This is a genomic window from Acinetobacter sp. ANC 4178 (assembly GCF_004331175.1).
Taxonomy (GTDB): domain Bacteria; phylum Pseudomonadota; class Gammaproteobacteria; order Pseudomonadales; family Moraxellaceae; genus Acinetobacter.
Genome location: NZ_SJOD01000007.1, coordinates 1 through 57671 on the forward strand (window position 1 = coordinate 1; position 57671 = coordinate 57671).

56 protein-coding genes, 2 tRNA genes and 1 pseudogene (1 of these 59 running past the window's edge) are annotated in these 57671 nt (G+C 40.8%); 18 read left to right on the forward strand and 41 right to left on the reverse strand.

What is annotated here, in order from left to right; genetic code table 11:
* Positions 1–719 precede the first annotated feature (719 nt).
* From E0H87_RS14280 to def, 3 genes are all read right to left on the reverse strand, one after another.
* Entirely contained in the window at positions 720–2774 is a 2055-nt protein-coding gene (locus E0H87_RS14280) for a TonB-dependent copper receptor (RefSeq protein WP_131324210.1), read from the reverse strand.
* 68 nt (positions 2775–2842) lie between these two features.
* The gene (locus E0H87_RS14285) at positions 2843–3274 is read right to left on the reverse strand and encodes a DUF2946 family protein (protein WP_131324211.1); all 432 of its coding nucleotides are present in this window, start codon (positions 3272–3274) and stop codon (positions 2843–2845) included.
* A gap of 89 nt (positions 3275–3363) precedes the next feature.
* The gene (def, locus tag E0H87_RS14290) at positions 3364–3897 is read right to left on the reverse strand and encodes a peptide deformylase (RefSeq protein WP_131324212.1); all 534 of its coding nucleotides are present in this window, start codon (positions 3895–3897) and stop codon (positions 3364–3366) included.
* A gap of 119 nt (positions 3898–4016) precedes the next feature.
* Between def and E0H87_RS14295 the strand changes: the two genes are divergently transcribed.
* The 3 genes from E0H87_RS14295 to E0H87_RS14305 are packed head-to-tail and all read left to right on the forward strand — an operon-like array spanning position 4017 to position 6931.
* The gene (locus E0H87_RS14295) at positions 4017–5171 is read left to right on the forward strand and encodes a LysM peptidoglycan-binding domain-containing protein (protein ID WP_131324213.1); all 1155 of its coding nucleotides are present in this window, start codon (positions 4017–4019) and stop codon (positions 5169–5171) included.
* 12 nt (positions 5172–5183) lie between these two features.
* Positions 5184–6329, forward strand: a complete 1146-nt coding sequence (gene dprA / locus E0H87_RS14300) for a DNA-processing protein DprA (protein ID WP_131324214.1) — start codon at positions 5184–5186, stop codon at positions 6327–6329.
* Between the two features lie 38 nt (positions 6330–6367).
* Positions 6368–6931: a Sua5/YciO/YrdC/YwlC family protein gene (locus E0H87_RS14305; protein WP_131324215.1), complete on the forward strand. Its 564-nt coding sequence runs from the start codon at positions 6368–6370 to the stop codon at positions 6929–6931.
* A gap of 392 nt (positions 6932–7323) precedes the next feature.
* On the opposite strand, the gene E0H87_RS14310 is transcribed toward E0H87_RS14305, so the two are convergent.
* The gene (locus E0H87_RS14310; RefSeq protein ID WP_227547366.1) at positions 7324–8253 is read right to left on the reverse strand and encodes a DMT family transporter; all 930 of its coding nucleotides are present in this window, start codon (positions 8251–8253) and stop codon (positions 7324–7326) included.
* A 141-nt stretch (positions 8254–8394) separates the two neighbouring features.
* Between E0H87_RS14310 and E0H87_RS14315 the strand changes: the two genes are divergently transcribed.
* The 4 genes from E0H87_RS14315 to E0H87_RS14330 all read left to right on the forward strand — a co-directional run bounded on the left by E0H87_RS14315 (position 8395) and on the right by E0H87_RS14330 (position 11112).
* On the forward strand, positions 8395–9153 hold the full coding sequence (locus E0H87_RS14315) for a helix-turn-helix domain-containing protein (RefSeq protein ID WP_131324217.1): 759 nt from the start codon (positions 8395–8397) through the stop codon (positions 9151–9153).
* Positions 9154–9260: 107 nt separating this feature from the next.
* Entirely contained in the window at positions 9261–9806 is a 546-nt protein-coding gene (locus E0H87_RS14320) for a glutathione peroxidase (RefSeq protein ID WP_131324218.1), read from the forward strand.
* Between the two features lie 168 nt (positions 9807–9974).
* The gene (locus tag E0H87_RS14325; protein ID WP_131324319.1) at positions 9975–10391 is read left to right on the forward strand and encodes an RcnB family protein; all 417 of its coding nucleotides are present in this window, start codon (positions 9975–9977) and stop codon (positions 10389–10391) included.
* A 151-nt stretch (positions 10392–10542) separates the two neighbouring features.
* Positions 10543–11112, forward strand: a complete 570-nt coding sequence (locus tag E0H87_RS14330; RefSeq protein WP_131324219.1) for a hypothetical protein — start codon at positions 10543–10545, stop codon at positions 11110–11112.
* Between the two features lie 61 nt (positions 11113–11173).
* Here the strand turns inward: E0H87_RS14330 and adhP are convergent, their stop codons facing one another.
* From adhP to E0H87_RS14390, 12 genes are all read right to left on the reverse strand, one after another.
* On the reverse strand, positions 11174–12205 hold the full coding sequence (gene adhP, locus E0H87_RS14335; protein ID WP_131324220.1) for an alcohol dehydrogenase AdhP: 1032 nt from the start codon (positions 12203–12205) through the stop codon (positions 11174–11176).
* 232 nt (positions 12206–12437) lie between these two features.
* Positions 12438–12731 (reverse strand): hypothetical protein, encoded by a 294-nt coding sequence (locus E0H87_RS14340; RefSeq protein WP_131324221.1) that lies wholly within the window; start codon positions 12729–12731, stop codon positions 12438–12440.
* 78 nt (positions 12732–12809) lie between these two features.
* On the reverse strand, positions 12810–13229 hold the full coding sequence (locus E0H87_RS14345; protein WP_131265675.1) for a F0F1 ATP synthase subunit epsilon: 420 nt from the start codon (positions 13227–13229) through the stop codon (positions 12810–12812).
* A 26-nt stretch (positions 13230–13255) separates the two neighbouring features.
* Complete coding sequence (atpD, locus tag E0H87_RS14350; protein WP_104221778.1) at positions 13256–14650, reverse strand: F0F1 ATP synthase subunit beta; 1395 nt, start codon at positions 14648–14650, stop codon at positions 13256–13258.
* A 26-nt stretch (positions 14651–14676) separates the two neighbouring features.
* Complete coding sequence (atpG, locus tag E0H87_RS14355) at positions 14677–15546, reverse strand: F0F1 ATP synthase subunit gamma (RefSeq protein WP_004984038.1); 870 nt, start codon at positions 15544–15546, stop codon at positions 14677–14679.
* An 89-nt stretch (positions 15547–15635) separates the two neighbouring features.
* Complete coding sequence (gene atpA / locus E0H87_RS14360) at positions 15636–17180, reverse strand: F0F1 ATP synthase subunit alpha (RefSeq protein ID WP_004684423.1); 1545 nt, start codon at positions 17178–17180, stop codon at positions 15636–15638.
* A 62-nt stretch (positions 17181–17242) separates the two neighbouring features.
* Positions 17243–17779: a F0F1 ATP synthase subunit delta gene (locus E0H87_RS14365; RefSeq protein WP_131265676.1), complete on the reverse strand. Its 537-nt coding sequence runs from the start codon at positions 17777–17779 to the stop codon at positions 17243–17245.
* A gap of 12 nt (positions 17780–17791) precedes the next feature.
* Positions 17792–18262 (reverse strand): F0F1 ATP synthase subunit B, encoded by a 471-nt coding sequence (locus tag E0H87_RS14370; protein WP_116763354.1) that lies wholly within the window; start codon positions 18260–18262, stop codon positions 17792–17794.
* 40 nt (positions 18263–18302) lie between these two features.
* Complete coding sequence (gene atpE / locus E0H87_RS14375; protein ID WP_000424060.1) at positions 18303–18548, reverse strand: F0F1 ATP synthase subunit C; 246 nt, start codon at positions 18546–18548, stop codon at positions 18303–18305.
* Between the two features lie 86 nt (positions 18549–18634).
* Positions 18635–19510 (reverse strand): F0F1 ATP synthase subunit A, encoded by an 876-nt coding sequence (gene atpB, locus E0H87_RS14380; protein ID WP_116763356.1) that lies wholly within the window; start codon positions 19508–19510, stop codon positions 18635–18637.
* A gap of 102 nt (positions 19511–19612) precedes the next feature.
* Entirely contained in the window at positions 19613–20011 is a 399-nt protein-coding gene (locus tag E0H87_RS14385) for an ATP synthase subunit I (protein WP_131324222.1), read from the reverse strand.
* Positions 20012–20180: 169 nt separating this feature from the next.
* Positions 20181–21020 (reverse strand): metal ABC transporter solute-binding protein, Zn/Mn family, encoded by an 840-nt coding sequence (locus tag E0H87_RS14390; protein WP_131324223.1) that lies wholly within the window; start codon positions 21018–21020, stop codon positions 20181–20183.
* 138 nt (positions 21021–21158) lie between these two features.
* Here E0H87_RS14390 and E0H87_RS14395 point away from each other — a divergent pair, with 138 nt between their 5' ends.
* From E0H87_RS14395 to znuB, 3 genes are read left to right on the forward strand one after another with little or no spacing between them, the layout of a single operon-like run.
* Positions 21159–21656, forward strand: coding sequence for a transcriptional repressor (locus E0H87_RS14395; RefSeq protein ID WP_131324224.1), 498 nt, complete (start codon positions 21159–21161; stop codon positions 21654–21656).
* The gene (znuC, locus tag E0H87_RS14400; RefSeq protein ID WP_131324225.1) at positions 21629–22420 is read left to right on the forward strand and encodes a zinc ABC transporter ATP-binding protein ZnuC; all 792 of its coding nucleotides are present in this window, start codon (positions 21629–21631) and stop codon (positions 22418–22420) included. The genes E0H87_RS14395 and znuC overlap by 28 nt, the downstream gene beginning before the upstream one ends.
* Positions 22421–22423: 3 nt before the next feature.
* Positions 22424–23224 (forward strand): zinc ABC transporter permease subunit ZnuB, encoded by an 801-nt coding sequence (gene znuB, locus E0H87_RS14405; protein WP_131324226.1) that lies wholly within the window; start codon positions 22424–22426, stop codon positions 23222–23224.
* 37 nt (positions 23225–23261) lie between these two features.
* Here znuB and E0H87_RS14410 read toward each other — a convergent pair whose 3' ends face one another.
* A complete protein-coding gene (locus E0H87_RS14410; protein ID WP_131324227.1) occupies positions 23262–23885 on the reverse strand; it encodes a LysE family transporter in 624 nt (207 codons plus the stop codon).
* 163 nt (positions 23886–24048) lie between these two features.
* On the opposite strand from E0H87_RS14410, the gene E0H87_RS14415 reads away from it, so the two are divergent.
* On the forward strand, positions 24049–24969 hold the full coding sequence (locus E0H87_RS14415) for a Dyp-type peroxidase (RefSeq protein WP_131324228.1): 921 nt from the start codon (positions 24049–24051) through the stop codon (positions 24967–24969).
* 87 nt (positions 24970–25056) lie between these two features.
* Here the strand turns inward: E0H87_RS14415 and E0H87_RS16360 are convergent.
* The 6 genes and pseudogenes from E0H87_RS16360 to E0H87_RS14445 form a co-directional block, all read right to left on the reverse strand.
* Positions 25057–25984, reverse strand: a pseudogene (locus E0H87_RS16360) (hypothetical protein).
* A gap of 603 nt (positions 25985–26587) precedes the next feature.
* Positions 26588–27097, reverse strand: coding sequence for a hypothetical protein (locus E0H87_RS16305; RefSeq protein ID WP_413773130.1), 510 nt, complete (start codon positions 27095–27097; stop codon positions 26588–26590).
* Positions 27098–27350: 253 nt separating this feature from the next.
* Positions 27351–29516: a LysM peptidoglycan-binding domain-containing protein gene (locus E0H87_RS14430; protein WP_131324231.1), complete on the reverse strand. Its 2166-nt coding sequence runs from the start codon at positions 29514–29516 to the stop codon at positions 27351–27353.
* Between the two features lie 11 nt (positions 29517–29527).
* Positions 29528–32839 carry a type VI secretion system Vgr family protein gene (locus E0H87_RS14435; protein ID WP_131324232.1) on the reverse strand — a complete coding sequence of 1104 codons (3312 nt, stop codon included), beginning with the start codon at positions 32837–32839 and terminating at the stop codon, positions 29528–29530.
* Positions 32840–33034: 195 nt separating this feature from the next.
* The gene (locus E0H87_RS14440; RefSeq protein WP_131324233.1) at positions 33035–34735 is read right to left on the reverse strand and encodes an NAD-dependent malic enzyme; all 1701 of its coding nucleotides are present in this window, start codon (positions 34733–34735) and stop codon (positions 33035–33037) included.
* A 431-nt stretch (positions 34736–35166) separates the two neighbouring features.
* Positions 35167–35451: a DUF2798 domain-containing protein gene (locus tag E0H87_RS14445; protein WP_131324234.1), complete on the reverse strand. Its 285-nt coding sequence runs from the start codon at positions 35449–35451 to the stop codon at positions 35167–35169.
* Between the two features lie 186 nt (positions 35452–35637).
* Here E0H87_RS14445 and argS point away from each other — a divergent pair, with 186 nt between their 5' ends.
* Positions 35638–37428: an arginine--tRNA ligase gene (argS, locus tag E0H87_RS14450; RefSeq protein ID WP_131324235.1), complete on the forward strand. Its 1791-nt coding sequence runs from the start codon at positions 35638–35640 to the stop codon at positions 37426–37428.
* Positions 37429–37711: 283 nt separating this feature from the next.
* On the forward strand, positions 37712–38326 hold the full coding sequence (locus E0H87_RS14455; RefSeq protein ID WP_131324236.1) for an SPOR domain-containing protein: 615 nt from the start codon (positions 37712–37714) through the stop codon (positions 38324–38326).
* 47 nt (positions 38327–38373) lie between these two features.
* On the opposite strand, the gene E0H87_RS14460 is transcribed toward E0H87_RS14455, so the two are convergent.
* The 3 genes from E0H87_RS14460 to E0H87_RS14470 form a co-directional block, all read right to left on the reverse strand.
* On the reverse strand, positions 38374–39018 hold the full coding sequence (locus E0H87_RS14460) for a glutathione S-transferase (protein WP_131324237.1): 645 nt from the start codon (positions 39016–39018) through the stop codon (positions 38374–38376).
* A gap of 72 nt (positions 39019–39090) precedes the next feature.
* Positions 39091–39489 (reverse strand): OsmC family protein, encoded by a 399-nt coding sequence (locus tag E0H87_RS14465; protein ID WP_131324238.1) that lies wholly within the window; start codon positions 39487–39489, stop codon positions 39091–39093.
* A gap of 15 nt (positions 39490–39504) precedes the next feature.
* Positions 39505–40452, reverse strand: coding sequence for a pirin family protein (locus E0H87_RS14470; RefSeq protein WP_131324239.1), 948 nt, complete (start codon positions 40450–40452; stop codon positions 39505–39507).
* 303 nt (positions 40453–40755) lie between these two features.
* Here E0H87_RS14470 and E0H87_RS14475 point away from each other — a divergent pair, with 303 nt between their 5' ends.
* Positions 40756–42039, forward strand: a complete 1284-nt coding sequence (locus E0H87_RS14475; protein ID WP_131324240.1) for a GGDEF domain-containing protein — start codon at positions 40756–40758, stop codon at positions 42037–42039.
* Between the two features lie 28 nt (positions 42040–42067).
* On the opposite strand, the gene E0H87_RS14480 is transcribed toward E0H87_RS14475, so the two are convergent.
* From E0H87_RS14480 to E0H87_RS14490, 3 genes are read right to left on the reverse strand one after another with little or no spacing between them, the layout of a single operon-like run.
* A complete protein-coding gene (locus E0H87_RS14480) occupies positions 42068–42382 on the reverse strand; it encodes a DUF3861 domain-containing protein (protein WP_131324241.1) in 315 nt (104 codons plus the stop codon).
* Position 42383: 1 nt separating this feature from the next.
* Positions 42384–42815 (reverse strand): transcriptional repressor, encoded by a 432-nt coding sequence (locus E0H87_RS14485; RefSeq protein ID WP_165493976.1) that lies wholly within the window; start codon positions 42813–42815, stop codon positions 42384–42386.
* An 18-nt stretch (positions 42816–42833) separates the two neighbouring features.
* Positions 42834–43364, reverse strand: a complete 531-nt coding sequence (locus E0H87_RS14490; protein WP_131324243.1) for a PadR family transcriptional regulator — start codon at positions 43362–43364, stop codon at positions 42834–42836.
* Positions 43365–43560: 196 nt separating this feature from the next.
* Between E0H87_RS14490 and E0H87_RS14495 the strand changes: the two genes are divergently transcribed.
* Positions 43561–44532: a DUF2971 domain-containing protein gene (locus E0H87_RS14495; protein WP_131324244.1), complete on the forward strand. Its 972-nt coding sequence runs from the start codon at positions 43561–43563 to the stop codon at positions 44530–44532.
* Positions 44533–44620: 88 nt separating this feature from the next.
* On the opposite strand, the gene guaA is transcribed toward E0H87_RS14495, so the two are convergent.
* Positions 44621–46189, reverse strand: coding sequence for a glutamine-hydrolyzing GMP synthase (gene guaA, locus E0H87_RS14500; RefSeq protein WP_131324245.1), 1569 nt, complete (start codon positions 46187–46189; stop codon positions 44621–44623).
* A gap of 190 nt (positions 46190–46379) precedes the next feature.
* Positions 46380–46796: a DoxX family protein gene (locus tag E0H87_RS14505; protein ID WP_131324246.1), complete on the reverse strand. Its 417-nt coding sequence runs from the start codon at positions 46794–46796 to the stop codon at positions 46380–46382.
* A gap of 190 nt (positions 46797–46986) precedes the next feature.
* On the opposite strand from E0H87_RS14505, the gene E0H87_RS14510 reads away from it, so the two are divergent.
* Positions 46987–47622 (forward strand): DedA family protein, encoded by a 636-nt coding sequence (locus E0H87_RS14510; RefSeq protein WP_131324247.1) that lies wholly within the window; start codon positions 46987–46989, stop codon positions 47620–47622.
* On the opposite strand, the gene E0H87_RS14515 is transcribed toward E0H87_RS14510, so the two are convergent.
* The 5 genes from E0H87_RS14515 to E0H87_RS14535 form a co-directional block, all read right to left on the reverse strand.
* Entirely contained in the window at positions 47619–48209 is a 591-nt protein-coding gene (locus E0H87_RS14515; RefSeq protein WP_131324248.1) for a LysE family translocator, read from the reverse strand. The two genes, E0H87_RS14510 and E0H87_RS14515, sit on opposite strands and share 4 nt — an antisense overlap.
* A 220-nt stretch (positions 48210–48429) precedes the next feature.
* Positions 48430–48816: a hypothetical protein gene (locus E0H87_RS14520; RefSeq protein WP_131324249.1), complete on the reverse strand. Its 387-nt coding sequence runs from the start codon at positions 48814–48816 to the stop codon at positions 48430–48432.
* A 14-nt stretch (positions 48817–48830) separates the two neighbouring features.
* Complete coding sequence (locus tag E0H87_RS14525) at positions 48831–49670, reverse strand: ParA family protein (RefSeq protein WP_131324250.1); 840 nt, start codon at positions 49668–49670, stop codon at positions 48831–48833.
* Positions 49671–49753: 83 nt separating this feature from the next.
* Positions 49754–50143, reverse strand: a complete 390-nt coding sequence (locus E0H87_RS14530; RefSeq protein WP_131324251.1) for a SirB2 family protein — start codon at positions 50141–50143, stop codon at positions 49754–49756.
* A gap of 15 nt (positions 50144–50158) precedes the next feature.
* Complete coding sequence (locus tag E0H87_RS14535) at positions 50159–50467, reverse strand: BolA family protein (RefSeq protein ID WP_016165636.1); 309 nt, start codon at positions 50465–50467, stop codon at positions 50159–50161.
* A gap of 199 nt (positions 50468–50666) precedes the next feature.
* On the opposite strand from E0H87_RS14535, the gene E0H87_RS14540 reads away from it, so the two are divergent.
* Both E0H87_RS14540 and E0H87_RS14545 read left to right on the forward strand, forming a co-directional pair.
* Positions 50667–50742: transfer RNA gene (locus E0H87_RS14540), tRNA-Gly, on the forward strand.
* 39 nt (positions 50743–50781) lie between these two features.
* Positions 50782–50857, forward strand: a tRNA-Gly gene (locus tag E0H87_RS14545).
* 667 nt (positions 50858–51524) lie between these two features.
* Here the strand turns inward: E0H87_RS14545 and alr are convergent.
* The 5 genes from alr to astD all read right to left on the reverse strand — a co-directional run.
* The gene (gene alr / locus E0H87_RS14550) at positions 51525–52751 is read right to left on the reverse strand and encodes an alanine racemase (protein ID WP_131324252.1); all 1227 of its coding nucleotides are present in this window, start codon (positions 52749–52751) and stop codon (positions 51525–51527) included.
* A 59-nt stretch (positions 52752–52810) separates the two neighbouring features.
* Positions 52811–54310 carry an amino acid permease gene (locus E0H87_RS14555; RefSeq protein WP_227547368.1) on the reverse strand — a complete coding sequence of 500 codons (1500 nt, stop codon included), beginning with the start codon at positions 54308–54310 and terminating at the stop codon, positions 52811–52813.
* Positions 54311–54712: 402 nt separating this feature from the next.
* Positions 54713–55687, reverse strand: a complete 975-nt coding sequence (gene astE / locus E0H87_RS14560; RefSeq protein ID WP_131324253.1) for a succinylglutamate desuccinylase — start codon at positions 55685–55687, stop codon at positions 54713–54715.
* Positions 55688–55710: 23 nt separating this feature from the next.
* Positions 55711–57051: an N-succinylarginine dihydrolase gene (astB, locus tag E0H87_RS14565; RefSeq protein ID WP_131324254.1), complete on the reverse strand. Its 1341-nt coding sequence runs from the start codon at positions 57049–57051 to the stop codon at positions 55711–55713.
* Positions 57052–57075: 24 nt separating this feature from the next.
* A protein-coding gene (gene astD, locus E0H87_RS14570) for a succinylglutamate-semialdehyde dehydrogenase (RefSeq protein WP_131324255.1) crosses the window boundary here: on the reverse strand, positions 57076–57671 show its final stretch. It continues 874 nt past the right edge of the window; 596 of the gene's 1470 nt are visible here — the last part of the coding sequence; its start codon lies off the right edge, out of view; its stop codon occupies positions 57076–57078.

Genomic DNA, 57671 nt, shown 5'->3' on the forward strand with positions numbered 1-57671 from the left:
AAACTCTTCAGTTTAATACTTGCTAGCACCTTAAAGGGTGCCAATCTTGGCTCATCAATTTTCTGACATCAATTTCTCAAATAAACTTCGAGTAATTTCTACCATCAATCAATGAAAATAATTTCGATCGATCAATCAGTAAAAATCCACACAAGTTGTTCTTCATAATCTCTTAATGATCTTCTCGATGATTCGTCACCATCAAGCTAGGTCGGCTATGTTACTCTCTTCTAAGAAGAAGTCAACAGGTTTTGTTAATTATTTTAAACTCATTCAAGATCTTCCAGATTCTACCGCTTGGGCTAAATCCTTGTTTCTCAACAAGTTTTAATCAACATCACCGCCGATGGATGTGCATTCTACAGTATTCCCAACTCGTTGCAATACCTTTTCTAAATAAATATTTCCGCATGTTTATTTTTCAAACTCACAAAAACATAAGCTATTGTTATTTATATTAAATTTAATTTGAAAATTTTATCTACTTTTTAAAGATTATATAAATTTAAACCAGAACTCGCATGTTTTATAAATATAAGTGTTTGTTTTTGTTTTAATATATTTAATTTTATTACTATTATTTCACCTAATTTGCTGTTTCTTTCTACATTTTATGGTGAATATCCATACATATTGCTATTTTTCAGACCATTTTCATCTTAAAAACCAAAACAGCCATTCTATTTCTAGAATGGCTGTTCCCGATTATCACAATATATTTAGAACTTCATACTAATACGCGCCCAATAATTGCGACCCGTATTGTTAAATTGCTCAGTGCCAACTTGACCATCTACGCCAACACCCAACTTATTTAAGTGTTCGGTATAGGTTTTATCCAGAACATTGTCTATACCAACCGCTAGATCAACATCATTCATCACTTTATAGGTTGCATTCAATGCGAGTGTGCTAAAACCTTTACTCTCACCAATGTCATAGCCGACAATATTCCCTTTATTCAGGTTAATACGATCCTGCTTGGCTACCGCACGCCATAATAAGCCTAAAGAATACCGATTTTGCACATATCTTAAATTGAAACGCCCTTCTAAAGGTGCAATCTGAGGAAGTGGATCATTATTATCGGTAATTTCGCCCCATGCATACATGGTACTAATATCGGCTTGAATTGCATCGGTAAACTGATAACCAACGCCCGCTTCTGCACCTGCAATCACAGCATCGACATTTTTAGCCCCTGCACTAAAAGAAGAACCATGGCCATGGCCTGTAGAATGGTTGTGATAACTCAATAAAATAAAGTCATTCACCAAACCAGCATAGGCAGATGTCCATAGACTAAATGCACCATGCTCTTGCTGATAGCCCATATCAAGCTGTAAGGTTTTTTCAGTGTCGAGGTCGTTAAATGTCGGCTTTGACATCCCTGTATTGCCATGCGCTGTACTGAATAATTCCCAATAATCTGGAACGCGCTCTACATAGCCCAATCCGATATAAGATTTGGCATTATGTTCGGGATACTGATTTTCCAAGCGAATAAAGCCACTTGGTAAAGTTTCTTTACGTTCATCATTCAGTTTTAGTGCATCAATTTCGACCTGATCAATACGTGCGCCCGTCACCAATTTATAAGCATCATTCAATTGGTAGCTAAGCTCCCCAAAAGCCCCATAGGAATAAAACTTCATATTGGTACTTAACGGCATATTCATCATCATCGATTTCATGCTGCCAGCATGATGATTTTGCTGAGAATCAATCCCTGTGATAAGGCTTAATTTATCCCATTCACTGGTCATCGCTAAACGTGAATTCAAAGTACGGCGTGTGACTTGCATTTCCGATGGATTCGATACCATCTGATGTGTTGTCATGTCGTGGGTCATTGGTGGCGTGCGTAAACGGAAGTTGTCCATGACATGGTCGTTATAACTATAGTTCACCTGCCCTTCGACTTTCTTAATCACCTCTGTCAGGTTTTTCTTTTCAAAGTGCAAACCGAGACTTTCACGGGCAAACTGCGAACCGTCCATGCTACGACCTGCGTATTCAGCCTCACCATCGGCTTTTCCACCTGTGAGTTCGATCCACGTGTCTTCATTTGGCGTCCATCCGAATGCTAAATCAGTATTCCAACGCTCCCAAGCGGAAGGAACGCTATTGCCATCACCATCTTGATAACTGTCGGCAACTGAACGATTGGCATTCAGGCGAATATATTTTTTCTCATCACCCACTGCTGCTTCAACATTATGATCCAGACGACCAAACGAACCCATTAAAACACTGGCTTGTCCAAGGTAGTTTTTATCTTGAGATAATTGTGGTTTTTGTCGCTCGAAAATTACCGTTGCAGCCGAACCTGTATTGGCATATTGAACCGTTTGAGGACCTTTTACCACGGTAATACGATCATAACTTTCAGGTTGAATATAAGACGTTGGGGCATCCATACGCGCAGGACACGCCCCTAAGTTTTCACTGCCGTCCGATAAAATTTTAATTCGTGAACCAAACATGCCACGGAAAGTCACATCACCATTGGTTCCACCACTTTTAATGGAACTAAAACCCGGAATACTTTGTAAATAATCAGCACCGTCTGTTGCAGGAACAGGTTGAATCGGTTGTTTGGGGTCTGCGTGAATAATCAAACCATTTGCATCATGATTTAGTTGTGCAGTCACTACGATTGGCGCTAACTGGGTGGTATTTTGCACTTGCTGTGCAGCAACACTGCTTGAAGAATAACAAGCGATACAAATCGCAGCCGATAAAGGCTGTAACAAGAATTTTGGCTGAGCCATCTCAATCTCTCTAAAACATAAATAACACTGTGCCTAAGTCATGTTGACCCAAGCGGAATAAAGCGGATTTATGCCCAGAGCGGTGGTGCCCGTCCTTGCGGGAGAAGAAACAGTTGCTGTAGAACAAACCAAACGTGCGCAAAGGCTTTTTGAAAAGCGATTAAACGCACTTGAATACGATCAAGAATTGGCTTCAGGTCAAGTTCAGGTGGTAACACCAGATTGCCGTATACGGTACAGTATTGACATTGATGACTTGTATCATGGTGATCATGAATAGGCTGTTGTTTTTGTTCTACTTGATGATGCATATGTTGCGTATGCTGCATAGCAGCAGTATGCACGGCGTTTACCGTTTGAGACGGAAGTAAAAGTGCACGCGTAATGGTTTCACAGACCGGAGCAACTTGATATTGCTTCGGCAGCAAAGGCTGTAAAAAAACAGCAATCTGTAAAAAAACTGCGGCACATGCCAGCAGCAAACCACCACGAAAAAGCAAAAATAATCATCCTGCAATTAGTGCGGCGCCAGTATAACAAAACCCAATCGGAATTGGGTTCATACTTAAAGATGATTTTGAGTGAGAAATTATCCGCGCTTGACTGCAACTTTGTCTTTTTGGCGCTGACGCGTCAATTTTTCCACTTTTTCACGTGCGCGCTGACGCTTGAGTGGCGATAAATAATCAACAAATAATTTGCCGTTTAAGTGATCCATTTCATGCTGAATACAAACAGCGAGAAGTTCGTCTGCTTCTATTGTAAAGGATTGACCTTCAAGGTTAATTGCCTCTATTTTTACACGTGACGCACGCTCAACTTTGTCGTATATTTGAGGCACTGATAAACAGCCTTCTTCATAGGGCTGGGTTTCTTCAGTCAATGGGGTAATTTTGGGGTTAATGAACACCATGGGCTGATCTTTATGTTCAGATAGATCCATAACAATCAACTGAATATGACGGTCAACTTGGGTAGCGGCTAAACCAATGCCTGGCGCTTCATACATGGTTTCAAACATATCTGCAGCTAACTGACGAATTTCATCAGTAACTTCTTCGACGGGTTGTGCAATGGTACGAAGACGGGGATCGGGGAAACTTAAAATAGGTAATAAGGCCATAAACGTCCTCACTTATGCCATTGATCAAAAAACCAAATGAAGGAATGCTTCATCAAAAAAATGTGTGTAATATCGTTATTATAACGTAAATTACGTACATAATTTTAGGAATTATGATAATGAAAAAGGTTTTGAAGGGCATGCCAATTTTTAGTGCCTTGGGGTTTAAACAGCAATTGTTGGCACTGACTGTCGGTTTGGCGATCAGTGTTGGTTCTATCGCAGTGGTTGAAGCTGCACCTACTCGTAACGTCAATCCACCTGCCCTCAAAGCAGGCGCACCACAGGTCTATGTGGTGAAAAAAGGCGATACCCTATGGGATATTTCAGGAAAGTTTTTAGATAAGCCTTGGCGCTGGCCTGAAATTTGGGCGAGTAACCGTCACGTGAAAAATCCACACTGGATTTTCCCTGGCGATAAACTTTTACTCTGTAGCTATCAAGGCAAACCGCTGATTGGCAAAGATGAAGGTGATGGCTGTGATGGCATTATTCGTCGTTATGCAGGGGGCACGAAGTTACAACCCCAAGTGCGAATTGAATCCTTAAATAATGCTATTCCTGTCATTCCATTAGAAAATATTAAGCAATGGTTAGAACATTCAACCATTGTGGCTCCTGAGTCGGTTAACAATACACCTTATGTACTGGGTACTGCCGATCAACGCGTATTGGCAGCCAAAGGTCAAACTATTTATGCCCGAGGCAATGGCTTAGAAGTAGGTCAGCAATATGCGGTCTATCGCGAAGGCGACCCGTACACCCTCAACAATGAAAAAGGCAAAAAATACAATGCGGGGCTTGAACTCAATCAGGTTGCAACAGGTGTAGCCGTCGCGAGTGAAAATGACATCACAACGCTTGAATTAACGGGCAGCTTTAATGCCGAAGTGCGTCGTGGTGATCGTGTCCTGCCTGTTTATGATCCAATGCTACCCACCCTGTTCTATCCAACCATGGCGGAAGATGTAACCGCTGGTGGTCAGATTGTCCGGGTGATGGGCTCCCTCGGTACTGCGGCTAAACACAGTGTTGTGACCATTGATCGTGGGAACTTCGAAGGGGTTCAAGTCGGTCATGTCTTTAGCATTAATCAAAAAGGTGAACAGGTTCGAGACCCGAAAACCAAAGAAATGGTGCAATTACCTGGACAGAAAATTGGCAACTTAATGGTGTTCAAAACTTTTGATCACTTTAGCTATGCTTATGTACTCGACAGTTCTTTACCAATCAAAATTGGTGCTTACATTCAACCACCTTTAATGGACGATTAATCCGGAGTTCCTATGCTGAAACCATTATCACAAGTGCAAATGGACACCATTACCTTGTGGTATTTGGTTCAGCACTCGCTCAGCAGTTTTTACAAACTAGAACAACACTTTGGCACAGCCCACCATGCGGTACAGCCCCACAATCTGCAGGATTGGTCAAAATTAGGTTTACATAAAAATCATATTCAACGCGCACAACACTTTTATACAGCGCCTGAACAAAATAAGTTTCAACACCTTCTTCAAGAAATTGAGAAACATAGTGATTTCGTACTAAGTTATCACGATCCCGAATACCCACAACAACTCCTGCCCTATAGCGATAAACCGCCAATTCTATTTGGCCAAGGACAACGCTCTCTCTTGATGCAGCCGCAAATTGCCATTGTCGGCAGTCGTAAACCGAGTCCTCATGGTCGACAAATTGCCTATGATTTTTCGTATTATCTTAGTGAAAAGGGTTTTGTGATTAGCAGTGGCTTGGCACAAGGCATTGATGAGGCTGCACATCAGGGCGCTTTATCCCATCAACGCACACTGGCTGTGATGGGGACGGGACTTGATCAAACTTATCCTTCACAGCATCAGCAACTTCGCCAGCAAATATTGCAGCAGTCGGGCACCATCATTAGTGAGTTTTTACCGCATACACCGCCTCTGCAACATCATTTCCCCCGCCGCAATCGAATTGTCAGCGCACTTTCTTTAGGCGTGATTGTTGCCGAGGCCAGTTTAAAAAGTGGTTCGATTATTACGGCTAAACTTGCAGCGGAACAAGGCAAATTAGTGTTTGCGATTCCCGGACATATTTATAGTGAATTCCATCAAGGTTGCCATCAACTGATTCGTGAGGGTGCCATTCTGGTCGATCATCCTGAACAAGTCTTAGAAGACCTCGCTTTACCAACCCAATGGCAAGCGCAACAGCAATCTCAAAGTGACTTAACGACACAGCAAGTCCTCGCAAAACCCGAAATTCCTGAGCACTTAATGTCACTTTATAATCAACTGAACTGGACGGGCTATCCTTTAGATCATTTGGCTATCCACCTCGAACAAGATGCCGCCACATTGACCGCCCAGTTGATGGAATTGGAGCTTTTAGGCTTATGTATGCAACAATCTGGGGTTTATTTGCGTTGTCGTCCTAGCCAATAAGGTTCAGAATAAGCCTTTGCTTAAATTAGGACACGAAAATGATTACCACCTCTGTTGCTGAAGCTGCCGATAGTTTAAAACGCGGACAGGTCTTGGCATACCCAACAGAGGCAGTGTGGGGATTAGGCTGTGATCCTTATAATGAAGCTGCATTTAATGAAATTTTAAAGTTAAAACAACGCCCAATTGAAAAAGGTGTCATCTTATTGGCTGGGCATATTTCCCAAGTTGAACACCTACTGGCAGGACTCACACCAGAAATGCGTGACACTGTTATCGCCTCTTGGAGCAACCTCACCGAACGAGCAACCACTTGGTTACTGCCTGCGAGCGAAGATATTCCTGTCTGGATCAAAGGGGATCACCCCAAAGTCGCCATTCGCGTGACCACCCATCCCTTATGTGTCGCGCTTTGCAATGCCTTTGACGGTTTTATTGTCTCGACCAGCGCAAACCCCGCAGGTCTTGAACCAGCACGTTCGCTACAAGAAGCCAATAAATACTTTAGCCATCATTTAACCTATCTCAATGGTGATTTAGGTTTAAGTCAGGAACCCAGTCGTATTTTAGATGCCGAAACAGGGCAAATTATTCGCGCATAAGCTTATAAAATAATGGGTACTCAAGAAAATTTGGGCAAAAAAAAAGCTCAATCAAATAGGTTGATTGAGCATAAAAAGGATGTGTGTTAATCACATCCAGAGGGTTCAAAAATCTTGCTGAATGTTAGATTTAAAGTATTGTTAAGAAATACTTAACTAATCATTCTTGATGTGAACATTATCTAATATTTCAAATCAAAATACAAATCCCTTATGCCAGCTTAACTTTTGATTAAATGCATGATTAAAATGTTAAATTTTCTCAAAAAGTCAAACTATCCTGCTATTTTTAAAATATTTTTAAATAAATAATCATTTGACAGCATGCAAATTTACACTTATAACTGGTAGTTTAGTCCAAGAAAAATAAATCAATAAAATTTACTGTTTGGTTATTTATCCACCATATTGATTGGCTCTGCTGCCTCAGATTGCCCTTGTCGGGATTTTATTTGTGCCATAACAATCCCCGTAATAATAATGATGCCACCAATTGTGTGATGGATGGTCCACGCTTCATGTAACCAGAAATAAGCCAAAATTGCGGTAAAAATGGGCATCAGATTCATAAAGATGCTGGTCTGATTCGGCCCCAAACGCTGCACAGCAAGCATCCACACCCAAGGTGCAATCAGGGAGGCAAATAAACCCGCATATAAAACACTCGGTGTATTTTGCAGATCTAAACGATCAATGCCCAACCAGAGTACAAAGGGCAAATGATAAATCAAAGAAAATCCAATTTGTACGTACAAACTGATCATGAGTGGGACTTTCAGTTGCCATTTCTTTAAAAACACTCCGTAAAAAGCATAAAAGAACACGGCAATTATCATCAGTAGATCGCCCCAATGCCCGCCTAAATGCAGCAGCGTCTGTAATTGTCCTTGCGCAATCACATAGAGTAAACCCAGAAAAGACACCAAACTCCCCATAATGGCAAAACGATTAGGCACTTCCTTCAGAATAATAATGGAAACAAAAATGGTAAAAATGGGAATAAAGGCATTAATAATCCCCATATTGGTTGCAGTGGTATAATGCGCAGCACTATATGCCAGTCCTTGATAGAGCAACATACCAAAGGCACTGAGTATGGCAAATTGCTTCCAATGCAACGCCACTAGCTGACGCTGCTGCCACACTTTGGGTAGCATCATGGGCGTCAGCACAATAAAAGCCACCAACCAACGATAAAAACTAATGCTGACTGGTGAAATGTAATCCGCGACATAACGCGTCACTGCGATATTCAGCGACCAGATAAAAACTGCAATCAAGGGCAACATGACCGCCAATTTTGCCCAATTTTTTTGCTGCATTTGCCCACTCATTTATAAGGTCTTAAATGACTATTGTGCTAAAAGTCTGAAATAATAAACATACGGTTTTTCAGACATTCATATGGCAAATTTATCCACTTGGCAGAACACTCCATCTTCATATCAATATGGGAATCTATTATGAACAGCTACGCATCTCCTGATTTATCCCAATGGATTGAAGTGCATGAATATTTCTATGTGCAAAATGATGAAATTGCAGCCCATTGTTGTATATGGGGCGATTTTAATTTCAGTTTAAATGGTATTTTGGATTATGAAATTGAAGGAATACACCATTTATCTCCTCCCAATTACGGACTTTGGATTCCAGCCCATACCGCACATGCCTGCATTGCACGTGAGATACAACCCACCCATTATATTTGCATCCATCTCCATCCTGAGCTGTGCAAATATTTTCCCAAAACCACCAAAGCCGTCGAAATCAGCCCTTTTCTCCGCCATTTAATTAAAGAAGTTCTGCGCCACAAGCACATCCCGACCTCTCCTGAATACGGACATTTACTCTGTGTTTTACTCGATCAACTGCGTACAGCCCCTGCTTATGAGCACTACCTACCGCAAACACAACACCGCGTGTTAAAACCAATTTTACAACAACTGGCCAACCCGCAACTTTTTGCCAAAAGCCTACAACAAGTCTTAAGTGAAATTCAGTTCACCGAAAGACATTTACTGCGCTTAAGCCAACAAGAACTGCAACTCAGCCTCGCTGAATGGCGCAATCGGGCGAAAATTCTATATGCGATTGATCAACTGCATGCGGGATCTACAGTTAAAAAACTGGCTTATGATTTGGGTTATCAACATAGTTCCAGTTTTATTGAATTCTTTAAGCGCTATACGGGACAAACACCTGCACAATTACGCGAATAAACCAGCAGTCTCACCCTCTTTTTACTGCACTTGCAGGATTCAACTTGAAGTTCGCAAGAATTCTCGTTACAACATCAACACCCGATAATAAATCAATGGATCTGTATATGAGCCAGTCTGTTTATGACATTCCTGTAAAAACCATTCAAGGACAAGACATCACCTTGAATCAATATCAAGGCAAAGTCCTGTTAATTGTCAATGTGGCATCAAAATGTGGTTTAACCCCTCAATATGAAGGTTTAGAAAAACTCTATCAGCAACAAAAAGATCAGGGCTTAGAAATTTTAGGCTTCCCTGCCAACAACTTCTTGGCGCAAGAACCAGGTAGTGATAGCGAAATTCAAGAATTTTGCTCGGTCAACTATCAAATTGATTTCCCTCTATTCTCAAAAATTTCTGTCGCAGGTGAAGATAAACATCCACTCTATGAAACCTTGATCAATGCCATTCCTGAACGTATTGGTGAAGGACCTTGGTGGAAAGATTTAGTCAATTACGGTCTTACACCGAATGAACCCCCTGAAGTCCTCTGGAATTTTGAGAAGTTCCTCATAAACAAACAAGGACAAGTTGTGGCACGTTTTGCACCAGACATTACCGCAGATGACCCACGTATTGTGGATGCTATTCAAGCAGAATTGCAAAAATAATAGCCAATCCAGAACATCAGACAGTCATGCGTTGGCTGCTGATGTTCTAAAAACTCTTCTTAATTTCTTCATGATTTTAATATTTATACAACATTAAATTCAAACTAACTCAATGACTTACTGCTTTAATAACAAAATCAAAATAAGATATTAAGTCGAAGGTAGATGATGAATCGTTTTGTCAAAGCTGTTGTTTTCTCTTTATCCACTGCATTGGTGGCTGCTCCTGCTTTTGCTGCTCCACAAAATGTGCAAGATCACCAACAACATGCATCGCAAAATCACAACGATGCTAATCATCAAGCTATGCATCACGACGCTTCAAGTCATCATGCACAAGATCAACATAAACCAGCAAGCCATAATAAAGCTGGGAATAAGCAAATGACTCGCCCATCGGCGACATGGAAACCGGGTCATCCCGTTCCATCGCAATACCGTGGTCAGAGTTACAAAGTTGATCACAGCAAATACAAAAAATTAAATAAGCCAGGCAAAAATGAACAATGGATTAAGGTAAATGGTGATTATGTTTTAACCAATGTATTAAATCACAACATTATTAAGATCGTACCAGGAATGTAATCCTTTCGAATTCTAAAAGGAGTGCAACTCGCACTCTTTTTTATGCCTATCCCTTTTTGTTGTTGCTTTGCAGCCTGACTTTGGAAAGTGAAGTTGTCGTTTTATAATTCCGTTAAAGCAATACTACGCTAGATTGAGACCATTCAAGATTATGAAAAAACTTCTGCAAGGAGCCTTACTTCCTTTTGGTATTTTTGTTGCTGCAATCAGCTTATTCGGCTGTAATCAGGCAACAGAACAGGATACTCAAACAGCAAATTCCACTGAAGTAGAAGAACACAGTCCAGCCAATCACGATACTGAGACCGAATTAAAAAACGGTAACATGATTTATGTAGTTCGTGATGTTGCCGACATGCAATTAAAAGCTGGTGACTATGTTCAACAGCTCAAGCAAACCCAAACTGACTTAGAGCAAGCTTTGGCTGATAAAGACCAACAAGCACTGCAAACATCAGTGAATGCTTTGCATCAACAACTCACAGACTTCAACCGTGCTTTAAGTAGCTTAGACTTAAAAAGTCAGGAAATTGAATCTATTCGACAAAAAGTCATGTCCACCAACCAACAAATCTTGGATTTGCCTTACTTAAATGGCAAAGTTGAACTTGAATCGGTCAATTTACACAAAATTGAACAACAAGTGACTTCGGTGCAAACAGAAATGCTCAAGTTGGCCAAGATGTTACTGCTACAACCTGAATCAAGTGAAAAATCATAGTGAAGTAAATAATCAGAGGATTCATCTTGTCGTTAAAATACGATGAATCCTCCACAGCCATTTAAAGATTAAAATCAATCACGATTCGCCCATCAATTTGTCCTTGCTCCATCCGCGCAAAAATATCATTGATATTTTCTAAGGGTTCTACATGAATATGTGCTTTGACTTTGCCCCGTGCTGCAATATCTAAAGCTTCTTTCAAGTCTAAACGTGTCCCGACAATCGAACCTCGAACGGTTATACCCTCCAGAACCATGTCAAAAATAGAGAGATCAAACTTTCCAGGAGGCAAGCCATTCAGCACCATGGTTCCGCCACGACGCACAATTGAAACCGCTTGTTCAAATGCTTTCGGTGATACTGCTGTTACCAGCACTCCATGACAACCCTCACCTGTCGCTTTAAGCACTTCCTCTTTCACATCAACTTTCAATGCATTTACACCAACATCTGCACCTAACTGTTTTGCCAACTCTAGCTTTGAATCATCGACATCAATCGCCACCACATTTAAGCCCATGGTTTTAGCATACTGCACCGCGACATGTCCTAGACCGCCAATACCTGATATTGCCACCCAATCCCCTGTTTTGGCTTCGGTCATTTTAAGCCCTTTATAGACCGTCACCCCTGCACATAAAATTGGTGCGATTGCGAACAAGTCAACACCGTCTGGGATCACGCCAACATAGTTACCATCCGCCAAACAATATTCCGCAAAACTGCCATTAACCGAATAACCTGAATTTTGTTGTTGTTTACATAGGGTTTCCCAACCTGCATAACAATGATCACAATGCCCACATGCAGAATAAAGCCAAGGAATACCGACCACATCGCCTACTTTCAAATGACGAATGCCCGAGCCAATTTCAACCACTTTACCCACACCCTCATGACCAGGAATAAAAGGTAGATTCGGCTTGATTGGCCAGTCCCCGTGCATCGCATGTAAATCAGTATGACAAACACCTGTGGCAATCATTTTGACCAAAACTTTACCATCACTAATTTTTGGAATTTCAACTTCTTGAATTTGTAAAGGTTGATTGAATGCAGTGACGACTGCGGCTTTCATTGTTGTTGCCATCTTTTACGCTCCATTACTCAAAGTGAGCCAGACTTTTATTAAGAATTATTCTCAACTAATAACACAAACATAGAAGATCAAGGGTAGGCATTTGGTAGGTTTTTTGAACAAAATCAAATCTTCATCCCACCAACATCAAATGCGCAAGGTTATGAACAGCTTCACCAAGTGGATAATTTTCTCTTTTATTCAACGAATGTTTCAAGCAGCGAGGATTACTGCAAAGTATACCTTAGCGAGCTCGCCATTTTTGGAAGGCCATTTGCATTGCCTGCGTTTGCTCGGGTGAAACCTGATGTCGTTTTAAATAGCTAAAGTCACCGCGGTATACCGCATCCACAATATGTTTAGCCAAAACCGTAATGCTCTCTCTGCCTTGCTGTTGATACACATTAATCTGTTCAGGAGTGAGAAAGATATCCCAGCAAGAAACCACTGAACTTACGTCCACCGCGATTCCCAAATAGTATTGCTGATGATCTTGATAGAGTTCCCAAAAATGCGGTTCGTGTTCAATCAGTTGCATGAATTTCTACTTATTAAAATTATTTTATAGCATAAAAAAAGCCACCTTTCGGTGGCTTTTTCAATCTCAAACCGTCGCTTATTGAGCGCGGTTTTTGATTTTGCGGATGGTTTCCAACTGAGCAGCAGTTTCTGCAAGAGCAGCCAAAGCAGCAGCCGAGTCCAAGTCGCTCTTTTGATTGGCAAGCAATTGTTCAGCGTTTTTACGCGCTTCTAAAATTGCAGCTTCATCTAAGTTTTCTGCACGGACTGCAGTATCTGCAAGCACCGTAACAACATGCGGTTGAACTTCTAGAACACCACCAGATACATAGATTAACTCTTCTGTACCGTTTTCAAGCAGAACACGGATTGTACCCGGCTTGAGTAAAGTTACTAGTGGCGCGTGACCAGGCATAATACCCAATTCACCACCAGCACCTTTAGCAATTAGCATCGTTACAGTGCCAGAGTATAAAGACTCTTGAACACTGACAACATCACACTGCATAGTCGACATGAGAATCTCCTAAATTAGGTAACTAATTAAAGTTTCTCAGCTTTAGCAATTACTTCGTCAATACCACCAACCATGTAGAACGCTTGTTCTGGGATGTGATCGTATTCACCAGCTAAAAGACCTTTAAAGCCACGAATCGTTTCTTTAAGCGGTACAAGTTTACCAGGAGCACCAGTAAACACTTCAGCTACGTGGAACGGTTGAGAGAAGAAACGTTGGATTTTACGCGCACGGTAAACAGTCAACTTATCTTCTTCTGCAAGTTCGTCCATACCAAGAATCGCGATGATGTCTTTCAATTCTTTATAACGTTGAAGAACGTTTTGAACTGAACGAGCGATCTCGTAATGCTCAGTACCCACAACAAGTGGATCTAACTGACGTGAAGTTGAGTCAAGTGGATCGATCGCTGGGTAAATACCAGAAGATGCGATATCACGGCTCAATACTACAGTTGCGTCTAAGTGAGCAAACGTTGTAGCAGGCGATGGATCTGTTAAGTCATCGGCAGGTACGTATACCGCTTGGATTGACGTAATCGAACCAGACTTAGTCGATGTAATACGTTCTTGAAGAACACCCATCTCTTCTGCAAGTGTCGGTTGGTAACCTACTGCAGATGGCATACGACCTAGAAGTGCTGATACTTCAGTACCTGCTAGTGTATAACGGTAGATGTTGTCTACGAACAATAGTACGTCACGGCCTTTGCCATTTTCGTCTTTCTCGTCACGGAAGTACTCAGCCATCGTCAAACCAGTCAACGCTACGCGTAAACGGTTACCCGGTGGTTCGTTCATCTGACCGTAGACCATTGCTACTTTGTCAAGAACGTTTGAGTCTTTCATCTCGTGATAGAAGTCGTTACCTTCACGAGTACGCTCACCAACACCAGCAAACACAGATAAACCTGAGTGCGCTTTAGCGATGTTGTTGATCAACTCCATCATGTTTACAGTTTTACCAACACCGGCACCACCGAACAGACCAACTTTACCACCTTTAGCAAACGGGCATAGTAAGTCGATGACTTTAATACCAGTTTCTAAAAGGTCAGTAGAAGCTGCTTGTTCAGCATAAGAAGGTGCTTGACGGTGAATCGGCAAACGCGCTTCAGTCGCAACTGGACCAGCTTCGTCGATTGGGCGACCAAGAACGTCCATGATACGACCCAAAGTCGCTGTACCTACTGGTACAGAGATTGGAGCGTTAGTATTCGTTACGTTCAAACCACGCTTAAGGCCTTCAGTAGAACCCATTGCAATAGTACGAACTACGCCATCACCAAGTTGTTGCTGAACTTCTAATGTAGTTTCAGTGCCATCAACGTGGAGAGCGTCATAGATCTTAGGAACGCTGTTACGTTCAAACTCGACGTCGATAACCGCGCCGATGATCTGAATGATACGACCGCTACTCATTGCTGTCTCCTCAATTCAAAATAATGTTAAACGGCAGCGGCACCACCAACGATCTCAGAAATTTCCTGAGTAATCGCGGCTTGACGCAGCTTGTTATAAATAAGTTGTAGGCTCTTGATCAAATCACCTGCGTTGTCCGTTGCAGCTTTCATTGCAACCATACGAGCTGACTGCTCACACGCGATGTTTTCGATCACGCCTTGATATACCACAGACTCGATATAACGAACCAATAAGCCATTTAAAAGCTCTTCAGCTTCAGGCTCATAGATATAATCCCAACCGTATTGACGGTTAAGGGTCTTGTTTTCTTCAGCAGTCGCTAAAGGAACAAGTTGTTCGATTTTTTGATTTTGAGTCATGGCATTGACAAAGCCGTTTGACACAAGATAAATACGATCTAACTCGCCTTTATCAAACGCGTCTAACATCACCTGTACAGAACCAGATAACTGTTCAAGGCTTGGTGTATCACCGACATTTGTCGTAGCACCCAGCACTTTACCGCCGTAGTTTTTAAAAAACGAAACCGCTTTTTGACCAATTAAAGCAAATTGAACTTCAATTGACTGCTCTTGTTGCTGTTGTACGTGTTTAACCACTTTTTTAAACAAGTTAATGTTCAAACCACCAGCAAGGCCGCGATCTGAAGACACAATGATATAGCCAACGCGCTTCACAGGGCGTTCAACCATATAACGGTGTTTGTATTCAGGATTCGCTTGAACCAAGTGAGCAATTACACGGTGCATATTTTCGGCATACGGACGGCCTTGAGCCATGCGCTCTTGCGCACGACGCATCTTAGAAGCTGCTACCATCTGCATCGCGCGAGTAATTTTCTGCGTGCTTTTGATACTAGCTACTTTGGCGCGAATTTCTTTTAAATTTGCCATACGCTTAACCTAGTATTCGAAGGCCCTTTCGAGCCCTCGAAGGTTGATTCCGTGAACCAAACCAAAACTAAATCCAACTGAAGTTGAAATTAGTAAGTTTGAGTCGCTTTAAAGCTTTCAATACCTGCTTTGATTGCAGCTTCGATGTCTTTGTTGTAATCACCAGTTTCATCGATGTTTTGCATTAACGCAGCATTTTCTGAACGGAAGTAAGAGATTAACGCAGCATCAAAGTCTACAATTTTCTTCACTTCAACGTCAGCCATATAGCCTTCGTTAGATGCATAAATTGAAACAGCTTGGTCAGCAATTGAATATGGAGCATATTGTTTTTGCTTCATTAATTCAGTTACACGTTGACCATGTTCAAGTTGCTTACGAGTTGCTTCATCAAGGTCAGAAGCGAACTGAGCAAACGCTGCCAATTCACGGTATTGCGCCAAAGCAGTACGGATACCACCAGACAATTTTTTGATGATCTTAGTCTGCGCTGAACCACCAACACGAGATACAGAGATACCCGCGTTCACAGCAGGACGAATACCTGCGTTGAATAATGATGTTTCAAGGAAGATCTGACCGTCAGTGATCGAAATTACGTTCGTTGGTACGAATGCAGATACGTCACCCGCTTGAGTTTCAATGATTGGTAATGCAGTTAATGAACCAGTTTGGCCTTTAACTTCACCATTCGTGAATTTCTCAACGTAGTCAGCAGAAACGCGCGAAGCACGCTCAAGAAGACGCGAGTGAAGATAGAATACGTCACCTGGATACGCTTCACGACCTGGTGGACGACGTAATAACAATGAAATTTGACGGTAAGCAACAGCTTGCTTAGACAAATCATCATAAATGATTAGTGCATCTTCACCGCGGTCACGGAAGTATTCACCCATTGTACAGCCAGAGTATGGAGCCAAGTACAACATTGCTGCTGGATCGGCTGCAGCTGCTGCTACAACAGTGGTATACGCCATAGCGCCAGTTTCTTCTAACTTACGCACAACGTTAGCGATAGTCGATTGTTTTTGACCAATTGCTACGTATACACATTTAATGCCAGAGTTTTTCTGAGCGATGATCGCATCGATCGCCATTGCTGTTTTACCAGTTTGACGGTCACCAATGATCAACTCACGCTGACCACGGCCTACAGGGATCATTGTATCTACTGATTTATAACCAGTTTGTACAGGTTGATCCACTGATTGACGCCAAATTACGCCTGGTGCTACTTTTTCAACAGCATCAGTTAATTTTGCATCAATTGGGCCTTTACCATCAATTGGATTACCCAAAGCATCTACGACACGGCCTAAAAGTTCTGGACCAACCGGAACTTCTAATACACGACCTGTGCAACGTGCTTTTTGGCCTTCTTGAAGGCTTAAGTAGTTACCTAAAACAACGACGCCCACTGAATCCTGTTCTAGGTTCAGTGCCATACCGTATAAGCCGCCGTCGAATTCGATCATTTCACCGTACATTGCATCAGCAAGGCCGTGAATACGCACAATACCGTCGGAAACCATAACAATGGTCCCTTCGTTCTTAGCGGTCGCGCTGGTGTCCAGATCGCCGATACGCTGTTTAATGAGCGCACTGATCTCGGATGGATTCAGTTGTTGCATTGCGCTATACCTCAATCTTTATTAAGTTCAGTCTTCTAATACGCAGCTTTTTTCAAGCCTTATTACGCAAGAAGACGAGTCCGCATTTTCTCAAGCTTGTTAAGCGCAGAGTCATCTATCACTTGGTCGCCTGCACGAATAACAACACCAGCAATAAGCTCTGGTTTAACTTCTACAGTCACATTTACTGCTGCTTCGAATTTTTTCTCTAAAGCATGTGCAAGTAATTGTTCTTGTACAGAAGTCATCGGGAATGCAGATTCAATCACTACATCCACCGTATTGTTATTCTGTGATTTGAGCTGTTCGTATTCCGCAGAAATTTCAGGAAGAAGTACCAAACGGTTGTTTTCAGCAAGCAATGTCAAAAAGTTTGACACTGCTGCAGTTTGGTCTTCACCTAATACTTTTGCAAAAAGACTTACCTGCTCAGCAGGAGTAAGCTCAGGGCGAGTTAAGAAAGCTGAAAATGCTTCGTCTTGCACCGCAGCACTGAGCAAGTTCAACGCAGATGACCAAGAGTCAGTTGCATTTTGCTCAGAAGCGTAAGCAAATGCTGCCTTAGCGTACGGGCGTGCCAACGTCAAGAGTTCAGCCATAATCCGCCTCTCTTAAAGTTTAGCAGCCAGCTGAGTCAGCATGGCATTGTGAGCTTCTGCATCAACTTGCTGGTTCAGGATTTTCTCCGCACCAGTAACTGCCAAAGCAGCAACTTGTTGACGTAATTCTTCGCGAGCAGAATTGATTTCAGTATCAACAGCTTCTTTCGCTTGTTGACGAATACGCTCACCTTCAGCCGCAGCTTGAGTACGCGCTTCTTCTACCAATTGTGCACCACGACGGTTCGCTTGTTCGATCAATTGAGCCGCTTGTGCTTTCGCCGCGTCTAATTCAGCTTTCACTTGAGCTTGCGCATCCGCAAGATCAGCTTTTGCTTTTTCAGCAGCGTTTAAGCCATCAGCAATTTTACGCTGACGCTCACTAATCGCATTGATTAGTGGTGGCCATACGAATTTCATGCAGAATGCGACAAACATCGCAAATGCAATCGCTTGACCAATCAATGTGAGGTTGATATTCATTTCGCTATTCCTCAATAGTTTAATTTAGGAATTAAGCTGATTAACCTACAAATGGATTAGCGAAGATGAAGAACAAGCCAATACCAACACCGATCATAGGCACAGCATCAAGAAGACCCGCGATTAAGAACATACGAGTTTGAAGTTGTGGAGCCAATTCTGGTTGACGAGCAACAGCTTCAAGGAAGCGACCGCCTAAAAGACCAAAACCAATCGCAGTACCTAAAGCACCGAAAGCGATCAAGATAGCAGATGCAATTGCAACTAGACCTAAAGTGAGTTCCATGATAATTCCTCAGAGGTTAGGTTTATACCAAATTAAAGTAAAAAAAATTTTAAGCCCAACCATCCTTTGATAGTTAGGCAATACCATTAATGTTTTTCGCTTGCCATGCTCAAGTATACGATAGTTAGCATCATGAAAATGAACGCTTGTAACGTAATAACAAGAATGTGGAAGATCGCCCAAGGCACAGACAGAGCCCACTGGATCCAGAACGGTAATAATGCGATAAGGATGAAGATTAACTCACCTGCATACATGTTACCGAAAAGTCGTAGAGCCAATGAAACTGGACGTGCAAGGAATGTTACCAATTCAAGAATTAAGTTCACTGGAATCAGTAACGCTTTTGCAACTGGGTTACTTGGATTAAATGGGTTAAGTGCCAATTCGCCAACGAAACCACCAATCCCTTTTTCACGAATACTGTAAAACAAGATAAGTACAAATACAGATAAAGACATACCTAAGGTAATGTTTGGATCTGTAGAAGGTACAACCTTGAAGTAAACGTGATGAGGATCCATACCAAATACGTTAGAACCAATAATTCCTGCAAGATGCGGAATGAAATCTACTGGAAGTAAATCCATCGCATTCATCAGGAAAATCCACACAAAAATCGTGAGGGCTAAAGGTGCAATCAAACGTGATTTGCCATGGAAAGTGTCGCGAACACTTGAGTCCACAAACTCAATGATCATTTCAATTGCAGACTGGAACTTGGTCGGAACACCAGAGTTTGCAGCTTTCGCTACACACCAGAATAACAAACAGAAAATCACACCAAGAGTGATAGACCAACCCATTGAATCCAAGTGAATAGCAGTGAACCCCATCTGTTGAGCTTCAGCACCAGTCTCAGCCAATTTCCATGTCCCGTCTGGCATTTTGCCATAGGTCATATTGGTCAAGTGATGCTTGATATACTCGGTCGAAGTAAGGGCATGTTCTTCAGCAGCCATAAATCACACCTGGTCAATGTCAAATACAAATAGAGTAAGCGAATATCGCATGCTGCGTGATATCTCGCTTATCTCCAAAAAAACTTTTCAATTTAGCTGCGCTTAAACTCGTTTTTGTAGACGTGACACCCAAAAAGGAGCGACCCACGACATGGTTTGAACGAGGATAAAACCACAAAACAACGCTCCCGGAGATAACGGTTGAACATTGCTTAAAATTAAAATAAATCCGACGATCACAATCGTAAACTTGCCCATCATCCCTCGGTACATATTTGCAAGTACCTGTTTGGATGCTCTTGCTCCCGCAGCTCGAAACGACTGCCACGAAAAATAACAACTTGCCAGCCAGCAAACGCCCGCACCAAGTGCGGCACTTAAAGCTGCCGTTGTATCTTTCACAGCCCACGCTAACAAGGCTGACACAGGAATCATGAATGCTTGCAAGATGACTAATGCTTTCGCTAATCGTCGGTCAATCATGCGACTAGTTTGGCTCATTATTTATTCACTCACAGCATAAATGCTTGACAAGTTTAGCTGATGATCGTTTTTAATCGCAGGCATTATAGAGTTACACCCCTGAACATGCAATCTTTTCCCGACCTAAGTCGAGTTTTTTCATTATAATAAAGGTCGAATTGTTGCTTAAATATTGATTATTTCCACTTCATTGGCGTGCAGTTAATACACAATTTTTGACTTGTTGCGCCAAGTCTGACCATGCAGAAATGAAGTTATTTTCCGCTGTTAAACTTTCGTCAACCGCTTGAAACACAATAGGCTGAAGTTTTTGATACTGATTGGCACTGGCATGTGCTTCTGCCAGTAAACACATTTTCTTTTGTCCGCGATGATCGTTCAAATATTTGATTTGTGCCAAGGTTGGCGCAATATGTGGATCATCAGTCATTGATCCCGCAAGTTTCAAATGCAACGGACGCTCTAAGTACTGATAAGCATCGTGATAAGCCCAATACGGTTGTGCTGTCGTTTGGCTTTGGAATTTTTGTGCGGTACTAAACATCTGCTTGGCAAATACTTGTGCATTGTGCCAATACTTATCGCGATATTGAGGTTGCTGTTGTGAACGCAAGGCTGCAATAAAGAACCCGATACGTACCGCATTGTTTGGATCTAACCACACATGAGTATCGACCGTATTGGCTAAAGGCGCACCTCGAGTACTACGCTGCGGCAAGGTTTTGACCAAGCCTGAAGACAAAATGGAAACCGCTTTAGGATTATTATGTAGCAGTTTATCCAATGGAGCTTCGTGGGCTTTACCGAGCCAAATCACCAATCCAGCGTCTTGGATCGCCTTTCGATGGGCTGGTGTTAAAGACACATCATGCCCCGTTTGATTTTCCAACAGTAAAACCGGTTGTTCTATCCCTTTGGTGACTTCTTGTGCAATCAAATATAAAGGATGTGTTGAAACCACCAGACTTTGAGTCCACCCCACAGTACTTAGAATGGACAGTAAACAAAAAGCAAATAGACGAGACATGATTACACAGCACTAAATTTTATCTAGTGTTATAATATAACAACTCAACAAAAATACCTACGTCTAATCGTAACTTAAAGCGGTTCATGTTAAAATTTAATGTCAATTCTTCTATTTCAAGCCCGAACTGAGGTTGCTATGAGCTTATGTTCGCATGAACACCACAATGCATTACATGGCGTACATGATCATCATAATGTCGCAACACGCCTTGCTGAAGCAGAAAGTCTCTGTGCAGCCACTGGAGCGCGCTTAACTCCACTTCGTAAAGAAGTGCTCGAACTGATTTTGACTGCGCATGGTCCAATGGGGGCTTATGATTTACTCGCCAAGATTAAAAGTGAATCAGATCGTCCTGCTGCGCCACCGACCGTTTATCGTACGCTTGATTTCTTATTAGAAAAGGGACTGATTCATCGACTGACTTCGATTAATGCTTATATTCCATGTTGCCATCCACGTGAAGGTCATCAAGCCGCTTTTTTAATCTGTACTGAATGTCATATTGTGAAAGAAGCATCTTCCGAAGGGCTATTACAACAATTAGATGTGCTCGCTACTTCTGATCATTTTACCGCACAACACAGCATTATTGAGATTTCTGGAAAATGTCAGAATTGCAGCCAAGCGCATTAAACACCCCAATACTGATTGCCTTAGAGCAAATTAGTGTCCGTATCGATGATCGCGACATTCTGAAACAGATTGACTTTTCAATCCATGAACAAGAAATTGTCACTTTAATTGGCCCCAACGGTGCAGGTAAATCCACGCTCATCAAAGTGCTATTGGGTATTTTAAAACCCAATGCTGGGCGCATGCTGTCGACACGTAAACTTAAATATTCTTATGTACCACAGAAGTTCAACCCATCGCACAGCCTACCCTTACGTGTGAAAGATTTACTTGATTTAGAGTCCTGCCCTGCCGCAATCAAACAAGAAATTATTCGAGATACAGGCATTGCTAAACTGCAAGATTCAAAAGTACAACAGCTGTCTGGTGGCGAACGACAACGGGTGTTATTAGCACGGGCCTTGCTGCGCCAACCCGACCTTTTGGTTCTCGATGAACCTATGCAAGGACTAGACATTCAGTCTGAAGCCGAACTGTATGATTACGTTCGCAGCCTACCTGAAAAATATCGTTGTGCGGTATTGATGGTATCGCATGATTTACAGTGGGTGATGCAAGGTACGCAGCGCGTGGTCTGCTTAAACAAACATATTTGCTGTAGCGGTTTACCCGAAAATATTCAGCAACATCCAGAATACCAAGCCATTTTTGGCACCAATCGTGTGTTCTATCAACACCATCATGATCATTGTGCCCACGGGGACAGCGCCACAGCCTGCCAACATGATCCTCGTCCTCATATCCACCCTGAACCGGAAGCCTAATAGATGTTGGAATGGTTAGATCTGCTATTACCTGCTTGGACCATGGGGACATTATTGGTGTTTTTAACCGCACCTTTGGGCTGTTTGATGCTTTGGCGTCGTATGTCATTCTTTGCCGATACCATGGCACATGGCACCTTATTGGGCGTTGCGATTGCAGGTGCACTCAGTTTACCGTTTTGGATTGGTGTCACTTTACTGGCATTTATGTTGGTCGCCATTTTATGGGTACTGCATGATCCGCGCTTACCCAATGATGCCTTGCTAGCCCTCTGTTCAGCCACCTTACTGTGTGCAGGCTTAATGTTGATTCAACATTTACCAAGTTTAAGACCTGAATTACTCAGTTATTTATTTGGTGACTTGCTCACGATTGCTTGGTCAGATTTACCTATGTTTGCGATTGTGATTGCACTGGCACTGGCAGTACTGTTCAAATACTGGAAAGCCCAAATCCAAATTGCGATTGATCCCGACATTGCCATCAGTGAAGGCGTGAATGCGAAATGGCAACGTTTAATCTTTATGCTACTTTTAGCAGTTTTCACGGTTTTGGCATTACGCGCCGTGGGTTCACTGTTGATGGGAGCGCTTTTGGTGATTCCAGCACTTACTGCTCGTCTACTCGCACACTCACCTAAACAAATGGTGATTTGGGCTTTTATTGCAGCTCAATTTGGCGTCAGTGTAGGTCTATGGTCGAGTGCTGCGCTCAATACCCCAACAGGCCTCAGTATTGTGCTGTGTATGGCCTTGGTTTTTGCGCTGATTTTTGCAATTCAGAAAATGAGAAAAATGGCTTGATCCATCATCTTTCATAAATAAGCTTGATTACTCTCTATTATTGATGCACCAAACTTAAAAGTCCCGCAGCACAACTAAATAGCACAGCAAAAGTACGGTTCATGTATTTTTGCTGTTTTGGGGATTTCAACAGTTTCAACACCTTTGCCGCTAAACCTGTATAGCCCGCCATCACAATCAGGTCGATACTGATCATGGTTACGGCCATCATTACATACTGAATCCACTGTGGTTTAGACAAGTCTAAGAACTGGGGCAATACCGCCAATAAAAATACGATTGCCTTTGGGTTGCTCATATTCACCAAGAAACCGTAACCCACCAGTTTGGGAATCGACTTAGCCACTTGTTGCTCCTGCTCAATTTGAATGGACTGTACAGGTGCCTTCCACTGCAAATAAGCCAAATACAATAAGTAGCCCACACCAAACCACTTCACCAACAGAAAAGCCCAAGGCGTTGTGGCAAAAAGCACCCCTACCCCAGCGGCAACAATCCCAATCTGCACCAACAGCGCCAATTGCAAACCAATCGCATTCCAGTAACCACGACGAAATCCATAGTTTAAACCACTCGACATCGACGCAATTGCCCCTGCGCCAGGTGAAACACTAATCACCCAGCATGCCAACATAAACGCTATCCAAACTTGAAAAGACATCGTTACACCACCTCAGAAAGACAGGTCATTATATGACTTTTCACACATTCAATGTGCTGAGAAATTCTCACTCAGGAATAATACAGTTTAGGCTATTCAGCCATGCATGGATCAGGCACAATAAACCCAGCCATACATTGAATAAAAATCAAAGGAGCTATAAATGACCGCACAATCCGTAATTTTACCCTTACCTTCAGATCATGCCCGTTTTATCGTATTACGTTTAAAAGATTTAATGTTGCCTGAACTGAAAGAAAAGATCGAAGATTTACTGGACACGCGAGATCGTTTAATTACCCAACACCCGCATGCAGAAATTAAGACTGCGATTGCCTTTGGCCCTGAACTTTGGGTCCAACTCTATTCACAAGTTCCTGAAGGATTCAAACAACTTGATCCAATTCAAGGTGCTTTTGAAATGCCAGCCTTACCTGCGGATATCCTGATTCATATTGCCTCGCAACGTAGTGATATTTGTTTTACTTTAAGCCAAGCCTTCTTCGACGGGATTCAAGATAAAGTCGAGGTTTTGGATGAACGTGTGTGTTTTCGCTATTTTGATGGACGAGATTTGACAGGCTTTATTGATGGCACTGAAAACCCGCAATTTCCTGATGATCGTGCAGAAACGGCACTTTTAGCAGAAGATGCAGGTATTTTTGCAGATGGCTCTTTTGTGTTTGCACAACGTTATGTGCATGATTTAGATAAATGGAAACGTCTAAAAGTCGATGCACAAGAAAATGTCATGGGTCGTTCGAAACTAGAAAGCATTGAAATGGATGATGACGTCAAACCAGAAAATGCTCATATTGCACGTGTTGTGATTGAAGATGATAAAGGTGATGAAATGGAAATTTTGCGTCACTCTTTACCTTATGGCGACGGTAAAGGTGAGCAAGGCCTGTTCTTTATTGCTTATACCAAAAATCTTGGCATCATTGATGACATGTTAAAACATATGTTTGGCACAACTGGCGATGGCATTCATGACCGCCTGTTGCATTTTGTGACCGCAGTAGATGGTGCTTACTTCTTTGCTCCGAGCGAGGAATTGTTGGAAGAGGTTTTGGAAGTCTAGATTACTAATCTTCAAATAATGAATTCCCCCAAGCTAATAACTCGCTCTCTTTAATTATTTGCTTGGGGGTATACATCAAATCGATGTTTAATTCAAATCAATCTTTTTCCCATTAAAATATACATTTTGGCTATCATCCACTTTAAATGACTTAACTACACCTAGTGCTTTGGTTCTGAATAAGCCATTTAAAAAATAAGACAAATAGATAGTTTCTTGTTCACTATCACCTTCACTATATCTAATAACATATAAAACTCTACCATCACTAGAAGCATTAATATAAGTTGTATCAAATCCTCTTTCGCTTATAAGAAAGCGAAGTTCATTATTTTATCGTTGTTTGATATTTCTTTTAACTTCTCATTATTAAGAACATTTTGCTTACACTTTAATTCATTACACATAAATTTATTTTTTTCAAATAAAATTGGGAAAGTTCCTTTTTCGTATATTATTTTTTATCTTTTTGTGTTTTTTTGAAAAAATTTTTATCATTTGAATTAAATAAATAACATTCATTCTCAACATTTATATTATTATCTTGATATGAAAATATTGTTCCAGAAAAACAAACTTTATTATTATTTTGACTAAATTTAACAACAGGCGGTTCTGACGCAATCTCTTCTAATTGATCATCAACAAAATAACCAACATATTGATCTAATGGATATACTTTTCTTGTTGTAGGATCTAATACAATAAAGTATTTAACTTTCCTAGGTATGCCCTTTCCTGTGTCTCTTTCTTTATCAAATACTAAAGCAACTTTATTTTGAGCAAAGTTTACTTTTTGGCTTAATGCATTATTATAAATTTTTAAATAATTATCTGAGCAAAAATCAACATATCCTTGCTCAAATTTACACTTTGCAACTTTTTCTCGCGCAATAGCACCATTAGTAATGTTTTTGTTTTCAACATCAAAATTTTGATTATTCTCTTTAGAGAAACTACAACTGGATACTACTAAACCAATAGAAAATATCATTACTGTTTTTAAAAATTTCATTTAAATTTTCCTATTTGTTTAAATGAAGTGCTTTAATTGAACATCAACTTAATAATAAATATTCTCTAAAAACCTTCTCTTGCATATCACTGTCATATAATTTCCCACCAGATAATCCCAATGCAGCTTTAGCAGCTGCAATTGTATTAGGACTGATTAAGCAAAACTCTATCAGCAATAAACCTTAGGTTGAAAGTAGCTAGATCCAATTAAACATGCTTTTATATGTCAACATACCTGCTAATGTATTGATTCACACTGCCTAGCAACGCTGAGATATTTACTTTACTTCTTTATGCTTCACAAGATACTTTTTATCATTGGAAAAAATTATCAATCTAAAGGTGAGCTTGGATTGATAAATAGTAAACCCTAAACTACTCACCCTTGTCACTATTGAAGCAATAGATTATTCAGCCACTAGTTTTTAAAAAATTCTAATCTAAACTATTATGATCTGTACCATCTAACTAAAAATTAGCATAAATGATCTATTTCACCCCATGCGGCTATGAATAGCAAAATATCCTATGGATGCTCAAAGTAAAGTTATATTAATATCTCTATGTCAATGAAGGTAGATGTGAATATTCACATTTTAGGTCATTTAACAAATTCCCCCTCTGAGTTTAATTTTAGTTTATAATCTTTACCATGCTCTTTATATAAAATCTCGTATTTTTGATTAATTAAAATATTTTTAGAAGCATCTAATGTAATACTCTTAACTAAGCCAAACTTATTCACAGATATAAGGTTTATTTCTGGATTCTCACCTTCACCTGAAGAAGGAGAGGCAATTAATAAAACACCGTTAGTCGTTTCTGCAAAAACAACTGAATCACCATAGCTTGGATTAATAAAATTATAAACTTTAATCAGACTAGCACTTTCAATTAAATTAACACGATTACAACTATTTTTTTGCTCTGATAAAATACAATTGATATGGTCATTTGAGTTATAAGGTAGCGGTGTTATATAGAACCCATCACCATTTTCCATTTTTCTCAATATTTCTGCACTTTTTTTATCTTGATTTAAGCTATTTAACCTAGTCTTATATTCTTGATTATAGCAAGATTCTCGTGCTAAAGCAGCACCCTCGCCCAAACTATAATTTAACCTTCCTTCACACTTGTTATAAGTTTCTTCCTCCCATTTTTTAAAGTCTTTTTCTTTATCATTTCTCTTATCTTTTAATTGTTTTTTCAAAAAAAAATTATCTTTTGAAAGACAGTTTAAATTTTGATTCACATTATCAGATTTACACTTCTTTTCTGAAGCATTTGTACATGAAGATATTAAAATATTCAGACTTACTAAACATAAAATAAGCACATATTTTTTTCCAAGAAAAAACATCTTAAATTCCTTTAAAATCATCTGGTAAAACCACCTTAAATGGTTTTGGCATTTTACTTTTTAACTCTTTAACTGTCCCGTGCGCATGCACAGCTTTACCATTTCCAAAAACCAATCCACTTTTAACTGCTTGATCATGAAATTCATCTACCCACATTTTTCTATTATATGTATCAGAATAATATTTATTTGCATAATGCAGATTTTCTCCAATGATAGATCTCTTACCTTTCGATCTTTCTATTAAATATGAATTAACAAATTCTTTAATCCTTACACTAACATGAGTAAATGGCATACTCTGAACAGAACCATAAGGCTCTAAACCTTTAGGTCCAGTAATTTTAGAGAATTGTCTATGCGCGTTAACAACACTTCTCACTGATTCACCCCAAACACCTGATTTTGTTCTATTTAATATAGTATCAACAACTCCTGCAGCTTGTTCATAGAAAAATTTCTCAGTTTTAAATTTTATTACTTCTGTTTCTGCAACTTTCATAATATCAATAATATCATTTCGGGATAACACCAACTTCCCATCTAATTGTGGTAAAGATATATTGTCAGGTTGTGCAATAACACCAGCACAAGAGAATAGTGAACCTTTATTAGCTTTGTTTACTATATTAAATAACTTATCCCCATTAAGATCAGAAACTGTTTTTTTAAAAAAATTATTATTAAAATACTCTTTCGAGAATCCCATTATATCAAAATGTACCCAAGTTACCGCTCCTTCATCTCCATTATTAAATACTTTTGGCTCTAAATAAATCCTATTTAGACTCCTCTGCTCTGTTGCACCCATTTTTTTAGCCATTATCTCTTTTCTAATAAATTCCATATCTACCAATTCCCTTGTTCTCTTTCCTTTTTTATTAAAATGAATATCAAGAGCCAAACCCATATGGTTTACAGTTGTCCTTTTCTTTATTTTATTGTTTTCTATACACCTATAACCAGATGCAATATAAGCCACTTCAATTTTATTCTTATGAAAATCATTCTTTAAATAAAAATTTAAGGCTTTCAATATCCAGATTAATGATCTGTGTAAGCCTGAATACTCATTCGCTTTAGCTAAACCAGATTTTTCCCCCATTCTTCCATTACCAAATCCTGTGCATTTTCCACAATCACAACTAGCATTACTCATGAAACTAGCTATTGGATAATCTTTATACATTTGATCTAAAGCCACTAAAACAGAACCACAAATTTTTCCAGTTTCAGGAACCCCCATATAGTCCCGTTGGAATTGCTTAATACATTTTGCGGTTAGCTCGGTAAACTCATCTGTAGGCAAAGCTCCGCCAAAACCTGCTAAACGAATATTCACCTCTCGAATAAGCTCACTAGTACCGCTTGAAATACATTGTGGATTGGTTTTACATAAATTTGGAGCATCTGCTTTCGGAGTTCCACCATCCTGACTGCGATCATCAACCGTTAATATTTTGGAAACAGTATTTGTGGCTTCATTTAACGTTTTCTTACCTTCTTCATAAAGTTCATTGACTTGCTTTAAAATTTCATCACCTAAAATTCCTTTAGCTTGTTTAGGCTGTGAACTTACCTGAGAGGATTTCTTTACGTCTGGACTTGTTGAGGCATTAGCGCTTGGTGTTTTATTCTTTTTCTGTATTGCCTGCTTATTTTTTTCTTGATGTGTATGATTCCCCGTTGCAGGAATATTTACATCCAACTTAATAACTTGACCAATACTGATCTTATTCGGATCATCTATCTTATTTAAACGCGCCAATGCACGAACTGTTGTGTGATTTTTTTGGGCAATTTCAAATAACGTTTCACCTTTTTTTACAACATGAGTTTTTCTCTTATACTGCCCACTCTTTCCCTGATTTGTTAATGTCTTTAAATCTAAAAGTACTTTTGGGCTAGTAATCTTTACCAACATTCTATCTTTAGACAGAACAAAACTTTGTACTCTTACCATTAAACCATTAAACATACTTTTGACATAAACATCCAATACCGTGCCTTTATCTCGGCTAATTTCGACAATACATCCCGATGAATTCGTTGCACCTGCGGCAATAACTTGCCCAGTTTTCTGATTTTTTACCTGATATTGTACTTTCGAGATCGGACTAGCAAATAAGTCAAGAATCTGTATAGTTACTAATGATTTTTTCTTCATTTTTAAGCCTTTTAATCTTCGTTATTATTCATTTCAAGATCCTCGGTACTATCATTTTGATTAACTAAAAAATCATCCTCATCAAAACTTTCAATTTGTAACCCCCACTCATCATCCGAGCCGACTAGGACTTGAACCTTCGCTGGATCTGCTGTATTAATTTTTCCTGTACGACCATGCTCATCAATTGTTCCTGAAGTAAATGAATTCGTATCTGGAATAAATGCCTTATAACTGAGCTGACCAAAGTCACTGGCCCAAAATAAATCGTAAACATCTAAACGATTACTAAAAGTTGGAGTATTAGGTAGTTGAGGCAACTCATATGAAACTTTTGCTCCCCCCGTAAACAAATGCTGCCCAGCTTTACTCTCAAACTTACCGCCTGTTGTTGAAAATACGCCATCTGCATTAATTTTGAGCTGAGACCCACCCGCTGTTAGTACAATTTCTTTTGGACTTGTAAGTTCAATTTTATCTTCAGTAGAAATGAGCTTGATGACCTTCTTGGCGATTGCTTCAATCGCATCATCCTGTGCTTGTAACTCCAATTTTCCTTTTGCGGCATAAGCTTTAAAACCCTTTTGTGCGGCAAACAAGCTAATTTTGTCTTGTGCATGTCCAATAATATTTTTCTGAGCACTCAGGTTAATTGAACCACTGGCACTCTCCGCAATGTCCTGCGAAGCTTGCAAAATAATGTTTTCAGGTGTTGTTAAAGCAATCCCATTAGGTGATGCTAATAACATCAATGCCTGTCTAAAAATCTTGCCTTGTTCTTGCTGCTTTGCATCAGAACTACTTTCTAGACCTTGGGTATATCCCTCCATAAAGCCTTGCAAAGAATCTAATGCTTTGGATGGTGTAACTTCTAGTTTATTTCCTTTGCGAAAAGTTCCACATGCACTCATCAAGTCAAAATCTTGAATATCAACATTGGCTAAAACTTTTCCAACTTCCTGAATACTCTCAAAAGGGTTTTGCTGAATTCGATCCTTGATACTTGCCAATTTACCTTTAACCAGATCAGCTCCATGTTCTTCAACATTTTCAATAAATGCTTTTAAATTTTCAGCAGCATCTTTGGCATCACTAAAGAACGTATTGAACTCCTCTACAACGGTTTTGGTATCTCCCCCGAATGCCCCAATATCTGCAATAAAACCACCACAATCTTTTAATGCATGAATTGGATCTTTATTCATACTTTCTTTGAACAGATTTAATGTGCTTTCTAGCGCTTGCCCTGTGGTTTTTAACTCGAGTGATTGAATAAACTTCGGCAACCGATGAATTACATTCAAGGCATCCGTTTGCTGTTTCACCGCAATTTCACTCAGTACATTCATACTGTCATAGCCCTGTGAAAGCAAAGACTGTGCTTGGGCTGCTTCTAAGTGGTCAGCAATCGCTTGCTCTTGTGCATAAGTACTAATCAGCATGCCTTTGCCAGCACGCACTGCTCCCCAAGCATCAGTTCTGAGTTCAAACCCCTCCCCACGACCACTACTTTGCTCAGTTTCTTTAGGATGACTGAGATTACCCAAATTCAGCTGGGTTGCAGCATGGCTGCTTTGTAACTGGGCACTGATCTGACCCGTCGTATCATCAAAACGCAACTGATTAAAACCGCTCCCATCCACCTCCTGAGAACGTATTCCACTTAATTTCTTCGTCGAAGGTAATTGTCCTTTTACATCAAAACGCGTTGGATAACGTTCAGCTTCATGAATACGTCCAGTAACAAAAGGCCGATCAACACTGCCATCAAAGAAATCAATCACCACCAATTCACCCACACGTGGCAGAAAACGGACACCATAGCCTTCACCTGCCCATGGCGTTAAAACATCCACCCATGCTGAATCCGTGTCATTTTGATTACTACCTGCACCTTCGTCATGCTGATGATCGGAAGATTGGGTAAAGAGAAAACGAACTTTAATTCTCCCCCATTCGTCCACATAAATTTTCTCGCCTTCTGGTCCAACCACACGAGCATGCTGCGGGTAGGCAATTGGGCGATGTTTTAGGGGATGATATTCAGGTAGAATTCTTATTTGTCGACGGACTAGCATCAATTCATTGGCTTGACGCTCTTCAGATGATTTGCGAGAAAAATGACTAGACTCCAACAAATGACGCAATTGATTGTGTAATTCAACGGGCAAATTGTTTTGGTTATAGAACTGCTTTTCGTAAATCACAAATTGCCGATCGGCACCTGTGTGTTGATCAATTTCAGGATGTCCTTGTAATTCAAACCAATAACCCACTTGCGCATCACGCACACTCGTCTGCGCTTTAAAATATTTGGCACAAGCGGCTTGATACTGCCCCAAATTCGCATTGAGTTTTTCTAATTGCTGCGCCCCTGATGCTGTGGTCTGATCTGCGCCCGTAAGGTCTGAAATCCAAGCAGGCGTAATTGACCATGCCTGTTCCAAGCTGAGGCTTTCATTGGCATAACTTTCACTCTGCTGATGGCTGCTCAACAATGAGCCACTTCCATCATCCTGTTGCAAAGTATCCGCTTGCCAACGTTGAACCGAACTGGCAGTCGACTGTAATTGTCGATGTGCTACTAAACTGGTCATACTATCAAAACGCTCGGTAGCATGACTGCGATGAAAACGGATAATGCCCCGATTCAAAGCAGTAAATTGCAACTGATCATCTATCAATCTTAACTTTTGTGACTCAATCGCTTGCAAAGCATGGCTGACTATCAGACTGGTTTCATCGACCAGCCAATTGATACCCTCACTACGCCATAGACGGGTTAAAAAATCATAATCGGTTTCGTTCGCCTGCATCACAAATGGACGAACGTCATAATTTTGAGTTAACCCTGAAAGATCTAAACTCAGGCTAGCATTAAACAGCGCACTTTTTTCCTGCCATTCCTTAAATAGAATTTCACTAATTTCAGGCACGCTTTTATTCATAAATACGCGACTATTACGTCGCTTATGCCAAAGTGCGGTTGCATCTTGCAACACCAAGCGATAAACCGTAAAAGCCCCATCGCTTTGTAATTGGCTGGCTTGGGTAATGATGCCCGTGATCCGTGCCAATTGCCCCATATCGGTCACTTGGTCAACTGCCACTTGGCAACCTATAAATTGCTTTAAGGTCAGATGAGCATTGGTTGATAAACAGATTAATTCGAGTTCTAAGCCAACATTGAGCGCATGTTTCCCCTCAATACGCTGTAGAAAGACCTGCGTATTCAGCTCCGCATTGGAAAATTGGACGTGAATAGCCCTTTTAAGTGTCGTTAGACCGAATTGGTCTAAAACACGATGAATATGATTCAACATAGTTGTAATTCGTTATTAAAAGTTATACGTATATTAAGCGCGACATTCTAATGAACCGCCCAAATCTACGTCTAGCTCTTTTTGTAGTATTTTTATTCCATGTCTACACATACTTTTGAGAAATGTTTTAGGCTCAACACTTATCCATAAAAAAGAGGCTTACGCCTCTTTTTTAATTTTTATCAACTGATTGGATTAAAAGGTAATCCGACGATATTGGCGGTATTCTGGTTTCCAGAAATTCACCTCAATCGCTTCATGTAATAATTCATCGCTGACCATCGGTGCAACGCCTGCGTCCATGGCTGCTTTTGCCACTTTAAATGCAATGATTTTAGAAACTTTTTGAATATCATTGATATCTGGTAGTAAATCTGCATCAGGGTCACTGAGTTTAGGAGAGCAATCTGCCAAGGCATTGCTTGATGCCATGAGCATACTGTCCGTTACACGAGTTGCACCAGAAGCCACCACACCCAAACCAATCCCCGGGAAGATATACGAGTTATTGCATTGTGAAATGTTATAAATTTTGCCTTGATAGTTCACTGGCGCAAACGGACTTCCTGTGGCAATTAATGCACGCCCTTCGGTCCACTGCACAATATCCGCAGGCACCGCTTCTACACGTGAGGTTGGATTCGACAATGGCAATACAATTGGTGATTCGCAATTGCTCGCCAAGGTCTTAATCACTTCTTCAGTAAATAGACCTGGTTGACCCGAAACACCAATCAATACCGTCGGTTTGGCCTGTTTCACCACATCTAATAAAGAAATATGTTCTTCGGCATTACCCCAAGTCGCAATCACTTCAAGTTTTTGCGCCAATTTACGTTGAAAATCAAGTAAATTAGGCTGATTTTCAGTGATCAAGCCAAAACGATCCACCATGAACACACGTGCACGTGCTTCCGCTTCAGTTAAACCCTCTGCCACCATTTGCGCAACGATTTGCTCTGCAATACCACAACCTGCTGAACCAGCACCTAAGAAGGTAATAATTTGGTCTTTGAGTTGTTTGCCTGCCGCACGTGATGCCGCAATTAAACTACCCACCGAAACAGCAGCTGTACCTTGAATATCATCATTAAAGCAACAAACTTGATCACGATATTTATTCAATAAAGGCATCGCATTATTTTGCGCGAAATCTTCAAACTGAATCAGTGCTTTCGGCCAACGACGTTTAATCGCTGCCATCACTTCATCCACAAAGCTATAGTACTCTTCACCACTGATTCGTGGCTGACTCCAGCCCATATAGATAGGATCATTCAGCAATTGCTGATTGTTGGTGCCTACATCTAAGGTAATTGGCAATGTATAGGCTGGGCTAATCCCACCACATGCGGTATAAAGAGAGAGCTTCCCAATTGGAATGCCCATTCCGCCAATCCCTTGGTCACCCAGACCTAAAATGCGCTCACCGTCCGTGATTACAATCACTTTGACATTCTTTTTATTCACATTGTGTAAAATATCATCGATATGTGCACGGTCAGGGTATGAAATAAAAATCCCACGATGACGGCGATAGATATCCGAAAAACGCTGACATGCCTCACCCACCGTCGGTGTATAAATAATTGGCATCATCTCACTCAGATGATTTTCAATCAGGTGATAAAACAAGGTCTCATTGGTGTCTTGAATATTGCGCAGGTAAATATGCTTATTTATCTCATCATTGAAAGCGCAGTATTGTTGGTATGAGCGCTGACTTTGCTCTTCAATCGACTCAATCACATGCGGAACCAAGCCATGTAAATTAAAGCGAGTGCGTTCTTCTTCTGTAAAAGCAGAGCCTTTATTTAATAACGGGAGTTCTAACAGGGTGTTTCCAGCGTACGGGATGTATAAAGGGTATTTCGTCTTCAATTGTGCAGTTGTCATAACCAGTCTCAGTGCGCGCAATCCTCTCAGCAGGATTACTTTACGTCATCAAATTTCCTTCGATTCGGCGTATAGCTTAGCCCTATTTTTTCAGTAATGTATATTTAGATACGTGATAATGGTATTGAAATAATTTCGCTATTAAATGAAGCTTTATTTATTGTTTTTTTATATTTAAAAATTAAACCAATCTTAGAGATATTGCTGATATATTGATAAAATAAAGACATTTAAGTCAGTTAATCATCAAAACGAAAAACATAGATTATCGTTATTTTCTATAATTATATTTTCAACAGTGAATTCCACTTAATCTACTCAGTATTTTTTAAAATGATGATTAAATCAAAAAAAATATAGATAAATAAATATAAAACAAATACTTAGTAAAAATTAAGACTTTTGGCTAATTTCTTTGCTAATTTTTCATCTTACTTCGACGGCTGATTGGGAGGCATCTCCACAAATAGTCCTGTCAATTTACGTACCAAGGGCAGCATCACCAAAACCACGGGATAGGCAATTGCCCACGACATCATCCATGCGGAAAACCAAAGCGATAAAAACGTATCACTCCACCCCAAATTACGTAACATATTAATAAAGGAAATAATGCCACTCATTAAGCAGGAGAGAAAAAAAGGCATCACCCAACCCACAAACTTTGTCGGCAATTTCGGAATATTTCCAATAATTTTAGGACGTTCTCTGGTCATCTGTCGATTCCAAGGTTTTGTATTTATTCACTATGCCATAGTTTCTCAAGCAAGATGTGATGCATCTCATAAAAACCCAGCTAAAAATTTCAAGACGAATAAAAAACATTCTATAGAAAGAGCTCACCTTATAGTCTGAAATTTGCTATATTTGCTGTTTTTCTGCGACATTTATTCTCGACTCATATGAACACGGCAATACAAGCAGCGCTCGATCATGCAGTGCAATCCCTTCAAGCGGAAGGCGTACTCCCATCTGACTGGAACAACAGCAGCACTTTGACGCGTACCAAAGACCGAAGCCATGGGGATTTCGCATCGAATATCGCCATGATTGGTGCAAAAGCTGCGGGTATCAAGCCACGTGATTTGGCCGAAAAAATTCTTGCAGCACTGCCAGAAGTGGCTGATATCAGCAAAGCAGAAATTGCAGGCCCAGGCTTTATTAACTTTTTCTTAAATGCCGATCAGCGTTTTACGGTGCTCGATCAAATCCAAGCGCAAAACACACAATTTGGTCGTACCCAAGTCAATGCAGAAAAACGCATCCAAGTTGAGTTTGTTTCAGCCAATCCAACGTCTAGCCTACATGTAGGTCATGGTCGCGGTGCAGCTTACGGTATGACGGTTGCGAACCTGCTTGAAGCCACAGGTGCAAAAGTTGATCGTGAATATTATGTGAATGACGCGGGTCGTCAGATGGATATTTTGGCAACATCAACTTATTTACGTTATTTAGAGCTAACAGGTCAGGAACTGGTGTTCCCTAAAAATGCCTATCAAGGTGACTACGTTAAGGAAATTGCGCAAAGCATTATTGATAAAGACGGCAATGCCTATGTTCACCCTGTAGCAGACGTCTACAAAGACGTGCCTGAAGATGTGCAATATGCTGAAGAACTCGATGCTGAAGGCAACAAAGTTGTACTTTCTGGCGACAAAGAAAAACATATCGATGGTTTAATTTTTAATTCACAACAATTGACAGGCAAAGGTTATCGCGTTTTCCATCAAGCAGCCCTCAAAGCCATTTTAGATGATATTAAAGATGACTTAGGTGAATTTGGTGTGACCTTTAATCACTGGTTCAGTGAAGCCTCTTTAACTGAAAAAATTGATGAAGCACTCCAAACTCTTGATCAACGTGGTTTCCTCTACGAAAAAGAGGGCAACATCTGGTTTAAATCGACTGAGTTTGGTGATGAAAAAGACCGTGTTGTGAAACGCCGTAACGGTCAAACCACCTATTTTGCCTCTGACATTGCTTACCACTTGAACAAATTACAACGCGGCTATACCGACCTGCTTGATATCTGGGGTTCAGACCACCACGGTTATATTTCGCGTGTGAAAGCAGCGATTGATGCTATGGGCTATGACTCGAAGAAACTGACTGTCCTTTTAGTTCAGTTCGTGAGCTTGTGGCGCAGTGGTGAAATGGTGCAAATGTCTTCTCGTTCAGGTCAATTCGTGACTTTACGTGACCTCCGTAAAGAAGTCGGCAATGATGCTGCACGTTTTTACTATGTCATGCGTAAGTCTGAACAACACATTGACTTTGACTTAGACCTTGCTGTTTCACAAAGCAAAGACAATGCGGTGTACTACATTCAATATGCACATGCCCGTATCTGCCGTATGCTTGAAAAAGCCGCTGCAACGAGCGTAAATTTCAGTGCTGAAACTGCTCGCCAATTTGCGAATAAGTTGGACTTGGATGCAGAAACAGAAGTTCTTGCCAAGCTTGCTGCTTATCCAGAAGTTGTTGCGCGTGCTGCCAATGCTTACGAACCACATCAGGTTGGTAACTACTTGAAGGAATTGGCTGCTTTATTCCACGGTTGGTATAATGAACATAAAGTACTGAATGACGATGCTGAACTTACACAAGCGCGTCTCTTGCTTTCAGTAAACGTACAACAAGTATTACGCAATGGTTTAGAATTGTTAGGTGTATCTGCACCTGAGACGATGTAATTAACAAAGCAACGCTTTGTGCATCGTCGCAAGACCGAAAGCTATGCTTGAGGTAACGATGTAACAAGCAAAGCGTTGCTTTGCACGTCGTCGCAAGACGGAGGGCTATGCCCGAAGTAGCCATGTAAACACTGATGTATTTCTCGCTTTGTGAAACTTAAGTTTTGCAAAGCGATTCTTCATTTTGATACAGCACCTCTTTCCATTGCTTGAGGTCAAGTATTAAAATAAAGAAAAGAATGGGTCAGTCCCTCGTATTGATTAGAAGAAAAGAGGTTTCCACGTGTTTGGAAAAACGCAACGCGGTGTTTCAGAACGACCAAATAAACCGAAAAAACCGCTGATTCCAGCGTGGTTAGGTACGCTTGTGGTTATTCTCATCGTACTCAGTTTTGCAGTTGCTTTAATGCTGTGGAAACCGTGGGCACCTGTTCAACCTAAAAGCCAAGTCACATCTGAACACTATCAGGAAGAAACCAATAAGGATTATCGTTTTTACGATTTGCTGCCACAACAACAAGTCACCCCGATTCCTGAACAGGCTATTCCCGAAAATAAAGATTCAGGCACTGTGGTCATTGTGGAAGCACCGCAAGCAGAACAGGCGGCAAGTAGCACTGCAACTGATTCAATTGAAGCACAAACCAATGCCACACCTGCGGAACATAAACCAAGTTATATTTTGCAGGTGCGTAGCTATCCAGATCCAGACAGTGCCGATGCACGTCGTGCTGAAATCATCTTGAATGGATTATCCGCCGATGTGGTGAAAACCGTTGAAGGCGGTAAAACTTGGTATCGTGTGGTGTCTGGGCCTTATGATTCACAAGAAGCTGCCGTGATTGCACAACAAACCTTGCAGCATAGCGGTATCGACTCCATTGTCGTCAAACGCTAGGCAACATAAAAAAAGATGCTTCGGCATCTTTTTTTATGTTTGAATCATTATAAAGCCTGTTCTTTGCTTTTCGCTCGTGCAAATGCAGGACGTTCGGCTATACGCTGAATAAAGGCTTGAATATTGGGATATTGCCCCTGTGTTCTTGTCAACAAAGCCTGCAAAGGAAAGCTCATCTGAATATCTGCAAAAGAGAACGTACCCGCAAAATAATCATGGGTAGCCAAATAGTTTTCCAAAAATTGCACATGATCTTTTAAGCGGGGTTGAATAAATCCTGCTTTCACCCCTGCGGTAATTTTTTTCGCGACAGGCTTAATCAGAAAAGGAACATGCTGCGGCACATTACTCATCACCAATTGCATGACCAACAGCGGCATTAATGAACCTTCCGCATAATGCATCCAATAACGGTATTGTTGTTTATTGGCATGATCCTGCGGTTTGAACTGTTGCTGTGCATCATACTGTTCTTGTAAATACTCTAAAATCACAGCCGATTCAGCAATACTCTCTTCTCCATCGGTCAAAACAGGTGCCTTACCCAAGGGATGCACCAGTTTCAGTTCAGGCGGGGCCGCAAACGTTACTAAACGTCGATAAAACTGAATCTGATAACTCAGATTTAACTCTTCCAAAGCCCATAAAATACGAAAAGAGCGAGATTGCTCCAAATGATGTAAGGTAATCATGCCCTAGCCTCAATTTACCAATATCGGACAATCACTCAACCGCAGCAATTCTCCTGAACATAAAAAACCTGATTAAATCAGGCGAGTGTGTATTTCTAAACTACGTAATAAGGTCTTGGTAACAGGTGTTTTTTCACTAATCTCAAGGACTTTCTGTTGTAATGCTTCTGACAAAGGCTGCTGAAAGGATAAGCGACGCTCAATCCACTCCTGCCCCTCCTTATTGCCGTGAAACTCCACTTCCACACTAAAGTCACCCAAATCAATTTGCTTATGCTGTGCATACATCCGCAGCGTGATCATGGTACATGACACCAAGCCTGAACAAATAAAATCATAAGGTGCTGGCCCCAAATCCTGTCCCCCAAATGAGGCAGGTTTATCAGTCAGAAAATAATGTGTTCCACTTGAGATGTCGCCTAACCAATGTTCCTCACGTGTGTGAACTTGTGCTTGCGCAATAATACTCATCTTAAGGTTCCTTTGTTATTTTGATGCTTTCATTTTGTCTGGGAAAATAGGAGCTTCTAAACGTGGTCCATCATAATCAGGAATATTTCCAAAGCGTTCATCTTGATTGACCCATTGTTCGCGTGCCAGCTGTAACTCTTCTTGCGTACGCCCGACAAAGTTCCACCACAGTAAAATTGCAGACTCAAAGGGTTCACCCCCAAGCAGTAGAATACGTGCACCCTCATGTAATTCCACGGTAATTTCTGTTACACCTGGTTCTAGTGCCAACATGTTGTCATCATTTAATTCATGACCATTAACAACCGCAGTACCTTCTAATGCCAAAAAGCCATATTCAAATTTAGGATTCAGTGACAAACGCGTCGAGGTAGAAACGGAGGCTTTCATATCAACTCCCAGCAGCTCCGTATGGACTTTCACAGGGGAAACTACATTCAAGAACTCGCCCACCAACACCGTAAACTCCACTTGATCCTGTTCTAAAGTCGGTAATTCTGGGTAATGATCGAAACGCGGTGCCATATTCTGCTTGTCATCCGGTAAAGCAATCCAGAGTTGTGCTGCGTGCATATGGGTTTCTGTTGCAGGGGCAACTTCGGTATGTGAAATTCCATAACCCGCTGTCATCAAATTCACCTGTTTCGGGCGAATCAACTGTTTCGAGCCCAAACTATCCGTATGCATCATGGTGCCTTCAATCATCCACGTGAAAGTTTGCAAGCCAATATGTGGATGCGGCCCAACATCTAAACCATCGCCTTGCGGAAAGCTAACTGGACCTGCATGATCCAAGAAACACCATGCTCCGATCATACGTTTGTGTCGGCTCGGTAAGGCGCGTTTAATGATGGTTCCTTGACCGATTTCTGCTGAACGTAGAGGAAATTCTTGAATAAATTGGTTAATATATTTTTCGCAGTCATCTGAATCTGAGAGTTCAATATAATTACTATTGGTCATGTTGTTATCCTAAATTATATTTTTCCAATGCCATCAGCATAGCGATAACATTTACAAACGACCAGTTCAATTTAAAATTTGCATGCAAATCTTTATCTGAAAGATAAAAATTCCATACAATAAAATACGGCTGTCTATATAATGCAGCGCATTTATCTAATAAAATGAAAAAATATGAACAACAACAAAAAACTTAGCTTTAGATACCTATTTCAATGAAAAATGTGCATTTTATATACAAAACTGTGATTAATGTTTATTATTTGATAAGAATGCATTGTGGATACAATGGAGCAGTAGCCTATGATTAAAGGAGGATATGGACAAACTGAATTGGGTCATAAGCACAGCATTGAATTAGAAAACCGCAATAAAAGTCAGCATACGCCTGACAATAGTTATATTTTACCCTCCCAACTCTGTGAACCTGAAAATCGTGCTGCGATCGTGACTGCATTACAAGACCACAATGCAGTGATTCCTCCACAATTTGAAGAGTGTTATTACAGCTATCAAAATGTGCATCAACGACACCATCTCAGACAAATTAATTTTTTAGCACAACTGTCCTTTCTTTGTTATTTTTTTGCAGATTGGTTTTTATTACCCGATATTGTCTATATTTCAGGCATTGCACGTACAAGCGCAGTGTTGAGCTTTATGCTACTGAATTGGGCCATGTTTAAATACTGCAAAAATATTCTAACCTTAGACTTATTACTGCCAATCTCGAGTGCCTTTGCTGCCACAGTATGGTTCTGGCTGCTCCATCAATCCAGCAGTCCAAGTGTTTATTTTTATCAATATGCTTCGGTCATTTTTATTTTGTTGGGTTGTTTATCTATTCAGGTCCGCTTTCGACCTTCCGTTTTAACCGCCTTACTTATCAGTGCGGTCATTATTTCTGGGGTTATACATCTTAAGAATAGTGCACAACAAACTATTATTTTTTTATTGGTCTATATTCCAATTCTCATCTTCAGCCTATATATCAGTTGGAATAACACCTTAAATGCGCGTCGTACCTTCTTACGCTCTATTTTAGAAGAATGGGACCGCCATATGCTGCGTGAACTGGCACATACCGATGAGCTGACTCAATTAAATAACCGTCGCCAATTCGAATTAATTGCCGACCAAAAAATCCATCAATGGCCACAATATCAATCTATTTGTTTACTCATGTTTGATGTTGATTTCTTTAAACGCATCAATGACAGCCATGGTCATGACATTGGCGATCAAGTTTTACAGAATATTGCAGAAATCGCGCGTAAAGAAATGCGCCGTGAAGATGTTTTGGCACGTTTTGGCGGTGAGGAATTTGTTGCGCTTCTTCCTGAAACCACACTGGAAGATGCCATGATGATTGCCAACCGACTAAGACAAAAAATTGAATCTTCTACGGTACGTATTGGCAATAATATTCAACTTAATTTCACCATTTCGATTGGTGTATCACAGCTTGATCCTGAAGATGTTGATTTACACCTATTAATTAAAGAGGCCGATGTTGCCCTTTATCGCGCCAAACAAAATGGTCGTAATCAAGTGGTCTGTTTTGCCCCATTACCCAATGAGGTCTAACACAATCCCTGTGCAATCAGTCCTCATTTCATTCTTGAACTGCATTCTGTTGCGCTAAGGTCTGTTTAAGATGTTTCATAAATTGTCCGAACTGTGGCAATAACTGCTCGAACAGTGGATGTTGTCGATTCTCCAACAGTGTTTCACCAAACAGCTTTAAACCGACTGCAAATGCAGCGGTCGCTTCAGCATCGAATAATTTTGCCTGTTGCATACGTTCAACAATGGCCAAAATGTCATCGTGATTGCCCACCTTAAAGGCTAGTTTCTCGGTATACGTTGAAGGTTGCCCCTTGGCATCGCAAAGATGTTGTACCGTAATATGATATTGATGCTGTTTCATTTTATTTTCCTCTAGCTAAATGTGATTGATATTCTGATTTGGGCTGCACATTCAAAGTGAGTTCAATTTTCACCAATTGCTGTTGCATTGCATCGACCAACTGCTCTAGATATTTAGATAAATTGTCATGCTCAAAAGCTTTTATTTGCCCAGTTTGTACATCTAAGATTTGAAATTGAGTCTGTTGCTGACGCATCACAAAACTGGCTTTGGCACGCTGATGGTATTGTCGTTCAATCAATTTTGCCTGCTCCAGCTCGGTCAGGACACGATAAATAGTGGCTAAACTCAAACCACTGTGTTGCTGCTGTAGCTGTAAATACAGCTGTTCTGCACTACACGCCGTCGTGGCATCCAATAACTGCTGCAAAATCGAAGTTCTAGCTAAAGAGACTTTTAAATGTGCTTGTTTTAGTAATTCCTGACTCTGCATGTTGAATCTCATGAACAATTAAAGCCGACTAATTGCCACAGCAGCCGCATCAATTTGTGCAGCAATTTGATGCACCGTTTCAGCATCCACTGATTTGGCATTCAACTTTAACCGAAGTGCTGTTTTTAAATTTTCCATAGCACGATGAATATCCATCAATTCATCTTTACTTTGTATATCACGCTTGGTTTCCAACTTTTCTAATAGCTGTTGAATCACCAATTGCTGTTCTTTTAAATGTTCTTGTCCAACATCAGTAATATAAAACTGCTTACGCTCACCTTCTGTCAGTTGCACCTGAACAAAGCCCATATCTTCCAAATACGTTAAAGTCGGATAGATCGTGCCCGCACTTGGACTATAGCCACCACCCACCAACTCACTAATATCTTTAATCAATTCATAACCATGCTTTGGAGCTTGGGCAATCAGGTACAACACCAGCAGTTTCATACGACCAGCTTCAAATAAACGACCACGACGTCCACCATGTGGGCGTTCTGGATGATGGGAGTACGACTCATAGTCATGATGAGAACCATGTTTCATGATGCTTATTCGCTTTATGGATGAATTTACACTTATTAAGATATATCTTTATATATCTTAATGCAAGTAATCAGACTGATCAAATTGTTAGCGAAAAGTTCTACAACATGAATTTTCTAAATGTAGGCAAGGTAATTACAGAATCTTTTATAGATATGAAACTTTGAGTTAACATAGTAAAAAATGAGTCTAAATCATGTATATAAAATATTTAACGCGCACAGATTTTCTGGATAATGGTTATTTTCGTATTACCCAACCTCAATATTTAAATGACCCGAATGGTGAAGCAAAATTCACACCCTTTTTTAATAGATTTTCGGATGCTGATTTAAAATATGCCTATAAACTTTACTTATCCTCCATTTTTTATGAAGGTTCAAATATTTCAGATGAATTCTTAATTCAAAACTACTTATTACCAACAGGTGATCCATACTCAATTGATACATTCCATAGCCTAAAAGCATTTAAAGAATTTGAAAATTTCGAAACCATGGATGGCTTTGATCGGTTTCATGCAACTGAATTTATAAAGCAAATTAATTCAAATCTTAGAACTAAATTAGATCAATCTATCGGTATATTCTCATTAACAAACTCATTCACTAATCAAGAAATGTGGTTAAAATACAGTAATCATGGTAAAGGTATAGCCATCTCTTTTGATTCAAAACATGATTTTTTCATAAAAAATCCACCTCAAAAAATCACGTATGACAATAACAAAAAAGCATCCATTACTTTTTTCGAGAGTATGATTAGAATCAATGGACTCTTAATCCCCAATAATCTTAAAAATCCGCATGAAATTCTAAAATATTACCATGACAATTTAGACCCTATTGACCTATACGAAAGATTACTTTTAACCAAAGCAGAAAGGTGGAGTAATGAAGAAGAATCTCGAATAATTTTCGACCTAAATGATCGCGATAATCAAAAAGACAATAAAGGTGAACTAATTGCATTAAAGAAAATTCCTTTTGAATGCTTTTCTGAATTAGTTTTCGGTTGGGATACATCAGAAGATGAAATTAATAAAATTTTAGGTCAAATTGAAAAAAATCCCGCGTTGAAGCATTTACAGCTTAGACAAGTAGAATACGGATATCTAGAAGAATTTGATAACTTGAGAGTTCGTGAATTCAATAAAAAGAGCGCCTAAGCGCTCTTTCTTAAATCATTCTATTCTGCCGCGAGCACAGCTCTTGGCGTAATTCAAGCAAGAAGCTTCGCTTCTTGAAATCCCTGAATTACTCCCACTCAATTGTCGCTGGTGGTTTAGATGACACGTCGTATACTACACGCGATACATCTTTAATTTCATTCATAATGCGCGTCGAAATTTTATCAACCAATTCATACGGTAAGTGTGCGAAACGAGCAGTCATGAAGTCCACAGTTTCAACCGCACGCAGTGCAATTACCCATGCATAACGACGACCATCACCGACTACACCAACTGATTTAACAGGTTGGAATACAGCAAATGCTTGTGCAGTCTTGTCGTACCAGCCGCTATCACGAAGTTCTTGCATGAAGATGTCGTCCGCAAGACGAAGAATATCTGCATATTCTTTTTTCACTTCACCCAAAATACGCACGCCCAAACCTGGACCTGGGAATGGATGACGGTAAATCATGCTGTGTGGTAAACCTAAAGTTGTACCTAATTTACGCACTTCATCTTTAAACAAATCACGTAATGGCTCAACCAATTCAAACTCTAAATCATCAGGTAAACCACCCACGTTGTGGTGTGATTTAATCACATGTGCTTTACCTTGCTTGCTTGCAGCAGATTCAATTACGTCTGGATAGATCGTACCTTGAGCCAAGAATTTCACGCCATCAAGTTTACGTGCTTCTTCTGCAAATACTTCAATGAACTCGCGACCAATGATCTTACGTTTTTTCTCAGGATCAACTTCACCCGCCAACGCTGTTAAGAAACGCTCTTCTGCATCAGCACGGATCACACGGATACCCATGTTGTCTGCGAACATTTGCATCACTTGATCGCCTTCGTTTAAACGAAGTAAACCGTTGTCTACAAATACGCAAGTCAGTTGATCACCAATCGCTTTATGTAATAAAGCAGCCACAACTGATGAATCTACGCCGCCAGATAAACCAAGTAGAACTTTTTCATCACCAATCTGTTCACGTAGTTGTTCTACACGAAGATCGATAATGTGTTCTGGTGTCCATAAACCGCCACAGCCACAAATTTTGTGAACAAAGTTAGATAATAACTCTGCACCTTTTGCAGTATGCGTAACTTCTGGGTGGAACTGCACGCCATAGAAACGACGGCTTTCATCAGATGCCGCAGCGAATGGGCAGCTTGGTGTGCTTGCAGTTGTTGTAAAACCTTCTGGAAGACGGCTCACTTTGTCACCGTGGCTCATCCACACGTGTAATTGGTTTTCACGGTCTTGAAGCTGACCAATTAAGTGGTCGCGCTGTTGAATATCAACTTCAGCATAGCCAAATTCGTGTACTGTACCCGCTTCAACCTTACCGCCGAGTTGTTCAGACATGGTTTGGAAACCGTAGCAGATTCCCAATACAGGCACACCTAATTCAAACACCACTTGTGGTGCACGTGGACTGCCTTCTTCATGCACACTTTCTGGTCCACCCGATAAAATAATACCGTTTGGATTAAACGCACGGATGTCTTCTTCAGACATATCGTAGGCATACATTTCAGAATAAACGCCCGCCTCGCGTACGCGACGTGCAATAAGTTGACTATATTGAGAGCCGAAATCCAGAATCAGGATACGATCTTCAGTAATTTGAGTATTGGTAGTCATGACAAACAACTATGTTAGGCAAGCGAATATAAGCGCCATATTCTAACATTTTTCCCTATATTAAGCACACTATTTGGACAATCAATAAATATATTTACAAAACAGATGTTTAAATAAAAAGCACCGAACTTGTCGATGCTATTGATCAAGATGGGATTCTGCAATCCCAGCGCTTCTGGGCTGTAGTACCTTATTTTTCAATTAAGGCATCTACACTCAATTTACCTGCACCATGCAGCATTAAGAAAAATAAACCACCTGCCATAGCAAAGTTTTTCATAAAGTTAATGGCATCTTCAGCACTGCCATGAAAAATGAACGCTGTGATGATACTAAAAACACCTAAGCCAAAGGCAGCAAAGCGCGCTTGAAAACCAAACAACAGTGCTAAACCACCACCAAACTCAACCAAGATGGTTAAGGGAAGTAGCGCGCCGGGTACACCCATCGCTTCCATATAACCCACCGTTGCGCCATAAGCGGTGAGTTTTCCCCAGCCTGCAACCAAGAAGATATAGGCGAGGAGCACACGGCCGATTAAACTCACAGCATTATCAAATGCAGGTTGAGTCACGATATTTTTTACAACAACATTGGGATTAAACATAATTGAACCTTTTCTTAATCTTGTGGATAGGCACAGCTTAGTTTTTAATGCTTATAGAATAAATATGTATTTTTTAGACTTATCGTTTTATATATGGAACGATAGGTGAGTAAAATTAATTACTTTTTTATACTGACTTTCCGTATATGGGCTGCTAGGATTTGGCTACATTTTCGCGATGTTTTACCCCATGGAACTCCTTGATTTTATTTTACACGTAGATGACCATTTACTCGAATTTATTACAAATTATGGGGTCTGGATTTACGCTATTTTATTTTTAATTATTTTTGTCGAAACCGGTTTGGTAGTCATGCCATTTTTACCGGGTGACAGCCTGTTATTTGCTGCGGGTGCACTGGCAGCATCTACAGGAGCGATGGATCCTTGGGTCTTAGGCATTTTACTGTTTATTGCGGCAGTTTTAGGTGACACGCTGAATTACCATATTGGCAAATATATTGGACCGCGGGTGTTTGAACTTGATTCGCGTTTTATTAATAAACAACACCTAATTAATACACAGAAATTCTTTGAAAAGCATGGCGGCAAAACCATTATCTTTGCACGCTTTGTGCCTTTTGCCCGAACTTTCGCGCCCTTTGTCGCGGGTGCTGGGCAAATGAATTATAAATTCTTTTTAACTTATAATTTAATTGGTGCTTTTGGCTGGATTGCCTCGTTTATTACGCTCGGTTATTTATTTGGCAACATGCCTATTGTGAAAGATAATTTCACACATCTCATCTTCGGGATTATTATTATCAGTGTCTTGCCGGGTATTATTGGATTTATTCGCCAAAAATTAGCCAAAAAGAAGGCTTAAAAGAAGCGCATCACCACAGGTAACATACAAATAAGCAATAACATGGCCGATCCTTTATATAAATGATCGGCTTTAATTGGCTTTAAATTCCCTGCCAAAATCGCCTTGCCAAAAACCATCCAGAACAAAGATGCAGGAATCAAAATTAAAGAAAAGACCAAAAAGACCACCCCTGCATTCAAGCCACTATTCCACATTTCAGGGGGTAAAATTCCTGCAGAAAAAAGCAGTGCTTTCGGATTTTTCAAGATAGAAAAGAACAATTGATAAGGTCGAATATGTGGGTGTTTTTGATGATGTGATTGCAGATGCGTCGACTTCCATAAATGGAATGCCATCCAGAAAACATACAATGCACTTAACACATGCAGCAAAGTAATCAAATGTGGCCAGACAGGACTGGTCAAATGGATCAACAGCGCCCACAAACTAATTGCATAGATATAGCCCAATAATTCGGCTGGTATAAGTAAAATGGTTTTAGGAATACCTTGTTGATGAGCAGAGCTTGCCAGCAATGCATTGGTCGGTCCTGGAATCAGAAACACTGCAATCATTGCAAAAACAAACAGCCAACTCTCAATCATAAAAACCTATCACTCAAGTGCAAAGAGTTGCACACCTTATCTGAAAGCTGGCCCAAAGAACAAGCCAAAACCAGTCTAAATTGAGACACAGCAAATTAAACTCAATACCAAAATCAAGCTAATACACTGTTTATATTGCATTTGTTTATGAAATATTTTGAAAAACTTTCACCCCCTAGCGCTTTTAGATCCTTTCGATAGAGGGTGTGATTCTTTGGGTTTAAGTTCTTGGAATCACCCTAATTGGGCAATTTTTAAACTTCGCAGCTTGCACAATGGCATCCTGCTGCCCCATTAAACGTGAAATTTCGGTTTTCTTGGTATTCGAAGATTGTCCCATGTTTAATGAAACGCTTGGGCCAAATCCCCAACCTCCACCGCGACTCCAACCACCGCCCAAGCCAACATCTACGCCAACCCCTGTGCGTTTTGCAACAGAAACACCTTGGTCTAAATATTGCTGAATTCGATCATACTCTGCCTGTAGCTGTTGGCAGTTCAGAGACTGATATTGTGTTGGAGAAACATAGGTCGGTTTGACTGTGGTCGCACACGCTGTAAGCAATACACTACTTGCAGCAAGGATAGATAAAGCAATTTTTTTCATAACTTTTCTCAATCTTATTTTTGCTCAATTTCATTGAACAATGAAAGATAGGCCTGCGTCAATTTATGATCTTTCGCCAAATGAATTAAGGGTTGATTGTGATGATGGGATTCTTTCATCAGCACCGAAGGCGGCAACATATTTTCCAATACAGGCAGACCTTCATCCTTCAATTGCTGTACCACTTCACGAGGTAATTTAGCTTGTGCTTGGTATTGATTCACCACAATACCTTCAATTTCCAATTGGTCATTATGATCATCTTGAGTTTCGATCACATTTTCAATCAGGCTTTGCAAAGCACGTTTCGAGAACACATCACAATCAAATGGAATCAGCACCCGATCTGCCGAAATTAATGCCGATAAAGTAAAGAAATTAAATGCAGGTGGCGTATCAATATAGATACGGTCATATTTACCTTCCAGTAACTTTAAAGCATCGCGTAATTTATAAATTTTATGCTTGGCTTCTAAAGCATGTGCCAAGGTCCCTAAACTCGGACTGGCAGGAATCACATCGAGTTGCTTAAACGGGGTTTGATGTGCATAACTTTCCAGACCTTTGGGGCGATTTTTTAATAAAGATCCAATCGCGTTGCCCAATAGTCCAGCTTTGCTTTGGGTTGTTCCCAAAACTTCATCGAAGTAGTTTTCGATATTCGGTTCCAATGCAGGCTTATCTACCGAATACGTCGCATCATCCCCCAATAAATATTGACTGGAGTTGGCTTGCGGATCCAAATCAATCACCAGTGTTTTCAATCCCTGATACGCGCTAATCGCAGCCAAATTGACCGTAATACTCGACTTGCCCACACCACCTTTCTGATTAAATACCACACGTGTCCGCATATCCCCCCTCCCTCAATTTTTATCTGTGATCGTTAAGCAGTGTAATCGATCATTTTTTTATCGCTCTAGAAAATGTCTGACAATCAACCAAAATTTGGCTGCATCATCACCAACCCCAAAATTGCAACAAATGCCACCACCGCCAAAAATAATCCTGCACGACGTTGCGCCAAAACAATTTGATCCTGCTTTTTATAGGCTTTGCTTAAAGAGGACAAAAGTACCAAAAACAGAATAATTTTGGCATAAAACCAAGACTGTACATCAAAATCTTTCATCACCAATAGAGCAACGCCCGTCAGGATCAATAAGGTCATAGCGCTGTGCTGAAAAGCCACAAAGAATTTACGTGCAGATGGATTCGGCAAATTACCTTCGGTTCCCGAAAATAAACTCCGCGCGCGAATCACAATTGCCACACCTGCCAGTATAACTGCCAACCAATGCAGCATTAACAACATTTGAGCATCCATAACAAGCCAATATCCTTAATGCTTAGGTGCATGTGCACATTCGGGGCTTGAAGTATCTTGTCCCTGCCATTCCGATTCTACAAAGGCATGAATTGCCAGTGCATGAATGCGACTCGGTGCCAATAAATCGCCTACAGCGGCATACACCTTTTGATGGCGTTGCACTAAACGTAAGCCATCAAAGGCTTCGCTGACAATCACCACTTTAAAATGGGACTCTTTACCAGGGAAATAACCACCATGCCCCGAAGATTCATTCACAATTTCCAAATAAGTCGGTGCCAATTGCTGTAAGCGGTCACGCAGTTGTAATTCTAAGCTCATGAGAATCTGCCTTTATCTTATCCATTGTATACAGTATAGCTGTTCTACCTCTATGTTTTGTATTCACAGGCGACTTTTAGGGTTTCAAGCGCAATTTTTTAGAAAATCTGACATAAAGTGCTTGTATTTTATGCAATTGATACAAGTTTTTTCAGAAAGATATTGACCATCATTTTTCATACTGTATTATACACGGCATGCGGGAATAGCTCAGTTGGTAGAGCACAACCTTGCCAAGGTTGGGGTCGCGAGTTCGAGTCTCGTTTCCCGCTCCAAATTTTTTAGTGTAAGTTTTAGAAAAAACTGCTCAATATGCGGGAATAGCTCAGTTGGTAGAGCACAACCTTGCCAAGGTTGGGGTCGCGAGTTCGAGTCTCGTTTCCCGCTCCAGATTCAAAAAAGCCCTAATCAAACGATTAGGGCTTTTTTATGTCTAAAATTTAAAACTGAATAGCCTATCTATTGTTGATTCAATCCATTAGCCCACCTAATTTTTATAGTATTGATCTGCTTAAATTTACCCGCAATCTTCTAAAAATAGTTCGCTTTAACTTACCCTCAAAATCGCAGTTACCCTCACGTTAAAAGCCTTCTTGAAGCACAGTAAAGTTCTGGTCTATATGGACAACAATATTCACAAAAAATAATTGCAATTAATACGCTACCCCTCACACCTCTATTAAAAGACCATCAAGATGAATTAACTGGATTAAAAATGCTTTGCTAAAGTAGGTGGCGACAGTTGACGTCTACTGGATTGGACCAACTCCCAAGGATAAAGAAGGTCTGGTCGATCGACGCCATAATTTTCAAGGTTGAGCTTTGGGCGCAAATCCTATTCCGATCTATGATCAAAAACTTAGCCAAAGTTCAGGTCTGCCTACATCACTCCGTGGCATATATGAATTTGATGTCAAAACCCGCTCCGAAGGCAAAGCTTCTCAACTCGCCATACAAATACCGATACCTTTCATTAAAACATCTGATCGACACCCCATAAAATTACCCCCTCCTGGATGCAGGGGGCAACTCATTACTTTAAGGTATTTTGGCGAATTTATCGTACGGCAATTTTAGGATTGGAATTGCCCCACATGGTGTAGACATCTGCGAGCAGCGCACCATTGTATTCTTCCAAATCGCTTTGTTTCACAGTTTCATTGCCCTGTTGACCAAACAACACCACTTCATCACTGGCACGAATATCAGGGAAGTCAGTGACATCGACCATGGTGGTATTCATCGAAGTTCGTCCGACCACAGGGACTTTATGCCCACGAATCAGCACATAGGCTTTATTACTAAAAGCACGACGATAGCCATCTGAATAGCCCATTGGCAAGTTCGCCAGCAATGAATCACGTTTTAAAGTATAGGTCTGGTCATAACCCACTGTTGTGCCTTTTAAATAAGCATTCACTGTCGCCACTTGGGTTTTAAACGTCATCAACTTTTTATATTCCACACGATCAGGAATACTGTCACCATAAATCACGCCACCTGCACGTACCATATCTAAATGCGATTCTGGCACTGTTAAAGTGGCAAATGAATTGGCTGTATGCAAGGTTAGCTCTTCACGCTTGAGTTTGGCTTTTTTAATTAACCAGTCGGTTTGTTGATTAAACACGGCTAAACGTTCACGCACATATTTTTCATCTTCTACTGCATAATGCGTCATGATGCCAACCAACTTTAAATTTGGCAGTTTGGTCATACGCAGTGCTTGTTGTTTGCCTGTTTCAGTGTTCAGCTCTAAGCCGTTTCGATCCATCCCACCCGCATTTAAACCCAAATGATAGGCAACTATAATCCCTTGTTGTTTCGCCCAAGCGGAGATGCGCTGTGCCTGTTCATAGTTTCCAAACAACTCTTCCATCTTTAACGATGCAGCATTTTGAATTTCTTGATCGGTGGCTGCACGCAGTCTTAAGATACGACCTTGATACCCCGATTGGCGTACCATAGCGGCTTCGGCATTGCTGGTAATACCCACACAAGGTACATTTAACTTGATGATGCTCGGCATCAACAACTGAATCCCATGCCCATAAGCATCGGCTTTCATCACAGCGCAGATTTGGCTCTTATCCTGCAATTGCTGCTGTAAAGTCTGAATATTCTGTTCAAAGGTCTGCACATTAATTTCAATCCACGCATTGGCTTGTGGCGCCGCAGCCTGTGTCGCTGAAATTTGTGATGTCAACATCGGTGCCGCCATCGCACTGCTCATATTCAGCAGTCCCGCCCCCAACATACATGCCAATAATGTTACTTTTTTCAAGACAAATCCCTCTTCGTCGTTATAAAAAAGAGAGGGTAAATACCCTCTCTCACTCTTCATTAATTATTTTCTGATACTTCATCATGATCAATGCGACGACCATGCTCTAAAATCCAAGTGCGCTCGCAGTCTTTACGTTTACGACGCTTGTAAGCAATCCATAAGCCGATAAACCAAAGTGGTGAAACAAACAGTGAAATACGCGTATCATGATCGAGACATAAAATCGCAACCACAAACACCATAAATGCGATCCCAAACCAACTCATAAAAATACCAGCAGGCATTTTATAAATAGATTGCGCGTGCAAATCAGGACGCTTTTTACGATAAGCCAAATACGATGCGAGAATCATACCAAAGGCAAATACAGTCAAAATTGAGGTCAATGCTGTCACAATATTAAATGCAGACATAACATTTGGCGTAACAAACAAAATCAGCGTACCAATAAATACACAAACCATCGAACACAACAGGGCTTGTACAGGCACTTTACCTTTGGATAAGGTTTTAAAGCGCTGCGGCGCATCTTTCTCAACGGCCAAACCATACAACATACGACTGGTGGCGAAGATACCGCTGTTTGCAGAAGACATGGCCGAAGTCACGACCACAAAGTTTACCACTGCAGCAGCAGCTGTAAGCCCGACCAATTGGAACATAGCCACAAATGGGCTTTTGCCTGGATCAACGTGCTGCCATGAGGTCACGGAAATGATGACCAACAAAGCACCCACATAAAACAATAGAATTCGCCAAGGAATTGAATTAATGGCTTTAGGTAATGATTTTTCTGGGTTTTTGGTTTCTGCAGCAGTTGTACCAACCAATTCAATACCCAAGAAAGCAAACACCGCCATTTGGAAACCCGCCAAGAACCCTGTCACACCATGCGGTAAAAATGCATCAGGATCAGTGATATGCGAGAAAGATGCCTTAACTCCATTTGGTGACACGAAGCCTATAACTACCATGCTTACACCCAAGATTAAAAAGGCAACAATCGCCACAATCTTGATCATGGCAAACCAAAACTCGGTTTCACCAAACATTTTCACTGTAAGTAAGTTCAGTACAGTCAAAACAGTGATCGTGGCCAAAGCAGGTAACCATACGGGTAAATCGGGATACCAGAACTGCATATAACCACCAATCGCGATAATATCGGCAATCGCAGTAATGATCCAACTGAGCCAGTAGGTCCAGCCCAAAAAGTAGCCTGCCCAAGGACCTAAATAATCCGTAGCAAAATCTACAAATGACTTATAGTTGGTGTTGGAAAGCAGTAACTCTCCCATGGCACGCATGACAAAAAACAGGACAAAGCCAACGATCATATAAGTCAAAATGACTGAGGTTCCAGAATTGGCAATGGTTTGCCCCGAACCCATAAATAGACCTGTTCCGATGGCTCCGCCAATCGCAATCATTTGAATATGGCGATTGCTGAGAGAACGATCGAGTTGTTCTTCTCCAGCTGAATCGTAATGATGTCCACCCAGTAAATCACCTTCTAAAGGCTCTTTTTGTTGATGGGTTTGTTTTCCATTCATCATGTTTATTACTCCAATTTACACCTAAAAACGGTGCAAATACGGGACAGATATAAAATGTTTCCTTATTTAATATCTATCCAAAATTAAGCTAAATATTATCTTTCAATAATATTAATTTTATTATTTAACCGAATTTTAAAAATAAAAATACCGACCAAATAAATCACAACACAGATTGCAAAACCTATACCAATTTTATTAATTTAACATTAAAAAACAATAGCTTAATAAAAACATGACGCGAGTTTATCCACTGACTATAAGCGAACCCATAATCACTGGATGTAAATATTGCATTAATATTTTTCACAATATCCATATATTCAATTCCATTGAAAATCAATTTAACGATTTAATTTCTATAAATCACCATCATCATATTTAATAAATCGAGACGAATAATCACGAACGAAGCTCCGTTAATATCAAACCTGCTCTTAAGCCTTTTTTCACTTGAGTATTTGGAAATAAGATCCAGACCTGTTCTGGTGCAATCACATAAGGTTTACCCTGTTGCAGGGCAATTACCGCATCTGATTGGAACATTGAAAAATTGGGAGCAGAATCGGCAAGGTTGAGCTGAAAGTCATCTTCAGTTTTGATAATCGAATCGACAACACGAAAGTTTTTAATTGCTGACTTTTGGCGTGCAGGTAAAGGTTGTTCTGTTACTACCGAACGTAACACTTGATTAATCGCGCTAAATGCCGATAAATCATTTTGACCAAAAGGTTTGGCATGTCCGAGTTCAAGGGTTGAACTCGCTGCGTGAAATCTTGAACTGGTATAGTGCGTGAAGGTGCGACCCGCCGCATTGTGGTACACCAAGGCATCCAGTTCCGCAGCACTTAAACACGCTAACATGACCGCATCATAGCCATGAGTTTGATAAGGAAATAAAGCAAAAGTCGGAAGCAAAGACGGACGAATCGCCGTGTGCAAATCATAGTGATAGCGTTTGACCTGTGTAGGGCACGATTGAAAGAAATCTGCCACTAACTGCTCTAACTCAGCCACTCGCTTGGCTTCAAAGGTTTCGGAAAATTGCTGATGCGCACCACAAAACATCCGATTCATATCATTTTCAACATAGCGTTTACCTGAACGAATCGCGACAGGGTTGCCCAAAATCAACATTAATTTGACCTTGAGCTGTAATGCACCTGCAAAAATATCCTGACTGAGCTGCGCCAATAACTCGATTGGCGCAGTTTCATTGCCATGTACACCAGCGGACAGCACGACGGCTTTTTCATAAGCCTGCATAGGCGTAAAAGACAGCACCCCTTCAGCCAGCCATTCCCAGCTAAAATTGTCCTGTATGCCTCGGGTTGAGGCAGGTACTTTTTGCTCTAACACACTACTTAAAAAATCCATCTGCTGCTGTCCTTACTCGCGAATTAACGTTGGAAGTGATACACCGAACCTAAGTTCAAAATTTGCGTCAATTCATCTAACGCAGTACGGCTTTCAATCAATAATTGCGGGTCAGCCAAATCTTGTTGTGCCAACTGGTCACGGTAGTATTGATCTACCCACGTGTTTAAACGGGTAAACAAGGCATCATTCATAAACAAATTCGGATTAATCGCATTCAGTTCTGCTTCATTCACTGCAACACGCAAACGCAAACATGCAGGACCGCCACCGTTACGCATACTTTCACGCAGGTCGAAGACTTTGATGTCATCAATTGGCGTACCCATTTGAATCATGTCGTTTAAGTAACCCCACACTGCTGGGTTTTGACGTGATTCCTCAGGCACCACAATGCTCATACCGCCATCGGCACGCGTAAGCAATTGGCTATTGAACAAATAGGTATTCACTGCATCTTTCACTGAAACACGCTGATCAGGTACTTCAATAGCCACAAACTCTTGACCCAAACGTGCCATTTTTTCGCGAATTTCAGCCAAAGCTTCCGATTGATTTAAAAATGCATGTTGATGATGGAACAGGACGTTTTGGTTACTCACCGCAATCACGTCGTTGTGGAAGACCCCTTGGTCAATCACATCGGGATGCTGCTGTACAAACACCGTTTGTTCCGCTTTGAGTTGGTGTAAACGTGCCACTGCTTCACTCGCCTCACGCGACTGGCGTGCAGGATAGTGTTTCGGACCAATACCACCACCGAGGAACTGCTGACCATAGACAAACACTTGCACGCTGGCTTGATCATAAGCACCGCCTAAACGGTTATGGTTTGCCGCACCTTCATCACCAAACAATGCCACTGGTGGCAGTGCTTCATGATGGGCGAAGTGACGCTCATCCTTAAACATGGCCGCCATAACGCGCGATGTCGTTTCATGTTCAATCGAGCGGTGGAATTTGTTGTTCAAGTTTGCCGCTGTAAAATGCACACGACCATCAGCACTGTCCGCCGACGGCGAAACTGTTGCCGCATTGGCTGTCCACATGCACGATGCAGAACTCAAAGCAGATAACAACGCAGGCGAAGTTCGCATGGCTTGTTCAATCACACTGTGATCATCGCCACGGAAGCCCAATTTGCGCAAAGTCGGCACATGTGGGCGTTCTTGTGGTGCAAATACACCTTGCTTTAAGCCCATGTCGGCCAAAGCTTTCATCTTTAACAGACCTTGCTTGGCAGCCAACTTTGGGTTGGAAAGATTATTTTGGTTTTTGGTTGATGCTTCGTTTCCAAAGGACAATCCCGCATAGTGATGCGTTGGACCGACTAAACCATCAAAATTAATTTCATAGCCTGACATTTCTAAACTCCCTTTTCTGTCGACTTACAGCACAATGCCTGGCGATAATTTTTCAGGTAGGCTTACCTGCTGACTTTCTAGTGATGCCATTGGCCATGCGCAATAATCTGCGGCATAGAAGGCACTGGCACGATGATTTCCTGATGCACCTACACCACCAAATGGCGCGGCACTTGAAGCGCCTGTTAATGGTTTATTCCAGTTCACAATGCCTGCACGCGCTTCAATCAATAAACGCTCGAACAGTTCACGATCTGGTGAAATCAAACCTACCGACAAGCCAAAGCGTGTTGCATTGGCAAGCGCTAAAGCTTCATCAAAATGGTTATAACGATAGATACAGCTCAATGGACCAAAATATTCTTCGTCGGGTACGTCATTAACATGAGTCACATCTAAAAGACCTGGGCTTAAAAAGCTACTGTTGGCATCTGCTTGAGTGACAGGCAATAACACCTCAGCGCCCAAGTCCACCAAACGTTGTTGCGCTTGTAAAATTTGCTGTGCCGCATGCAATGAAATCACACCACCCATAAACGGTTGTGGCTGTGCATCCCACTGCCCCACCACCAAGTTACGGCTCACTTCAACCAAACGTTGAATGAAGGCATCACCTACAG

Excerpts from the sequence above, each read along its gene's own strand:
- E0H87_RS14280 (WP_131324210.1), bottom strand. The coding sequence starts at position 2,774 with ATGGCTCAGCCAAAATTCTTGTTACAGCCTTTATCGGCTGCGATTTGT.
- def (WP_131324212.1), bottom strand. The coding sequence starts at position 3,897 with ATGGCCTTATTACCTATTTTAAGTTTCCCCGATCCCCGTCTTCGTACC.
- E0H87_RS14295 (WP_131324213.1), top strand. The coding sequence starts at position 4,017 with ATGAAAAAGGTTTTGAAGGGCATGCCAATTTTTAGTGCCTTGGGGTTT.
- dprA (WP_131324214.1), top strand. The coding sequence starts at position 5,184 with ATGCTGAAACCATTATCACAAGTGCAAATGGACACCATTACCTTGTGG.
- E0H87_RS14305 (WP_131324215.1), top strand. The coding sequence starts at position 6,368 with ATGATTACCACCTCTGTTGCTGAAGCTGCCGATAGTTTAAAACGCGGA.
- E0H87_RS14310 (WP_227547366.1), bottom strand. The coding sequence starts at position 8,253 with ATGCAGCAAAAAAATTGGGCAAAATTGGCGGTCATGTTGCCCTTGATT.
- E0H87_RS14315 (WP_131324217.1), top strand. The coding sequence starts at position 8,395 with ATGAACAGCTACGCATCTCCTGATTTATCCCAATGGATTGAAGTGCAT.
- E0H87_RS14320 (WP_131324218.1), top strand. The coding sequence starts at position 9,261 with ATGAGCCAGTCTGTTTATGACATTCCTGTAAAAACCATTCAAGGACAA.
- E0H87_RS14325 (WP_131324319.1), top strand. The coding sequence starts at position 9,975 with ATGAATCGTTTTGTCAAAGCTGTTGTTTTCTCTTTATCCACTGCATTG.
- E0H87_RS14330 (WP_131324219.1), top strand. The coding sequence starts at position 10,543 with ATGAAAAAACTTCTGCAAGGAGCCTTACTTCCTTTTGGTATTTTTGTT.
- adhP (WP_131324220.1), bottom strand. The coding sequence starts at position 12,205 with ATGGCAACAACAATGAAAGCCGCAGTCGTCACTGCATTCAATCAACCT.
- E0H87_RS14340 (WP_131324221.1), bottom strand. The coding sequence starts at position 12,731 with ATGCAACTGATTGAACACGAACCGCATTTTTGGGAACTCTATCAAGAT.
- E0H87_RS14345 (WP_131265675.1), bottom strand. The coding sequence starts at position 13,229 with ATGTCGACTATGCAGTGTGATGTTGTCAGTGTTCAAGAGTCTTTATAC.
- atpD (WP_104221778.1), bottom strand. The coding sequence starts at position 14,650 with ATGAGTAGCGGTCGTATCATTCAGATCATCGGCGCGGTTATCGACGTC.
- atpG (WP_004984038.1), bottom strand. The coding sequence starts at position 15,546 with ATGGCAAATTTAAAAGAAATTCGCGCCAAAGTAGCTAGTATCAAAAGC.
- atpA (WP_004684423.1), bottom strand. The coding sequence starts at position 17,180 with ATGCAACAACTGAATCCATCCGAGATCAGTGCGCTCATTAAACAGCGT.
- E0H87_RS14365 (WP_131265676.1), bottom strand. The coding sequence starts at position 17,779 with ATGGCTGAACTCTTGACGTTGGCACGCCCGTACGCTAAGGCAGCATTT.
- E0H87_RS14370 (WP_116763354.1), bottom strand. The coding sequence starts at position 18,262 with ATGAATATCAACCTCACATTGATTGGTCAAGCGATTGCATTTGCGATG.
- atpE (WP_000424060.1), bottom strand. The coding sequence starts at position 18,548 with ATGGAACTCACTTTAGGTCTAGTTGCAATTGCATCTGCTATCTTGATC.
- atpB (WP_116763356.1), bottom strand. The coding sequence starts at position 19,510 with ATGGCTGCTGAAGAACATGCCCTTACTTCGACCGAGTATATCAAGCAT.
- E0H87_RS14385 (WP_131324222.1), bottom strand. The coding sequence starts at position 20,011 with ATGAGCCAAACTAGTCGCATGATTGACCGACGATTAGCGAAAGCATTA.
- E0H87_RS14390 (WP_131324223.1), bottom strand. The coding sequence starts at position 21,020 with ATGTCTCGTCTATTTGCTTTTTGTTTACTGTCCATTCTAAGTACTGTG.
- E0H87_RS14395 (WP_131324224.1), top strand. The coding sequence starts at position 21,159 with ATGAGCTTATGTTCGCATGAACACCACAATGCATTACATGGCGTACAT.
- znuC (WP_131324225.1), top strand. The coding sequence starts at position 21,629 with ATGTCAGAATTGCAGCCAAGCGCATTAAACACCCCAATACTGATTGCC.
- znuB (WP_131324226.1), top strand. The coding sequence starts at position 22,424 with ATGTTGGAATGGTTAGATCTGCTATTACCTGCTTGGACCATGGGGACA.
- E0H87_RS14410 (WP_131324227.1), bottom strand. The coding sequence starts at position 23,885 with ATGTCTTTTCAAGTTTGGATAGCGTTTATGTTGGCATGCTGGGTGATT.
- E0H87_RS14415 (WP_131324228.1), top strand. The coding sequence starts at position 24,049 with ATGACCGCACAATCCGTAATTTTACCCTTACCTTCAGATCATGCCCGT.
- E0H87_RS14430 (WP_131324231.1), bottom strand. The coding sequence starts at position 29,516 with ATGAAGAAAAAATCATTAGTAACTATACAGATTCTTGACTTATTTGCT.
- E0H87_RS14435 (WP_131324232.1), bottom strand. The coding sequence starts at position 32,839 with ATGTTGAATCATATTCATCGTGTTTTAGACCAATTCGGTCTAACGACA.
- E0H87_RS14440 (WP_131324233.1), bottom strand. The coding sequence starts at position 34,735 with ATGACAACTGCACAATTGAAGACGAAATACCCTTTATACATCCCGTAC.
- E0H87_RS14445 (WP_131324234.1), bottom strand. The coding sequence starts at position 35,451 with ATGACCAGAGAACGTCCTAAAATTATTGGAAATATTCCGAAATTGCCG.
- argS (WP_131324235.1), top strand. The coding sequence starts at position 35,638 with ATGAACACGGCAATACAAGCAGCGCTCGATCATGCAGTGCAATCCCTT.
- E0H87_RS14460 (WP_131324237.1), bottom strand. The coding sequence starts at position 39,018 with ATGATTACCTTACATCATTTGGAGCAATCTCGCTCTTTTCGTATTTTA.
- E0H87_RS14465 (WP_131324238.1), bottom strand. The coding sequence starts at position 39,489 with ATGAGTATTATTGCGCAAGCACAAGTTCACACACGTGAGGAACATTGG.
- E0H87_RS14470 (WP_131324239.1), bottom strand. The coding sequence starts at position 40,452 with ATGACCAATAGTAATTATATTGAACTCTCAGATTCAGATGACTGCGAA.
- E0H87_RS14475 (WP_131324240.1), top strand. The coding sequence starts at position 40,756 with ATGATTAAAGGAGGATATGGACAAACTGAATTGGGTCATAAGCACAGC.
- E0H87_RS14480 (WP_131324241.1), bottom strand. The coding sequence starts at position 42,382 with ATGAAACAGCATCAATATCATATTACGGTACAACATCTTTGCGATGCC.
- E0H87_RS14485 (WP_165493976.1), bottom strand. The coding sequence starts at position 42,815 with ATGCAGAGTCAGGAATTACTAAAACAAGCACATTTAAAAGTCTCTTTA.
- E0H87_RS14490 (WP_131324243.1), bottom strand. The coding sequence starts at position 43,364 with ATGAAACATGGTTCTCATCATGACTATGAGTCGTACTCCCATCATCCA.
- E0H87_RS14495 (WP_131324244.1), top strand. The coding sequence starts at position 43,561 with ATGTATATAAAATATTTAACGCGCACAGATTTTCTGGATAATGGTTAT.
- guaA (WP_131324245.1), bottom strand. The coding sequence starts at position 46,189 with ATGACTACCAATACTCAAATTACTGAAGATCGTATCCTGATTCTGGAT.
- E0H87_RS14505 (WP_131324246.1), bottom strand. The coding sequence starts at position 46,796 with ATGTTTAATCCCAATGTTGTTGTAAAAAATATCGTGACTCAACCTGCA.
- E0H87_RS14510 (WP_131324247.1), top strand. The coding sequence starts at position 46,987 with ATGGAACTCCTTGATTTTATTTTACACGTAGATGACCATTTACTCGAA.
- E0H87_RS14515 (WP_131324248.1), bottom strand. The coding sequence starts at position 48,209 with ATGATTGAGAGTTGGCTGTTTGTTTTTGCAATGATTGCAGTGTTTCTG.
- E0H87_RS14520 (WP_131324249.1), bottom strand. The coding sequence starts at position 48,816 with ATGAAAAAAATTGCTTTATCTATCCTTGCTGCAAGTAGTGTATTGCTT.
- E0H87_RS14525 (WP_131324250.1), bottom strand. The coding sequence starts at position 49,670 with ATGCGGACACGTGTGGTATTTAATCAGAAAGGTGGTGTGGGCAAGTCG.
- E0H87_RS14530 (WP_131324251.1), bottom strand. The coding sequence starts at position 50,143 with ATGGATGCTCAAATGTTGTTAATGCTGCATTGGTTGGCAGTTATACTG.
- E0H87_RS14535 (WP_016165636.1), bottom strand. The coding sequence starts at position 50,467 with ATGAGCTTAGAATTACAACTGCGTGACCGCTTACAGCAATTGGCACCG.
- E0H87_RS14555 (WP_227547368.1), bottom strand. The coding sequence starts at position 54,310 with ATGATGAATGGAAAACAAACCCATCAACAAAAAGAGCCTTTAGAAGGT.
- astE (WP_131324253.1), bottom strand. The coding sequence starts at position 55,687 with ATGGATTTTTTAAGTAGTGTGTTAGAGCAAAAAGTACCTGCCTCAACC.
- astB (WP_131324254.1), bottom strand. The coding sequence starts at position 57,051 with ATGTCAGGCTATGAAATTAATTTTGATGGTTTAGTCGGTCCAACGCAT.